The following is a 56,028-nucleotide window of genomic DNA, read 5'->3' as shown; positions in this document are numbered from 1 at the left end:
GGCGGACGAGGTGCGCAATCTGGCGCAGAAGACCCAGAAGGCCACCGAAGAAATCCAGACCATGATTCAGCAACTGCAACAGGGCACCCGCGATGTGGTGCGGGTCATGGAGGACAGCCAGAACCGCACCGACGAAAGCGTGCAGCACGCGGCGAAAGCGGCCGAGGCGCTGGAGACGATTACTCAGGCGGTGTCGGTGATCAATGACATGAACACGCAGATTGCCAGTGCCGCTGAAGAGCAGAGCGCAGTGGCCGATGACATCAACCGCAATGTGATCAATATCGGTCAGGTGGCGAATGAAGTCGCGGGCGGTGCGGATGAGTCGAGTTCGGCGAGTGCCGGCCTGACTAAATTGGCGGAGCAGCAGCGGCGGTTGATCAATCAGTTCAAGGTCTGATCCAAAGGCCCCTTCGCGAGCAAGCCCGCTCCCACAGTAATTTTGCGGCGTTCACAAAACCTGTGGGAGCGAGCTTGCTCGCGAAGAGGGCGGCACAGCATCAACTCAACCCGGAGTCAGACACTCCGGCCCATTGAGCTTCGGATCATTGATCAGATTCGCCAACACCCGCTCGCGCAACGCCGTCGGTTCACTGGCGAGCAGGCCCTGCAGCACATGCAGCGGCGTCGCAGGATCGAGCCATGCCGCCTGCCCCGCCTCATCGAGAATCAACGGTCGGCGCTGACTGGCCGCCGGCTGCGTGATGACGGCGGTGCTCAGCCACACCTGCTCCTGCACCGGATACGCCTCCCAGATCGCCGCGAAAAACAGCGACGAGCCCTCCCCCGGCGTCAGCCAGTACGGGCGCTTGCGCAGGTTGCCGCGCCATTCGTAGAAACCGTTGGCCGGCAACAGACAACGACGCAGGCGCAGCGCCTCGCGGAACATCGGTTGCTCGGCGACGGTTTCGGCCCGGGCATGCGCCGGGGTACGCGACAGATCGGTCAGCCACGGCGGCGTCAGGCCCCAACGGGCGCGGGCCAGGGTGCGTTGGCCGTCGGCCTCGGCACGCAGCATCAACACCGAATCATTGGGGGAAATGTTCCACTGCGCCTGCTGATCGGCGGGAAATCCGGGCAGGGCCGCGAAATCGCGGTTCCAGCGAAACAGGGCATAACGTCCACACATGGCGCAACACGACTCAAAAATAAAACGAACGTCAGCCTAACAGACCAGCGTCCCGGGGAAGCTCTCCGGTTCATCGCCGGGCAGCGGCAGCGCGGCATTGTACGCGGTGATCAGTTCGCGGGCGTATTCGGCCTGGTCGTTTTCGACCGACAGGCCGAGCAGGCCGAAAATCGGCAATTCCCCGGTGCCGCCCAGCAAATCCCGGCCCACCAGGTGCGCCTCGATGCCCTCGCTGGCGAGCATGCCCTTGAGCATCTCGCCTTCCATCAGGTTTTCCGGCTCGTAGATTCGCTGCATGGGCGCCCCCTCACTCGTTTTCGCTGAAGACTTCCAGAAACCAATCTTCGCCATGCACCTGCAAGACAAACGTGATCGGTCGACAACACACCTGACAGTCCTCGATGTAGGTCTGATCGCCGCCGGACAAGTCCACTGTCGTCTCGACCTCTTCACCACAATACGGACATTCATACAGTGCGCTTTCCAGCATCGCGGTCTCCCAGGTGACTTGTGCGTATAATCGCCGGTCTATTTGCAGGGCTATTTTTGTCTGGCTACCTTTTCAGACCGTGCCCCGTTGGTTTTCGATCAAAACCTTTACTTACCCTAGCCGTTTCCAACAAGAGAGCATGATGGGCGAATTCGATGCCATCCGACCTTACGACGACAGCGAAGTACCTGCGGTACTGGCAAGACTGCTCGGCGACAAGGCGTTTCTAGATATCCTCACCCACTTCCGCTTCCCGCGTTTTGCCGGTGCCTTCGGCTGGATGCTCAAACCACTTATAGCCCATCGGCTGCGTCGTGAGTTTGCCGACGTGACCTCCGTGGCCACTTTGCAGGACAAAGTCGAGTTTTACGTCGACCACACCATCGAGCGCGCCACTGATGGCGTGACCTACACCGGTGTCGAGCAATTCAAGTCCGGCAGCGCCTACCTGTTTATCGCCAACCACCGCGACATCGTGATGGACCCGGCCTTCGTCAACTATGCCGTGTACCACGCCGGCCTGCCGACCCCGCGCATCGCGATCGGCGACAACCTGCTGCAAAAGCCTTTTGTCAGCGACCTGATGCGCCTGAACAAGAGCTTCATCGTGCACCGCTCGATCACCGGGCGCCGCGAGAAGATGGCGGCGTATCAGTTGCTGTCGGCGTACATCAACCACTCGATCCGCAACGACTGCGCGTCGATCTGGATCGCTCAGGCCGAGGGCCGGGCGAAGGATGGTGACGACCGCACCGAGTCGGCGATCCTCAAGATGTTCCACATGAGCCGCAAGGACGAGCCGTTCGGCGAAGTGATTCAGTCGCTGAACCTGACCCCGGTGTCGATCAGCTACGAATACGACCCATGCGATCAGGCCAAGGCCCGCGAGTTGTACATCCGCGCCACCACCGGCACCTACACCAAGGCACCGGGCGAGGATGACGTGAGCATCGCCAAGGGCATCACCGGCTACAAGGGCCGGGTGCACGTGAACTTCGCCGCGCCGATCACCGAGCTGTTCGAAGACACCAAGCAATTGGCGGTCGAGATGGACAAGCAGATTCTCGGCGGTTATCGCCTGTTCCCGGTGCATTACCTGGCGTATGCGATGTGGGCCGATGCCGATCCGCAACTGAACGTGCCGAAGGCCGCCGAGGTGTTCCCGGCCGATGAGCTGGCCAAGGCACAGGAAGAATGGCAGCGCCGGCTGGACGCCTGCCCTGAGGAGCACCGTCCGTATCTGGTGCTGCAATATGCGACACCGGTGCGTAATCAGTACCGCGTAAAAGCCGGGTTGCCGTTGTAAGCGCTTTCCACTCGACGCAAAAACGGCGCCCTCGGGGCGCCGTTTTTTTATCTGATTCAATCAAACCTTGTGGCGAGGGAGCTTGCTCCCGCTCGGCTGCGCAGCAGTCGCAAAACCAGATCACGCGGTATACCTGAAAAACCGCGTTTACCTGAATCGGGGCCGCTTCGCAGCCCAGCGGGAGCAAGCTCCCTCGCCACAAGGGTTTGTGCTGTCCTTAGAAGCGGGTACTGATCCAGGAAACGATCAGGGCCAGGCCGAGGCAGGCAAAACCGAAGCGGTAGAAAAATCGGTTCATGCGCAACGTTGCCCAATCCAGAATCGGTTCGGCATTCGGTTGAGCCTGGCGTTGAGCGGCGATGCTGGCCAGAGCACGTTGTTCACGACGGCGGGTCGCGTGCAGCAACCAACTGCCTGGAAAGGCCAGTGCCAGTGCCAGCAGGTTGATCAATTTGGCGGGATGGGCGGTAAACAGCGTCATCAAGTGCAGCGACATCACAGACCTCGGAACTGAATCGGTGTGGCAGGCGCCAGATCGACGACCGCGGCGCGGATTCTACCGAAACACGCCTCCACTACCCTACCCTTTGCGACAAATAACCTGACAATCGACCGATGGCTGCCCTGTGTCACGGCATCGTCATTTACATCGGCCACCATGCGCGCCTCGAAACACACATGGAACGCGACATGCTTCACGCCGAAAACCAGGATCGCCTGTACCTCATCACCCCGACCGACGAACAACAGAGCCTCGTCGGCAGTCTTGCCTTCAATGTTCAGGATCGCCACTGGCTGGTGTATTGCGCCCTCGGCGGGCATCAGCACGCGGACTTGCCGGAGACTGATCTGCTGACCGGCGTGAGCGTGCTCGACTTCTACTCCCAGGCTGCCTGACACACGCCTGTCCCTGTGGGAGGGGGCTTGCTCCCGAAGACTGAGTGTCAGTCGACTTCTGAGTTGACTGATCCACCGCTTTCGGGAGCAAGCCCCCTCCCACAGTTGTATGAGTATTCAGATGAATTATGTGGCCACAAAAAAGCCCGGCGCCATCACTGGCGTCGGGCTTCTGCACATCTGCCGAACAGCTTACTCGGCGAGGATCTGACCTACGGTCGGGTCCTTGAACAGACGGGTCAAGGCATCGCTCAACACGTCGCTGACCAGCTTGGTGTTGGTTTCCTGGTTCGGCGCCATGCCGAAGCGCTGGTCCAGCGAAGCACCGTAGCGGCCGCTGTAGCGACGGTTGCCGCTCTGCACATCGGAGCGGAAGGTCGCGCCGATGGTGGCTTCGGTCACGTACATGCCTTCTTTCGGCGACTGGTACTTCAGCTCGGTCAGGGTCACGGTCAGTTGCGGCGCGTTCATCCCGTTGCTGGTCGGGGTGAAGCCGAGCAGACGCACCGCGGCTTCAGCCTGCGCCTGCAGCTTCGGCAGGATCTGCTCACGCTGCACGGTGATGGCGCTGGTTTCCGGGTACAGGCCGCCACGGGTGCCGAGGGTTGGCGACGGACGACCGTCAACCACGCGCACCACCACTTGCTGGCCATGGCCGACCGGGGCCAACTGCGTGGTCAGCTTGGGTTCCGGGCTCAGTTGTTGCGGGCTGTGGGCGCAGCCAACCAGGGTCAAACTGGTCACAGTGATCAAACCGAACAACAGGCGTTGCAACATGCTCTTTTCTCCAGAATCAGGCACAAACAGGCCGGCAGTATAGCGGTGGGCCACTGCGGGTAACCAGCACTCGACAGTGAATACTCGAATGTCTGACCCACCCGTGGGAATGCGGTTCCTGTCACAGATTATTCACCGCCCATACACCTTGGCGTCACGGCCGCTTGGCAAGCTTCAAACCAGTCCTCCAACAAGGTACCTGGCCATGCGTTATCTGATCTCGTTGTTCGCTCCACGTCCGCTGCACCGCAGCTTTGCCCTGCTCGACCGCAACGGTCATTGCCAGGCATTCAAGCAGTGCAGCCTGCAACCGATGGGCGATGGCTGGGTGGAAATCGAAGAAATCCGTCTCAACTGGTTGCACCAGCCACTGCCCGCCAGCGCCCGCGTCATACCGTCGCAGCCCCGCGCACGCGTGCAAGCGATGTTGAGCATCTGACCGGATGCCTAATAAAAGTCATTAAACACGAGCAACTGCCCGCATTTCTTCGATACAATCTCCCCCCGATTATAAGGACGTCTCCTGATCGGGCCCCGCAACACCGGCAATGCCCAGCATTAGCCATCAAAATCGCCCACAGAGAGCCGCCCACACAGATCGAGTGAAGTTGGCGCGCTTGCCTGTTCTTCCGGCAAAACCCCGCTTTTCGCGAATCTGCAGAGCTGTCATACGCTCGGCCACCGCGTTGTTTTGCCTTTGCGGGCACGGTGCCAGGCCTGGACAGCCCTTTTTGAGGTTCACGTCTTCAAAAGAGCGTGAAAAAAACGGGTTTTCACAACTTCACAAGAGTGTGGCGAGCAAATGAATAGTTTTGCGTCTGAACATGCACCATTAGCGTCTGAAACAGCCCAACGACACAGGACCGGGGATACCTCGAACATCGGAGCCTGAAGCCTGTCCGCTACGGATTTGGTTGCACAAAACGGATGTCTCGACCATAAGTCGAATTGCCAGCCGCGTGCTGAAATGAGTTCATGCAACTCTTGAAGCCAGGCCGCATGCATCCGTCGAAGTTGCGAAAAATTGCGAAGATTCGGACATGACGAACCTGACCATGGGTATCCGGGGCGCAACTGACCTGCCCCGTCACTCCCTGGCAGCCATGCCGACAATTTGGTGCTGCAGATTTTGGAGACGCGTTAAATGGCGCATAACGAAGCAGTCGACGTAGTTCTGGTTGGGGCCGGCATCATGAGTGCCACCCTGGCAGTACTGCTCAAAGAGCTCGACCCGGCGATCAAGCTGGAAGTCGTCGAGTTGATGGATTCCGGTGCTGCGGAGAGTTCCAACCCGTGGAACAACGCCGGTACCGGCCACGCCGGCCTGTGCGAGCTGAACTACACGCCGCAGGCAGCCGACGGCAGCGTCGACATCAAGAAAGCCGTGCACATCAACACCCAGTTCGAAGTGTCCAAGCAGTTCTGGTCGTACCTGACCAAAAAAGGCACCTTCGGCTCGTGCAAATCCTTCATCAGCCCGGTGCCGCACCTGAGCTTCGTCCAGGGCGACAGCGGCGTGTCCTTCCTCAAGTCACGCTTCAACGTGCTGAGCAAGCACCACGCCTTCGCCGACATGGAATACACCGAAGACAAGGCCAAGATGGCCGAGTGGATGCCGCTGATGATGCCGGGCCGCTCGCCGGATGAAGTGCTGGCCGCCACCCGCGTGATGAACGGCACCGACGTCAACTTCGGCGCGCTGACCAATCAGTTGCTCAAGCACCTGACCAGCGCACCGGATACCCAGGTCAAATACTGCAAGCGCGTCACCGGCCTCAAGCGTAACGGCGCCGGCTGGACCGTCAGCATCAAGGACGTCAACAGCGGCGCCAGCCGTGAAGTCGACGCCAAGTTCGTCTTCCTCGGCGCTGGCGGCGCGGCCCTGCCGCTGCTGCAGGCCTCGGGCATCGAAGAAAGCAAAGGCTTCGGCGGCTTCCCGATCAGCGGGCAGTGGCTGCGTTGCGACAACCCGGAAGTGGTCAAGCACCACCAGGCCAAGGTCTACAGCCAGGCGGCAGTGGGTTCGCCACCGATGTCCGTGCCGCACCTGGACACCCGCGTGGTCGACGGCAAGAAATCCCTGCTGTTCGGACCATACGCCGGTTTCACCACCAAGTTCCTCAAGCACGGTTCCTTCATGGACCTGCCGCTGTCGGTTCGCGCCGGCAACATCGGGCCGATGCTGGCGGTGGCGAAAAACAACATGGACCTGACCAAGTACCTGGTCAGCGAAGTGATGCAGTCGATGGAGCAGCGCCTGGAATCCCTGCGCCGCTTCTACCCGGAGGCGAAAGCCGAAGACTGGCGCCTGGAAGTGGCCGGCCAACGGGTACAGATCATCAAGAAAGACCCGAAAAAGGGCGGGATCCTGCAATTCGGTACCGAACTGGTCGCCGCGAAAGACGGCTCCCTCGCCGCCCTGCTCGGCGCTTCGCCAGGGGCTTCGGTGACCGTTTCGATCATGCTCGAGCTGATCGAGAAATGCTTCCCGGCCAAGGCCAAGGGTGAGTGGGCGGCCAAACTGGCGGAGATCTTCCCGGCCCGCGAAAAGGTTCTGGAAACCGATGCTGCGCTGTATCGCAAGATCAATACGCAGAACAACATCGCCCTGGAACTGGTTGAAGAAAGCAGCGAGACCCCAAGCTTCGCTTGATCTTGCGCCATAAAAAACGCCCCGTACTCAGTGAGTGCGGGGCGTTTTTTTATGGCCAGGACTTAGTTGAACCACCGACCACTGTGGCGAGGGAGCTTGCTCCCGCTTGAGTGCGCAGCGCTCACAAGATCTTGGAGCCGCTGCGCAGCCCAGCGGGAGCAAGCTCCCTCGCCACAATGATGGTGTTAGGCGCGGGCTTTTTCGATCAGTTCGATGTAGTCCGGGGCGTTGCGCTGATCGGCGATCAGCTCAACGAAGGTCTTGCCGTGCTCATCCTTGCCATCGACGTCGTAGCCAGCGGCAACGAAGAAGGTCAGAAAGCGTTCGAAGTCATCGATGCGCAGGCCGCGATAGGCCTTGACCAGTTTGTGCAGCGACGGCGAAGTGGCGTCGACCGGCTCAAAATCGAGGAACAGCTTGATCTGCTCATCGCCGATCTCGTCACCAATCACCTGTTTCTTATCTTTACGCATTGCCGACTCCAGCTCGCAGACATTACACGGGGCGGGCAGTTTACCCCTGCCCCGCCACAAGGCTCAACGCGAACGAACGGCCCCGGTGTGCAGATCGGCCCAGATGTGGCCGTTGGCGTAACTGAGGAATTGCACATAGACGGTGTCGTTGCGCAGCAGATCGATCACTACCCGATACTGGGCCAGCGGGTAATACAGGGTCAGGGTCTTGCTCTTGTCGTCATAAACCGGTTTTTTCAGGCTCTTGCTTTCGCCATCGAAATTGACCAGCACCTGGGTGATGGTCGCGCCCTTGTTCAACGACTTGCCCTTGAGACGGATCATCAGCGGCGACGTGACGGGGATTGGCTGCTGATTGGACTGGCGTTGCGCACCGACCACCACCGAATAATCGGTGACTTGCAGCAGTTGTTGCTGCTCGGGCTCGGCATCGCGCAGGGTCAGGTCGTCTGGCGGCAGAAATTGACTGTGCATCGGCGCCGGGGCGGCGGCCAGGGGCAGGCTGAGGGTCAGCAACAGGGCGGCAAGGCTGCGGATCAAAAGGCTCATGACAGGCTCCGGGGGCGGGGCCGAGCACTTTAGCAGTCTTTTAAAAGCAAAAGATCGCAGCGTTCCGCAGCTCCTACAGGGTGTACATCAATCCCATGTAGGAGCTGCGGCACGCTGCGATCTTTTGATCTTGCTTACATGCCTTTAACGGCAAAGATCCCGTTGGCGTTGCGCCAGTAACCTTTGTAGTCCATGCCGTAACCGAAGATGTAACGGTCAACGCATGGCAGGCCGACGAAGTCTGCTTTCAGGTCAGGACGCGCCTTGCGGTCGTGATCCTTGTCGATCAGCACGGCGGTGTGCACTTTGCGCGCGCCGGCGTGTTTGCAGAAGTCGATGATCGCGCCCAGGGTGTGACCTTCGTCGAGGATGTCGTCGATGATCAGCACGTCGCGGTCGATGAACGAAACTTCCGGCTTGGCTTTCCAGAACAGGTCGCCGCCGCTGGTTTCGTTGCGATAACGGGTCGCGTGCAGGTAGGACGCTTCCAGCGGAAATTGCAGGTGAGTCAGCAGTTTGCCGGAGAAGATCAGGCCGCCGTTCATCACGCAGAACACCACCGGGTTGCTATCGGCCAGTTGTTCGTTGATTTGTGCACCGACGCGGGCGATGGCGGCCTCGACTTCAGATTCGGTGTACAGGCAGTCAGCCTCTCGCATGATTTGACGGATATGCTCGAGATCAGCGGACATGGCGCTCTCCAGGGGGATGTTTTCGGAAAAGCGGGCAAAGGTACGCATCCCGTGAGGTCGAATCAAGCCTTAATGGACTAACGTACTCAATGTCCTATAGGACATCACCCTCGGATAGATTAATCTAGGCCGGTTTTTTTGCCCGCCGCCGGAGTTTTTCCATGCCCATCCTCGAGATCCGCCATCCGCTGATCCGCCATAAACTCGGCCTGATGCGCCGCGCCGATATCAGCACCAAGAATTTCCGTGAGCTTGCTCAGGAAGTCGGCGCTCTGTTGACCTATGAAGCTACAAAAGATCTGCCGCTCGAATCCTACGATATCGCCGGTTGGTGCGGCACTGTGTCGGTGGAGAAAATCGCCGGCAAGAAGATCACCGTCGTGCCGATCCTGCGCGCCGGCATCGGCATGCTCGAAGGCGTGCTGAGCCTGATCCCGGGTGCCAAGGTTTCCGCTGTGGGCGTTGCCCGCAACGAAGAAACCCTGCAAGCGCACACTTATCTGGAAAAACTGGTTCCGGAAATCGACGAACGGTTGGCGATGATCATCGACCCGATGCTCGCCACCGGCAGCTCCATGGTTGCGACCATCGACCTGCTGAAGAAAGCCGGTTGCAAGGACATCCGCGCAATGGTGCTGGTGGCCGCGCCGGAAGGCATTGCCGCGGTGGAACAGGCTCACCCGGATGTGACCATCTACACCGCGTCCATCGATGAGCGTCTGAACGAACACGGGTACATCATCCCAGGGCTTGGCGATGCCGGTGACAAGATCTTCGGTACCAAGCAGAAGGACGCGTGAGCATGCAGCAAGAGTTCAACGATCCGCTCTGGCGCACGGTGCTGTCCGGCGCCCAGATGCTGTTCGTAGCGTTCGGCGCCCTGGTGCTGATGCCGCTGATCACCGGCCTTGACCCGAACGTGGCATTGTTCACCGCGGGTCTGGGGACGATTCTGTTCCAGATCGTCACCGGGCGTCAGGTGCCGGTATTCCTTGCATCGAGCTTTGCCTTCATCACCCCGATCATTCTCGCCAAGGGCCAGTTCGGCCTCGCCGCGACCATGGGCGGCGTGATGGCAGCCGGTTTCGTCTACACCTTCCTCGGCCTCGCCGTGAAGATCAAGGGCACCGGTTTCATCGACCGCTTGCTGCCGCCGGTGGTGATTGGTCCGGTAATCATTTCCATCGGCCTGGCCATGGCGCCGATTGCCGCGAACATGGCGATGGGCAAGGCGGGCGACGGCTCCGAGCTGATCCACTACCAGACCGCGATGATGATCTCGATGCCAGCGCTGCTGACTACGTTGATCGTGGCGGTGTTCGGTAAAGGCATCTTCCGTCTGGTGCCGATCATTTCCGGGGTGCTGGTGGGTTTCGCCATGTCGTTCTATTTCGGCGTGGTCGATACCGCGAAGATTGCGGCGGCGCCATGGTTTGCGCTGCCGCACTTCACTGCGCCGGAGTTCAACTGGCAGGCGATCCTGTTCATCGTTCCGGTGGCGCTGGCTCCGGCCATCGAGCACATCGGCGGCGTGATTGCCGTGGGTAGCGTGACCGGTCGCGACTATCTGAAGAAGCCCGGCCTGCACCGTACCCTGCTGGGTGACGGCATCGCCACCACGGCGGCCGGCCTGTTTGGCGGCCCGCCGAACACCACCTACGCCGAAGTGACCGGCGCGGTGATGTTGACCAAGAACTACAACCCGAAAATCATGACCTGGGCGGCGATCTTCGCCATCACCCTGGCGTTCATCGGCAAGTTCGGCGCGCTGCTGCAAAGCATTCCGGTGCCGGTGATGGGCGGGATTCTGTGTCTGTTGTTCGGTTCGATCGCGGCGGTGGGGATGAACACCCTGATCCGTCACAAGATCGACCTCGGCGAGGCGCGCAATCTGGTGATCGTGTCGGTGACCCTGGTGTTCGGTATCGGCGGTGTGCTGGTCGGCACCGGTACTGGCCCGGATGACTTCGGCCTCAAAGGCATCGCGCTGTGCGCGGTGGTGGCGATTGCGCTGAACCTGATCCTGCCAGGCAATGATGGCTGGAAGAACAAGAAGGCGGATGAACCGCTGATCTAAGGCTTTAGATCCTTGTTGTCTGACAGATAGCTTTCGCGAGCAAGCCCGCTCCCACATTTGATCTTCAGCGCACCGTAGATCAAATGTGGGAGCGGGCTTGCTCGCGAAGCTTTTGGCTTTAAAGCGCCAGCGGCGCTCGTTCACACAGTGTTGCCAACGCCTTCGCCCATTGCGGCTCATCATTCAGGCACGGCACCAGCACCAACACCTCGCCCCCCGCTTCGCGGAACTGTTCCTTGCCGCGATCACCGATCTCTTCCAGCGTCTCGATGCAGTCGGCAACGAACGCCGGGCACATCACCAGAATCTTCTTCACGCCGCTTTTCGCCAGCTCATCCAGCCGCGCTTCGGTGTAGGGTTCGATCCACTTCGCCCGCCCCAGACGCGACTGAAACGACACCGACCATTTGCCATCGGCAATGCCCGCGCGCCTGGCGAATTCAGAGGCGGTGCGCATGCACTGGGCGCGGTAACAGGTGGCAAGCACGGCCGGCGAAGCATTCTGGCAGCAATCCGCGTTTTTCAAGCAGTGGTTACCGGTCGGATCGAGCTTGGTCAGGTGCCGTTCCGGCAAGCCATGGAAGCTCAGCAGCAAGTGATCGTAGTCCTGCTGCAAATGCGGCGTGGCGCTGGCGACCAGTGCGTCGATGTATTCCGGCTGGTCGTAAAACGGTTGCAGCACTGAAAGCTGCACGTCGAGTTTCTTCTCGCGAATCACCCGCCTGGCTTCTTCGATCACCGTGGTCGTGGTGCTGTCGGCGAACTGTGGATAGAGCGGCGCCAGCGTGATGCGCTTGTGCCCTGCTGCGACCAGCTGCAGCAACCTGGTTTCAATCGACGGCTCGCCGTAACGCATGGCCAGCTCTACCGGACCGTGGCTCCACTGGGTGGTCATCTGCTGTTGCAGACGACGGCTGAGCACCACCAGCGGCGAGCCCTCCTCCCACCAGATCGAAGCGTAGGCATGGGCCGATTGCTCGGGGCGCTTGATCAGGATCAGCGACACCAACAACCGCCGCACCGGCCACGGCAGGTCGATCACATACGGGTCCATCAGAAATTGATTGAGGTAGCGGCGTACATCGGCCACCGAGGTGGAGGCCGGGGAACCCAGGTTGACCAGAAGCAAGGCGTGATCGGTCATGCATCGTCCTATTTCAAAGGCGGCCGGAGAGATCATCCAGGGCCGCGCGCAAATCCGTAAACTGGAAAGTGAAACCCGCTTCCAGCAAGCGTGCCGGCATGGCGCGTTGGCCACCCAGCAACAGCGATGACATTTCGCCAAGCCCGACCTTCAAGGCCAGGGCCGGCATCGGCATGAACGCCGGGCGGTGCAGCACGCTGCCCAGCGTTTTGGCAAACTCGCGATTGCGCACCGGTTTGGGCGCGCAGGCATTATAAGGACCGCTCGCCTGATCGCGGTGCAGAAGAAAATCAATCAGGGCGATTTGATCATCGATGTGAATCCACGGCATCCACTGCCGGCCATTGCCCAAAGGCCCGCCCAGACCGAGTTTGAACATCAGCAACAGCCGCGACAAAAAGCCGCCCTCGGCCGACAGCACCAGCCCGGTACGCACCAGCACCACGCGGATGCCCTGACCTTCGGCACGCTGGGCGGTTTCCTCCCAGGCAATGCACAACTGACTGGCAAAGTCGTCGATCACTGGCGGCGAATCTTCGGTCAGCTCACGTTCACCACCGTCGCCGTACCAGCCGACAGCAGAGCCGGAGATCAACAACCCCGGTTTCTGCTGACGCGTTTCCAGCCAGGCCAGCAGGGTTTCGGTGAGGGTGATACGGCTGCTCCACAACAACGCCTTGCGCCGATGGGTCCATGGCCGATCAGCAATCGGCGCACCGGCCAGGTTGACCATCGCGTCCAGCGGCTCGTCGCCGAAATCTTCGAGACGCGCAATCGCACGCACCTGCGCGCCACAGATTTTCGCGACTTTTTCCGGACGCCGACTCCACACCGTCAGTTGATGGCCCTGTCCCGACCAGTGTCGGCAGAGCTGACGGCCTATCAAACCAGTACCGCCGGTCAGCAATATGCGCATGACATCTTCCTCGCGTGGCGTTTTACCCGGATCACTAGTCTATTTTTATAAGCAGGGATCTTTTCTATCGGGCAGGCTCTATTGTTTAACCATAGGCCAAGCTGTCAGAACGAGAACGCTAGAAGTTATACCAAAAAACAAAATTGTACAGGTTTCATTGACGGCGTAGTCTGTACAGAAAGGTAAAACGAGGCCCCTATGACTGTACCTATCGCAATCATCGGCACCGGCATCGCCGGACTCTCCGCCGCCCAGGCCCTGACAGACGCCGGACACACCGTCCAGCTGTTCGACAAAAGCCGCGGCAGTGGCGGGCGCATGTCGAGCAAACGCAGCGACGCCGGTTCTCTGGACATGGGCGCGCAATACTTCACCGCCCGTGACCGGCGTTTCGTCACCGAGGTGCAACGCTGGCAAAGCCTGGGCTGGGTCGCCGAGTGGACACCGCAGCTCTATACCTTTCAGGGTGGAAAGCTGAACCTGTCGCCGGACGAGCAGATCCGCTGGGTCGGCACACCGCGCATGAGCGCTATCACCCGAGGCTTGCTCGGTGATCTGGAAGTACACTTCGCCTGCCGCATCACCGAAGTCTTTCGCGGGGAAGAACACTGGCACCTGCAGGACGCCGAAGGCTTCACCCACGGCCCCTTTAGCCACGTAGTGATTGCCACACCGGCACCGCAAGCCACTGCATTGCTGGCCGCGGCGCCGAAATTGGCCGGTGCGGCCGCCGGGGTGAAAATGGACCCGACCTGGGCCGTCGCCCTCGCCTTCGATACGCCACTGGATACGCCAATCGAAGGTTGCTTCGTGCAGGACAGCCCCATCGACTGGCTGGCGCGCAACCGCAGTAAACCGGGGCGCGACACCACTTGCGACACTTGGGTACTGCACGCCAGCAGCGCCTGGAGCCGACAACACATCGATCTGCCCAAGGAAGCGGTGATCGAGCAACTGCATGGCGCTTTCGCCGAACTGCTGCACAGTGCAATGCCCGCTCCGACCTTCAGCCTCGCCCACCGCTGGCTCTACGCTCGCCCTGCGACCGGCCACGAATGGGGCACGCTGGCCGATGCCGACCTGGGCCTGTACGCCTGCGGCGACTGGTGCCTGTCCGGCCGTGTCGAAGGCGCCTGGCTCAGCGGTCAGGAAGCCGCGCGCCGCTTGCACGAGAACCTGCAGTGAACCGTATCAATCCGCAAAAACTGCTGCTGTCGAAGTGGACAGCAGCCCACCCGCAAAACCGCGAAAAGCATTTTCTGGTCACCGAGCTGTTCCGCGATGAGGAAGGTACGGTGCTGGAGATTGAGTTGCAGGCGGTGTTGACCCGGCGCAATGAACGGTTCGATTGGCAAACTCTTAAAGACAACACTCACTGGTTATCAGGCTGGAAATGATTTCCCTGTGGGAGCGGGCTTGCTCGCGAAAGCGCTGTGTCAGTCACATTGATCCAGCTGAGCTGACGCCTTCGCGAGCAAGCCCGCTCCCACAGTCGATCGTGTAAACCTGGAAAAACTTATACAAATGATTTGACTTGTACACGTATGAATCTATGCTGAGGAAAAGTTGTACAGCGCTAACTCCCTGTACAGGAATAGATTCGAGGTGTGCATGTCCGACCTTTCTGCATCCCGGCCCAAAATCGCCATCAGCGCCTGCCTGATGGGCGCTGAAGTGCGCTACAACGGTGGGCACAAAGAATCGCGGCTGTGCAGCCGCACCCTGGCTGAACATTTCGAATTCGTCCCGGTATGCCCCGAAGTTGCCATTGGCCTGGGCATCCCTCGTGAACCGATCCGTCTGGTCGGCGATCCGGATGCTCCCGAAGCCGTCGGCACAGTCAATCCGCAAATCAATGTGACTGAACCGCTGGCCGCCTACGGGCAGAAAATGGCCGGTGAACTTGATGACATCTGCGGCTACATCTTCATGCAGCAGTCGCCTTCGTGCGGTCTGGAGCGGGTCAAGGTCTATCACGCCAACGGCGCCCCGGTGAACGGCGGCGGCCGTGGCATCTATGCCCAGGCGTTCTGCGCGCAGCACCCTGATCTGCCGGTGGAAGAAGCCGGGCGCCTGAACGATCCAGTGCTGCGGGAAAACTTCATCACTCGCGTGCTCGCCTACAGCGCCTGGCAGCAGGTGCTCGAACAAGGCTTGAGCCGCCGCGCATTGACCGAATTCCACTCCCGCTACAAATACCTGCTGATGGCGCACAACCCGGAGCAATACAAAGCCCTGGGCAAACTGCTGGGCAACATGGGCAAGACCAATCCAGTCGAACTCGGCCCGCACTATTTCAGCGAGTTGATGAGCGCGTTGAAGAAATGCGCCACCCGCCGCACCCACAGCAATGTCCTGCAACACATCAGCGGCTACCTGAAACAGGCGATCAGCCCTGAAGACAAACAGGAAATGCAGCATGTGATCGGCCAGTACCGCCACGGCATCGTGCCGCTGGTGGTGCCGTTGACCTTGCTCAAGCACCACTTTCGCCTACACCCGGATCCCTACATTGCGCAGCAGGTTTACCTGCAGCCGCATCCGGAAAACCTCAGCCTGCGAAACGCCATTTGATGAACGACACACTCGACACCAGCGCCCAGGAAGACCTGGGTGCAGACTTCAAGAAAGCCCTCGACGAGGGCTGGCTGCCGATCCGCGAAGTGGCGCGGCAGACCGGCGTCAACGCCATCACCCTGCGCGCCTGGGAGCGCCGTTACGGGCTGATCGTGCCGCAACGCACGCCCAAGGGCCATCGCCTGTACTCCAGCGAACATGTGCAGCAAATTCTGACCATCCTGACCTGGCTCAACCGGGGCGTGGCGGTCAGTCAGGTCAAGCCGTTGCTCGACACCCCGCAAGCCTTTACCGAAACGGTGGAAAACGACTGGCAGCGCCAGCGCAACGTATTGCTCGACGCCGTCACCCACCTCAACGAGCGCAACCTCGACGACAGCATCAACCAGGCCATGGCCCTGTATCCGCCGCGCACTCTGTGTGAGCAGTTGCTGCTGCCGTTGCTGACCGAACTCGAGCAGCGCTGGCAAGGCCAGTTCGGTGCGCAGATGGAGCGGGCGTTCTTTTATTCCTGGTTACGCAGCAAATTCGGCGCGCGCATCTACCATAACAATCGACAGTTACACACCGCGCCGCTGCTGTTGATCAATCACTCGGATCTGCCGCTGGAACCGCACCTGTGGCTCTGCGCGTGGCTGATCAGCAGCGCCGATTGCCCGGTGCAAGTGTTCGACTGGCCGCTATCGGCCGGAGAACTGGCGCTGGCGGTCGATCATCTGCAAGCGCGCGGCGTGCTGCTGTATTCCAGCAAGGCGATGAACCTGGCGCAGCTGCCAAAACTGCTGAATGGCGTCAGTGCCCCCACATTGCTGGTCGGACCAACGGTATGCATCCACCAGACCGAGTTGTCCGTAAGAACTGGCGAAACCGCTGATTTGATCCTGGCCGAAGATCCGCTCTCGGCGCATCAGGCACTCGTCCAGCGTGGGCTGATTTAATGGAATCCGCTATGCAATTGATCTGGCTGCGCAGCGACTTGCGCCAACATGACAACACCGCTCTCGCGGCCGCCGCAGCGCGCGGGCCGACGGTTGCCGTGTATCTGTTGAGCCCGCAGCAGTGGCTGGAACACGACGACGCCGCATGCAAGGTCGACTTCTGGCTGCGCAACCTGCGTGAGCTGAGCAGCCGCCTCGGCGAGCTGAACATTCCGTTGCTGCTGCGCACCGCTGATCATTGGGATCAGGCCCCGGCGGTGCTGCTTGAGCTTTGCGTGCAATTGAATGTCCAGGCCGTGCACGTCAATGAGGAATATGGCATCCACGAAAGCCAGCGCGACGCCGCCGTGGCCGTGGCCCTGAAGACCAAAGGCATCGTTTTCCACAGCTACCTTGACCAACTGCTGTTCAAGCCCGGCACGGTGCTGACCAAAACAGACACCTACTTTCAGGTGTTCAGCCAGTTCCGCAAGGTCTGCTACGAACGCCTGCACCGCTCGATGCCGGCGCTGGTGAAGACGCCCGGCAAACAGGCAAAGCTGAATATCGACAGCGATCCGGTACCGGCAACCGTCGCCGGTTTTGCAACGCCAAGCGAGTCCTTGCGTGCGCTGTGGCCGGCCGGCGAGCAGGAAGCCCGGCGCCGCCTCGATACCTTCGCCGACGCGCAGATCGACTACTACCAGAGCGAGCGCGATTTTCCGGCCAAGCCCGGCACCAGCCAACTTTCGCCGTATCTCGCCGCCGGGGTGATTTCGCCACGCCAATGCCTGCAGGCAGCCCTGCAAAGCAATCAGGGCGAGTTCGACAGCGGCAAGGTCGGCGCGGTGACCTGGATCAACGAGCTGCTGTGGCGCGAGTTCTATAAACACATTCTGGTCGGCTACCCACGGGTTTCGCGCCACCGCGCGTTTCGCCCGGAAACCGAGGCGCTGGCCTGGCGTGATGCGCCGGGCGATCTGGCGGCCTGGCAAGAAGCACGCACCGGTCTGCCGATCATCGATGCGGCCATGCGCCAACTGCTGGAAACCGGCTGGATGCATAACCGTCTGCGCATGGTAGTGGCGATGTTCCTGACCAAGAATCTGCTGATTGACTGGCGTGAAGGCGAGCGCTTTTTCATGCGTCACTTGATCGACGGCGATCTGGCGGCGAACAACGGCGGCTGGCAATGGAGTTCTTCGACCGGCACCGATTCGGCGCCGTACTTCCGCATTTTCAACCCGATCAGCCAGTCGGAAAAATTCGACAGCGAAGGCCTGTTCATCAAGCACTGGTTGCCCGAACTCGCCGGCCTGAACAAGAAAGAAGTACACAACCCGGCCAGTGTCGGTGGACTGTTCGGCGTCGCCAACTATCCGTCGCCGATCGTCAATCTCGGGGCTTCGCGCGAACGGGCGCTGGCGGCCTTCAAGAGCCTGCCGTCGCGTTCGTCCACGGGAGAAGTCCATGAGTGAATTCCTGCGCCGCTTCGCCCGCCAGTTCGCCGAGCTGGACAAAGACAACTTGCAGCGTCTGGGCGAGCTGTACAGCGATGACATTCACTTCACCGATCCGCTGCATGAAGTGCAGGGGCTGGCGCAACTGCGTCATTACTTCAGCGAGCTGTACGCCAACGTCAGCGAGCTGCGTTTCGATTTCCACGGCTTCGACCAGATAGGCGACTGTGAAGGTTACCTGCGCTGGGTCATGAGTTACCGCCACCCGCGTCTGGCCGGTGGTCGCCTGATTCGCGTCGCCGGGTGTTCGCATCTGCTCTGGCGCGACAAGGTTTATCGCCACCGGGATTACTTCGATGCCGGGGCCATGCTGTATGAACATTTACCCGTATTGGGCCGGGTGATCGCCTGGCTGAAAAGGAGAATGGGATGAGTCGTACACCTCCACGGCGTTATTGGCTGACCGGAGCCAGCAGTGGCATCGGCGCAGCGCTGGCCGAAGAGATTCTGAAAAGCGGCGCGCATCTGGCCGTCAGTTCACGCCAGGTGGCGCCCTTGAAAGTCTTGTCCCAGCGCTACCCGGGCCAAGTGCTGGTGGTGCCCGGAGACTTGACCAATAGTCAGACCGTGCGTGAGATCGGTCAGCAGATCAGCGAGACCTGGGGCTCGCTGGATTCGGTGATTCTCAATGCCGGGACCTGTGAATACGTCGACGCCCGGCAATTCGACGCGTCGATCATCGAGCACGTGGTGCGTACCAATCTGCTGGCCAGCAGCTATTGCATCGAAGCCGCCCTGCCGTTGCTGCGCAAGGGCACCGCGCCGCATCTGATCGGCATGGCCAGCTCGGTGACCTACCTGCCGCTGCCCCGGGCCGAAGCCTACGGTGCCTCCAAGGCAGGCCTGCGTTACCTGTTCGAATCGCTGCGCATTGATCTGGCGGATGAAGGGATCGAGGTCACCATCATCAGCCCGGGGTTCGTCGATACACCGCTGACCGCGAAAAACGATTTCCCGATGCCGCTGAGCTGGCCTGTGGATAAAGCCGCGCGGCACATCTTCGCCAAACTCAAGGATCGACCACTGGAGATCGCTTTCCCGGCGCTGTTCATGGCGGCGTTGTGGCCGCTGTCGAAACTGCCGTCGCGGGTGCAACTGGCGATCGGCAAACGCATGGTGCGTAAACCGCCACCGCTGCAGGAACCCTCGTGAAAATCGCCATCATCGGCAGCGGAATCGCAGGCCTGACCTGCGCCTATCTGCTCAATCGCCAACACGATGTCACGGTGTTCGAAGCCAGCGACTGGGTCGGCGGCCACACGCACACCGTGGAGGTGACCGTCGAAGGCCGCGAATACGCCGTGGACACCGGCTTCATCGTGTTCAACGACTGGACCTACCCGAACTTCATCCGTTTGCTCGGCCAGCTCGGCGTGTCGTTCAAACCGACGGAAATGAGCTTCTCGGTCACCGATCCGGACACTGGCCTGGAATACAACGGCAACAACCTCAACAGTTTGTTCGCCCAGCGCAGCAACCTGTTGTCGCCGGGGTTCTGGGGCATGTTGCGCGATATCCTGCGCTTCAACAAAGAAGCCCAGCGCGACCTCGCCGAACAGCGGATCGCCGCCGACACCACGCTCGACGATTACCTCAAGGCCGGCGGTTATGGTGAGCGTTTCATCCTGCATTACATCGTGCCGATGGGCTCGGCGATCTGGTCGATGCCCATGGCCGAGATGCTCAATTTCCCGCTGCAATTCTTTGTGCGCTTCTTCAAGAATCATGGACTCCTGTCAGTCAGTGATCGCCCGCAATGGCAGGTGATCGAGGGCGGTTCAAGTGCCTATGTCGCACCGCTGACCGCTGCGTTCAAGGACAAGATCCGCCTCAGTTGCCCGGTGACGCGCATCGATCGCGACGAACACGGCGTGGTTATCCACAGCCCGGCCGGCATCGAGCGTTTCGACAAGGTTGTGCTCGCCTGCCACAGCGACCAGGCCCTGCAATTGCTCGCCACGCCAAGCCAGGCGGAACGGTCGATCCTCGGTGCCCTGCCCTACGCCGATAACGAAGTGGTGCTGCATACCGATACCCGTCTGCTGCCGACCCGCAAACTGGCGTGGGCCAGCTGGAACTATCGCTTGAGTGGCGCCGGCCATACGCACGCGGCCGTCACCTACGACATGAACATCCTGCAGGGCATTCAGAGCGACACCACGTTCTGCGTCAGCCTCAATCAGAGCGCCGGCATCAGCCCGTCCAAAGTGCTTGCCCGATACACCTACGCCCATCCGCAGTTCAGCCTTGCGGCCGTGGCGGCGCAGAACCGTTGGGCCGAACTCGACGGTCAGCGGCACACCCACTACTGCGGCGCCTACTGGGCCAACGGCTTTCATGAGGACGGTGTCGTCAGCGCCTTGCGCGTGGCTGCCGCCTTCGGGGAAAGCTTATGAACAGCGCCCTGTACAGCGGCTGGATCGGCCATCGGCGCTTTTCACCCAGACGCCACGAATTCCGTTACCGGATCGGTCTGTTGTACCTCGATCTGGCGGAACAGGACGCCGTATTCGGCCTGTCGCCGCTCGCCAGTCGTAGCCGCTTTGCGCCGTTTTCGTTTCGCGAAACCGACTACCTGAAAACCTTCACCGGCAATGGCATGCGCCTGATCGATGCGGTACGCCAGCAAGTCGGTGCCGCCATCGGCCATCAACCGCAGGGATCGATCTGCCTGCTGACCCAACCACGCAGTTGGGGTCTGGCGTTCAACCCGGTGAGTTTCTTTTATTGCCACGAGGCCGACGGGCAACTGGCGGCGATTCTTTGCGAAGTCACCAACACGCCGTGGCGCGAGCGTTATCACTACGTGCTGCCGGCCCGCACACCGACCGACCTGCAAGACTTTCACCAGCACTTTGCGGTCGCCAAGGCCTTTCATGTCTCGCCGTTTTTGCCACGCGATCTCGAGTACCGCATGAGCTTCAGCCCGGCGGCGCAAAAGCTCGGCGTGCACATGGCCGACTGGCAGGGTGAGCACAAGCTGTTCGACGCCACGCTCAATCTGCAGCGCGAACCCCTCGACCGCCACAGCCTGCACCGCTACTTGCGACGTTTTCCGTGGATGACCGCGAAAACCTGTCTGGCGATTTACTGGCAAGCCGTGCGCCTGTTGCTCAAGCGTGCCCCGATTTTTGCTCATCAGGCTGCCGACGGCAGCTTTCAAATCGCCACTGTGCCTCCCAAGGAGCACCGCCATGAAATCCTCTAGCCTGTCGGCCAGTCGCTTCAGCACCAACGGTTTGACCGGTTCGCTGCTGCGTCGTGGCGTTTTGCGGCAACTGAGTCAACTCAAACACGGGCAATTGCTGGTGGTCGAGGACGGCGAACGCCTGATGTTCGGCACACCGGGCAGCCACCTGCTCGGCGAAATCCATGTCCAGGATGCCGCGGTCTGGGGCATGGTCGCCGGCAACGGATCGATTGGCGCTGGCGAAGCGTTTATCCACGGTTACTGGAGTTCGCCGGACCTGACGGCGGTCGTGCGCGTGTTCGTCAGCAACCTCGACGTGCTCGACGCCATGGAGCGCGGTCTGGCCCGCCTCAGCCGGCCGCTGGTGCAAGGCCTGCACTGGCTCAACCGCAACACGCGCAAGGGTTCGCAGAAAAACATCGCGGCGCACTATGACCTTGGCAACGATCTGTTCGAACAGTTTCTCGACCCGACCATGATGTACTCGGCCGCGCAGTTCCTCAGCCCCGAAGACAGCCTGGAACAGGCGCAGTTGAACAAACTGGAACGGATCTGCCAGAAGCTCGCGCTCAAACCCGAAGACCATTTGCTGGAGATCGGCACCGGCTGGGGCAGCATGGCGCTCTACGCCGCGCAGCATTACGGTTGCCGCGTCACCACCACGACACTGTCGAAAGAGCAGTACGCGTTCACCGCCAAGCGCATTGAAGCACTGGGGTTGCAGGATCGGGTGACGCTGCTGCTCAAGGACTACCGCGACCTCACCGGCGAATACGACAAACTGGTGTCGATCGAGATGATCGAGGCGGTCGGCCATCGCTTCCTGCCGACCTACTTCAAACAGTGCGCGCACCTGCTCAAGAGCAACGGCCTGATGCTGTTGCAGGCAATCACCATCCGCGAGCAGCGCTACGAGCAGGCCAAGCGCGGCGTCGACTTCATCCAGCGCTACATCTTCCCCGGCGGCGCCCTGCCCTGCGTGCAGAAGATGCTCGAAGTGGTCAGCCGCGAGACCGACATGAACCTGCTGCACATGGAAGACTTCGGCCTGCACTACGCCCGCACTCTGCGCCTGTGGCACGAAAACTTTCGCCGCGCTCATGGCCGGTTGAGCGAGTTGGGTTACGACGATTACTTCCTGCGGCTCTGGGAGTTTTACCTGTGCTACTGCGAAGGCGGGTTCCTCGAGCGCACCATCGGCACCGCGCAATTGCTGTTGGCCAAACCGGCGGCGATGCCAGCGCCGTTGCTCGGCCGCTTCGATGCTTGAGCGGCTGATCAATGCCGTGCTGTTCCAGGTCGGCTGGCTGGCCTGCGTGATCGGCGGCAACAGTCTGTGGTTGCTGCTGGCGCTGGCGGTGCTGGTGATTCATCTGGGCTGGATCAGCAGTTGGTCGGCGGAGGGTCGCTTGATTCTCAGCGTAGTGATTGTCGGCACAGCGGTGGACAGCCTGTTGCGCGCGGCGGGCGTGTTCGAATTCCAGGATCCGTCGCCGCTGATCCCGCTCTGGCTGATGCTGCTCTGGGCACTGCTTGCCACCACGTTGCGCCACTGTCTGCAATGGACGGCTCGTCCATGGTGGCTGGCAAGCGCGCTGGGCGCGGTCGGCGGCGCTGTTTCCTATTACGGTGGCGGGCGCCTCGCCGGGGTGCAATTTCCCTACGGGGAAATTCCGACCCTGATCGGCATCGGCCTGCTATGGGCGGTACTGTTTCCGGTGCTGCACGCGATGGCGCGGCGGCTCAGCCACTGAGCGTCTGTCAGGCCTTTCACACAGCCACAGGCGACTGGCTTACACTGGCGCCATGAAAACCATTCCCCACCAGCAAATCACCGAGCCAGCGGTCACGTGTTCGACCTGCGCGGCGTGCTGTTGCCAGCTTGAAGTGATGCTGATCACCGACACTGGCGTGCCCGAGCGTTTTATCGATACCGATGAATGGGGTGGTGAGGTGATGCTGCGTCTGGACGACGGCTGGTGCGCGGCGCTGGATCGCGACAGCATGATGTGCACGATCTACGAGAAACGTCCGCTGATCTGTCGCGAGTTCGAGATGGGCGCGCCGGAATGCATTGAAGAACGCAAAGGCATTGCCACTGCCTACCGCTGATTTCAACAGCAGCTCAAAACCAATGTGGGAGCGGGCTTGCTCGCGAATGCGGTGTGTCAGTCAATAGTGTTGTCGACTGACACACCGCATTCGCGAGCAAGCCCGCTCCCACAAAGATTTGTGCAAGCTGCAGTTACAACGGCATCGAGTAATGCAGCGCGTAACTTTCTACACCGTCGTTGTTGCTGTTCAGACCGGCGTTGGAGTAGTGCGTCGCACGGATCCCCACTTCATGTCCGCCGTTGAAACGCAGGCCGAAACCAATACGGTCTTCGAACTGGAAGGACTGACCGATGTTGTTGCTTTCATATTTGGTGTTGGAAAAGGCCGCGACACCAATACCGGCCTCGACATACGGTTTGACCGACTGACCGGCAAACTCGTAAACAAATACCGGCGAGAACGACAGGCTGTTGTTGCTGGAAGTCTTGTCACCTTCCCAGTAAGTGTAAGCGCCGCTCCAGTAACCGGTCAGGCGACCGACGTCGCTTTGCAGCCAGCTCTTGTCCCAATCGAAATTCATGCCCAAGCGATAAGTCATTGTCGAATCGCTGGTTGCCCCCACTGCAAACTCAACGTTTGCCGCTTGTGCAGTAAAACTTTGCCCCATCAGTGCAGCCGCAATCGCGGCCAAGCAGAATAGTCGCTTCACGTTGAAAACTTCCTTTTCCGGAACGATCGTTTTGGTTTTCTAGTAAACCCAGCGGTATAGAAATCGGCGCTTGAGCAGAAGTTCAGCTGACTTTTTAGATATTTCACACTTTTTTTACAAGGTGAATTTTTCAACGTCACCGGCAACTTGGCCCAGCAGGGGCAAGGTTTTGCGAAAGGACTCGGGATCGGCGCTGGTCCAGAATCTGACTGGTTGGTTCGGGCCTTCGGCGAGCAGTTCACGCTCGGCCAGCAGTCGCTGCAATTGACGGGCGACGGCGGCACCGGTGTCGATCAGACTGATGTGGTCCGGGATCATCGACTTGAGCAGCGGCTTGAGAAACGGATAGTGGGTGCAGCCGAGAATGATCGTGTCACAACCGTTGGCCAGCAGCGGATCGACATAGTGCTTGAGCAACGTGCGCAACTCGGCGCTGTGCAGATCACCGCTTTCAATCAGTTCCACTAGACCGGGGCACGGCTGGGTGACGACGCGAACGTCTGTGGCAAAGCGATCGAGCAACGCGGCGAACTTGGCACTCTGCAAGGTGCCGGTGGTGGCGAGTACGCCGACCACACCGCTGCGGGTGGCGGCGGCAGCAGGTTTGACCGCGGGTTCCATGCCGACAATCGGCCACTGGGGGAAATCCCGGCGCAGATCGGCAACAGCGGCCACCGTCGCCGTGTTGCAGGCGATCACCAGGGCCTTGGCGCCCTGCTCGCGGAAAAAACCGGCCATCACATTGCAGCGCTGACGGATGAACTCCGGGGTTTTCTCACCGTAGGGGATGTGCCCGCAATCGGCGAAATACAGCAGTGATTCATGGGGCAGCAAACGCTGGATCTCGGCCAGTACCGACAAGCCGCCGACACCGGAATCGAACACCGCGATCGGTGCCTCACGCATGCTGCGAACCACAGACGCTGCACCCCGGATCGCGCTTGACCCGCAGTTCACGGAAGCGCGAACCCAGGGCATCGATCAACAGCAAACGCCCCACCAGTGGTTCGCCAAAACCGACCAGCACTTTCAAGGCTTCAAGCGCCTGCAGACTGCCAACCAGCCCCACCAGCGGTCCGACTACACCGGCCTCGCTGCAGGTCAGTTCGGCTTCGCTGCCGTGTCCGTACAGACAGTGGTAGCACGGACTTTCCGGGCGGCGCGGGTCGAACACCGACAACTGCCCTTCCAGACGAATCGCCGCGCCACTGACCAAGGGTTTGCGCGCCGCCACGCACGCGGCGTTGACCGCTTCGCGGGTGGAGAAATTGTCGGAACAGTCGAGCACCAGATCCACCGCGGCCACGGCGGCGGCCAGGGAATCCTCATCCAGCGCCTGACGAAGGGCCACCAGTTGAATCTCCGGATTGATCGCGCTCAGGCGCTTGAGCGCCGAGTCGACCTTGCTCATGCCGACGCTGTCGGTGTCATGAATGATCTGGCGTTGCAGGTTGGTCAGGTCGACCGTGTCGAAATCCGCCAGGTGCAGCTCACCGACGCCGGCCGCCGCCAGGTACAGCGCGACCGGCGCACCGAGACCGCCGAGGCCGACGATCAGTACACGACTGTCTTTAAGCTTCAGTTGCCCATCGATATCGATGTGTTGCAGCAGAATCTGCCGGCTGTAGCGCAGCAATTCCTGATCATTCAGCACGGCAGGCGCCCCAGGCTGATCCGTTGATGGCCGCCCAGATCGGTGCGACTGTGAACTTCTTCGAAACCGCGGGTCAGCAACAGATCACGCACGGCTTCGGCTTGATCATAGCCGTGTTCGAGCATCAGCCAGCCGCCGGCTTCGAGATGATCCGGGGCTTGGGCGACGATCAGCCGCAGATCGTCGAGCCCGTCGACACCCGCCACCAGCGCACTGGCCGGTTCGAAGCGCACATCGCCCTCGACCAGATGCGGGTCGGCGGCGGCGATGTACGGCGGGTTGCTGATGATCAGATTGAAACGCTGGCCTTCGAGGGCGCTGAACCAGTGGCTGCTCAGCACCGTGGCGTTGTTCAGGTTCAAGCGCTGGCGATTGCGTTCGGCGAGGGCCACGGCTTCCAGTACACGATCCACCGCCGTGACCTTCCACGCCGGTCGCTCACTGGCGAGGGCCAAGGCAATCGCGCCGCTGCCGGTGCCCAGATCGAGAACGTTCGCCGGCGTTGCCGCCAGCAATTCCAGCGCGGCCTCGACCAGCAATTCGGTGTCCGGACGCGGGATCAGTGTGTGCGGAGCGACTTCCAGATCGAGCTTCCAGAACCCCTGCTGACCAAGAATGTAGGCCACCGGCTCACCGCCACGACGCCGTTGCAGGTACTCGGTAAAAATCAGCACCGCTTCGCTGGGCACGATGCGCTCGGGCCAGGTGTGCAGGAAACTGCGCGGTTTGCCCAGTGCCGCAGCCAGGAGCAGTTCGGCATCCAGACGCGCCGTCGGCGAGTCCGGCAGTTCGGCGGCGCGCAACAGACTGGCAATGATGGTCATTTATTCACCTATCGCTGCAAGTTGGTCGGCCTGGTATTCGGCCAGCAAAGGCTCGATAACCGCTTCAACGCCACCGGCGAGGATTTCATCAAGGGAGTACAGGGTCAGGTTGACGCGATGGTCGGTGACCCGGCCCTGGGCAAAGTTGTACGTGCGAATGCGCTCGGAGCGGTCGCCGGAACCCACGAGCAATTTACGTTCGCTGGCAATCGCGTTGGCCGCCGCGGCAGTCTGCTGATCGTTGAGCTTGGCCGATAGCCAGGCCATCGCCCGCGCACGGTTCTTGTGCTGGGAACGTTCTTCCTGGCATTCGACCACGATGCCGGTCGGCAAGTGGGTAATGCGGATCGCCGAGTCGGTCTTGTTCACGTGCTGACCACCGGCCCCGGAAGAACGGTAGGTGTCGACGCGCAGATCCGCCGGGTTGATCTCGATCGCTTCCTGCTCGTCCGGCTCCGGCAATACCGCCACGGTACAGGCCGAAGTGTGGATGCGGCCCTGGGATTCGGTGGCCGGCACGCGCTGCACACGGTGCGCGCCAGACTCGAACTTCAGCTTGCCGTAGACGTTGTCGCCTTCGACCCGGGCGATGACTTCTTTATAGCCGCCGTGTTCGCCCTCGTTTTCCGAGAGGATTTCCACGCGCCAGCCACGTCGCTCGGCGTAACGCGAGTACATGCGGAAAAGGTCGCCGGAGAAGATCGCCGCCTCGTCGCCACCGGTGCCGGCGCGGATTTCGAGAAACACGTTGCGACCGTCGTTCGGGTCCTTGGGCAGCAGCATGCGTTGCAGATCGGATTCCAGGGTGATCAACAGCTCTTTGGCTTCGCGGACTTCTTCCACGGCCATTTCACGCATGTCCGGGTCGCTGTCCTTGAGCAGTGCCTGGGCACTCTCCAGATCATTTTGTACGCCGAGCAGCTTTTTATAAGCGGCGACGACCGGCTCGACTTCGGCGTATTCCTTGGAATAAGCGCGAAATCTGGCCTGATCGGAAATGACTTCAGCGTCGCCAAGCAGCGCAGTCAGTTCCTCGAATCGGTCCTGGAGGATGTCCAGCTTGTTGAGCAGTGACGCTTTCATTGCGGTTTTTTATCCGAAAAACTATCCGGTGAGCCCTCAAGGGCAAAGAGTTCCTGGGCCATGGCCAGCGCATCGAGGCGGCCTTCGGCAGAAAGCTTTTTCAGTTGCACGCTTGGAGCATGCAGCAGTTTATTGGTCAGGCCGCGAGCCAGTTGCCCGAGCACATCTTCGGCGTTGCCGCCGTTGGCCAGCAGACGCAGGGCTTTTTGCAGCTCCTCGTCGCGCAGGCGCTCGCTCTGTTGCCGATAGGCCTTGAGCACATCGACCGCGGCCAGCTCGCGCAGGCGCACCATGAAATCGTCGGCGCCGACCGAGACCATCTCTTCCGCGGCCTGGGCTGCGCCCTGACGACTCTTGAGGTTTTCGGCGACCACTTCGTGCAGATCGTCAACGCTATACAGGTAAACGTCGTCGAGTTCGCCGACTTCCGGCTCGATGTCGCGGGGTACGGCGATGTCGACCATGAAGATCGGCTTGTGCTTGCGCTGCTTCAGCGCACTTTCCACCGCGCCCTTGCCGAGGATCGGCAACTGGCTGGCGGTCGAACTGATCACGATATCGCTGCGCACCAGCTCCGCCGGAATGTCCGAGAGCAGCACCGCATGAGCGCCGAACTGCTCGGCCAACAGGCTGGCGCGCTCCAGCGTGCGGTTGGCGACCACGATGCGCTTGACCCCCAACTCATGCAGATGGCGGGCAACCAGGGTGATGGTCTCGCCGGCGCCGATCAGCAGGGCCTGGCTGCGCTGCAGGTCGCTGAAAATCTGTTTGGCCAGGCTGACGGCGGCAAACGCCACGGACACCGGGTTTTCGCCGATGGCAGTGTCGGTGCGCACTTGCTTGGCGGCATTGAACGTCGCCTGAAACAGCCGCCCCAGCAGCGGGCCGATGGTCCCGGCTTCGCGAGCCACGGCGTAGGCCGACTTCATCTGGCCGAGAATCTGCGGTTCGCCCAGCACCAGCGAGTCGAGCCCGGAGGCGACGCGCATCATGTGACGAACTGCCGCATCATCTTCATGCACATAAGCACTCGCGCGCAGCTCATCGAGGCTTAAATGGTGATAATCGGCCAGCCAGCGCAGGACTAGATCAGCTGAAACCTGATCCTGTTCTATATAAAGCTCACTGCGATTGCAGGTGGAGAGGATCGCGGCTTCGCGGCTGTCGGTCATTCTGCAGAGCTGCTGCAAGGCCTCAACCAGTTGCTCAGGGGTAAAGGCCACGCGCTCGCGGACGTCTACTGAAGCAGTCTTGTGGTTAATACCGAGTGCGAGGAAGGCCATTCAAGGTCGCTGATAGTGACGTGAAGCCGGCAATTGTCCTACTTCGTCAGATTCAGAACAACTACCGCTGACTATTGTCCCAATGGTTGGTGCCTATAATGCTCACAACTGAGACTCGGTTATGTTTGGCCGAAGGCTTGTGTCATGATGATCCGACCGCAGGTTAGTCGTCCTCTTCCTATATGAATAGATCTTCCGCGTTGCTCCTAGCTTTTGTCTTCCTCAGCGGCTGCCAGGCCTTGGCCCCCGTTTCGCCGGACGGTACCCCGCCGGTCGAAGACACCACGCCCACGCCTGAAAAGCCCAAGGTATACAGCTCGTTCAGCGAGGAAACCGTATACAGCCTGTTGACCGCCGAACTCGCCGGCCAGCGCAATCGTTTCGACATTGCCCTGGACAACTACGTGACCCAGGCCATCAACACCCAGGATCCGGGGGTTTCCGAGCGCGCGTTCCGCATCGCCGAATACCTCGGTGCCGACCAGCCTGCGCTGGATACCGCGCTGATCTGGGCGAGAAACGCCCCGGACGATCTGGAAGCGCAACGCGCCGCCGCCGTGCAACTGGCCCGCGCCGGGCGTTATGACGACTCCATGGTCTACATGGAAAAAGTCCTGCAGGGCAAGGGCGACACCCATTTCGATTTTCTCGCGCTGTCCGCGGCCGATACCGATCAGGAAACCCGCAACGGCCTGATGAAGAGTTTCGACCGCCTGCTGCAGCGTCATCCGAACAACAATCAGCTGATTTTCGGCAAGGCCCTGCTGCTGCAGCAGGACGGCGACAATAAAGCGGCGCTGCGCCTGCTTGAAGACCATCCGCCGGAAGACGGCGAAATCGCCCCGATCCTGCTGCGCGCCCGCCTGCTGCAAACCATGAATCGTGGCGACGAGGCACTGCCGCTGCTGCGCAAAAGCATCAAGAAGTACCCGGACGACAAGCGTCTGCGCCTGACCTACGCACGTACATTGGTTGAACAGGACCGGATGGACGACGCCAAGGTCGAGTTCTCCACGCTCGTTCAGCAATACCCGGAAGACGACGAACTGCGTTACTCGCTGGCGCTGGTCTGCCTGGAAGCCAAGGCCTGGGACGAGGCCAAGGGTTATCTGGAAGACCTGATCGCGCGCGAAAGTCACGTCGATTCGGCGCACCTGAACCTCGGTCGCATCGCTGAAGAGCGCAACGATCCGCAGGGCGCGCTGATCGAGTACGCCCAGGTCGGCCCGGGCAACGACTATCTGCCGGCGCAACTGCGTCAGGCCGATATCCTGATGAACAACGGCAAGACCGCCGAAGCCCAGAGCAAACTGGCCGCCGAGCGTGACGCCCAGCCGGATTACGCGATCCAGTTGTATCTGATCGAATCCGAAACCCTGTCGGCCAACAAACAGGACGACAAGGCCTGGAAAGTCTTGCAGCAAGCCTTGCTGCAATACCCGGACGACCTGAATCTGCTCTACACCCGCGCCATGCTCGCGGAAAAACGCAATGACCTGGCGCAGATGGAAAAAGACCTGCGCCTGATCATCAAGCGCGATCCGGACAACGCCATGGCGCTCAATGCGCTGGGCTACACCCTGTCCGATCGCACCACCCGTTACGCTGAAGCCAAGGCGCTGATCGAACAGGCGCACCAGATCAATCCGGAAGACCCGGCGGTACTCGACAGCCTCGGCTGGGTGAATTTCCGCATGGGCAATCTGGACGACGCCGAGAAATATCTGCGTCAGGCCCTCGAGCGTTTCCCTGACCACGAAGTCGCCGCGCACCTGGGCGAAGTCCTGTGGGTCAAGGGCAATCAGCGCGAGGCGAAGCAGATCTGGGGCAAGTACCTCAAAGATCAGCCCGACAGCACCATCCTGCGCAGCACCATCAAGCGCCTGACCGGATCCGAGACTCTTTAACTCATGTTTTTGCGCCACGTTATTGTTTTCAGCTTCATCGCCCTGCTCGCCGGTTGCGCGGGCTTCGGCGCTCGCGAATCGGTCGAGGGTCACGGCAGTCCGGCTCAGTGGGCCGCGAACAAACAACAGCTGACCGCCCTCGACGGCTGGCAGATCGACGGCAAGATCGGCATCCGCGCACCGAAAGATTCCGGTAGCGGCACGCTGTTCTGGCTGCAACGCCAGGACTACTACGACATTCGCCTGTCCGGCCCACTGGGTCGTGGCGCGGCGCGCCTGACCGGGCGCCCGGGCAAGGTCTCGCTGGAAGTCGCCAACCAGGGCCGCTATGACTCCGAGTCGCCGGAAGCGCTGCTTGAAGAACAACTCGGCTGGAAACTGCCGGTGTCCAATCTGGCCTGGTGGGTTCGGGGCCTGCCGGCGCCAAGCAGCAAAAGCCGTGTGTCCCTCGATAACGACAGTCGCCTGGCCAACCTGGAACAGGACGGCTGGAAGGTCGAATACCTCAGCTATGCCGAGCAAAACGGTTACTGGCTGCCCGAGCGGATCAAGCTGCACGGCACCGATCTGGACGTGACGCTGGTGATCAAGACCTGGCAACCGCGTAAATTGGGGCAATAAAGCATGACCGCTCCACGTCTGACGCTGCCGTCACCGGCCAAGCTCAACCTGATGCTGCACATTCTCGGGCGCCGTGCAGACGGCTACCACGAACTGCAGACGCTGTTTCAGTTTGTCGATTACGGCGACGAAATCACCTTCGCCGTACGCGATGACGGCGTGATTCAGCTGCACACCGAATTCGCGGGCGTTCCCCACGACAGCAATCTCATCGTGCGCGCGGCAAAAATGCTTCAGCAACAATCCGGCTGCACACTCGGCATCGACATCTGGATCGACAAGGTGCTGCCCATGGGCGGCGGCATCGGTGGCGGCAGCTCCAACGCGGCGACCACCCTGCTCGGCCTCAATCACTTGTGGCAACTGGGCTGGGATGAAGATCGCCTCGCGGCACTGGGCCTTTCGCTCGGTGCAGACGTGCCGGTTTTCGTCCGTGGCCATGCAGCATTTGCCGAAGGCGTGGGCGAGAAACTGACCCCGGTCGACCCCGAAGAACCGTGGTATCTGGTGCTCGTGCCGCAAGTCTCTGTAAGTACGGCAGAAATTTTTTCCGATCCTTTGTTGACACGTAACACGCCGCCCATTAAAGTGCGCCCCGTTCCCGAGGGAAACAGTCGAAATGACTGCTTGCCGGTGGTTGCAAGGCGTTATCCAGAGGTACGTAACGCATTGGATTTGTTAGGTAAATTTACCGAAGCAAAACTCACCGGAACTGGAAGTTGTGTGTTTGGGGGCTTCCCAAGCAAAGCTGAAGCTGATAAAGTCTCGGCCCTTCTGACAGAGACCCTTACAGGGTTTGTAGCGAAAGGAAGCAACGTTTCGATGTTGCATCGCAAGCTGCAAAGTCTGCTCTAAAAGGAATCAAGTGCCAGGCACTTGAAGCAACAGATACAGGGGCGTCGCCAAGCGGTAAGGCAGCAGGTTTTGATCCTGCCATGCGTTGGTTCGAATCCAGCCGCCCCTGCCATTTTCTATACTCATCCAGGTTACCCTCAGCCTCTAGGTACTGCGCGTGTCCAAGATGATGGTCTTTACGGGGAACGCTAACCCCGATCTGGCTCGGCGTGTTGTACGTCAGCTGCATATCCCTCTCGGTGACATCTCTGTCGGCAAATTTTCCGACGGCGAAATTACTGCCGAGATCAATGAAAACGTTCGCGGTAAAGACGTTTTCATTATTCAGCCGACTTGCGCTCCGACCAACGATAACCTGATGGAACTGGTAGTGATGGCTGATGCCTTCCGCCGCTCCTCGGCTACTCGTATTACTGCTGTTATTCCTTATTTTGGTTATGCCCGTCAGGATCGCCGTCCGCGTTCCGCACGTGTGGCTATCAGCGCGAAAGTCGTTGCTGACATGCTTACCGTAGTCGGCATCGACCGTGTTCTCACGGTTGATCTGCATGCTGACCAGATTCAGGGTTTCTTCGATATTCCGGTAGATAACATCTACGGCTCCCCGGTTCTGGTGGATGACATTGAAGATCAGCGCTTCGAAAACCTGATGATCGTGTCCCCGGACATTGGTGGCGTCGTGCGTGCACGGGCTGTTGCCAAATCCCTGGGCGTGGATCTCGGGATCATCGACAAACGCCGTGAGAAAGCCAATCACTCTGAAGTGATGCATATCATCGGTGATGTCGAAGGGCGTACCTGCATTCTGGTCGATGACATGGTCGATACCGCCGGCACTCTGTGCCACGCGGCCAAGGCCCTGAAAGAGCATGGCGCAGCCAAGGTCTTTGCCTACTGCACACACCCTGTGCTGTCGGGTCGGGCCATCGAGAATATCGAAAATTCCGTGCTGGACGAGCTGGTGGTGACCAACACCATCCCGCTGTCCGCTGCAGCACAAGCCTGTGCACGTATCCGTCAACTGGATATCGCACCGGTTGTTGCCGAAGCGGTTCGCCGCATCAGCAATGAAGAATCGATCAGCGCGATGTTCCGTTAAGGGCCCTGCCCTTCTCGAAATGTCTCGTTGACGAAAAGCGCCCCGCCCCGGCATTCCTGTCGGGGCGGGGCTTTTTTGCCCATACCGTGTTCGGCGCTGGTCGCAAACGCCACTCGGTCATGGCTATTTTGGAGATACAAAATGAACGATTTTACTCTGAATGCTGAAGTGCGTTCCGACCTGGGGAAAGGTGCGAGCCGCCGCCTGCGTCGTCTCGCAAGCCTGGTTCCAGCTGTAGTTTACGGTGGCGACAAAGCCCCTGAATCCATCAGCATGCTGGCCAAAGAAGTTGCCAAACTGCTCGAAAACGAAGCGGCTTACAGCCACATCATCGAGCTGAACGTTGGTGGCAAGAAGCAGAACGTCGTGATCAAAGCTCTGCAACGTCACCCGGCCAAAGGCCACGTGATGCACGCTGACTTCGTACGCGTTGTAGCTGGCCAGAAACTGACCGCTATCGTTCCTGTGCACTTCATCAACGAAGCTGCTCCAGTGAAGAAAGGCGGCGAAATCTCGCACGTTGTTGCCGAGATCGAAGTTTCCTGCCTGCCAAAAGATCTGCCTGAGTTCATCGAAGTCGACCTGGCTGACGCTGAAATCGGCACCATCGTTCACCTGTCGGACCTCAAAGCTCCTAAAGGTGTCGAGTTCGTTGCTCTGGCACACGGCGATGACAAGGCAGTAGCCAACGTCCACGCTCCACGTGTTGCTCCAGAAGCTACCGAAGAAGGCGCAGCAGAGTAATTTCACTCTGTTTCGTCGGAGTGAGTGAAACATCGCGGACTGGAACGTAGCGAGAAAGCGGGCGAGAACGCGGAGTTTACATTCATGGTAAATGAGCAATTTCCGTCCACTTTCGCCGCCTTCACTGCTTGCGGCGATGTTATCCACCACTCCAAGGAAGGGCCCCTATCGTGACTGCCATCAAACTGATCGTTGGCCTGGGAAATCCAGGCGCTGAATACGAACAGACCCGGCATAACGCAGGGGCCCTTTTTGTTGAGCGCATCGCTGCCGCGCAAGGTGTGAACCTTGTGGCCGATCGCAAATATTTCGGCCTGACCGGGCGCTACTCGCATCAGGGTCAGGATGTTCGTCTGCTGATTCCCACCACCTACATGAACCGCAGCGGCCAGGCCGTGGCGGCACTCGCCGGTTTCTTCCGCATCAAGCCTGAAGAAATCCTGGTGGCGCACGACGAACTCGACCTGCCTCCGGGCGTCGCCAAGCTCAAGCAAGGCGGCGGCCATGGCGGTCACAACGGGTTGCGCGACATCATCGCGCAACTGGGCAATCAGAATACTTTCTACCGCCTGCGGCTTGGCATCGGCCACCCGGGCGTCGCCAGTATGGTTTCAAATTTCGTCCTGGGTCGTGCGCCACGCGCCGAACAGGAAAAACTCGATGCCAGCATCGACTTTGCCCTCGGCGTGCTGCCGGATATCCTCGCCGGTGAATGGAACCGCGCGATGAAAAACCTGCACAGCCAGAAGGCCTGACTCTAATCCGAGGGGAAACACCATGGGATTCAATTGCGGCATCGTCGGCCTGCCTAACGTCGGCAAGTCCACCCTGTTCAACGCCCTGACCAAATCCGGTATCGCGGCCGAGAACTTCCCCTTCTGCACCATCGAGCCGAACAGCGGCATCGTGCCGATGCCGGATCCACGTCTGGAAGCCCTGGCGGCCATCGTCAATCCGAAGCGCATCCTGCCGACCACCATGGAATTCGTCGACATCGCAGGCCTGGTGGCCGGCGCGTCGAAAGGTGAAGGTCTGGGCAACAAGTTCCTGGCCAACATTCGCGAAACCGACGCCATCGCTCACGTCGTGCGCTGCTTCGAAGACGACAACGTGATCCACGTTTCCAACAGCGTCGACCCGAAGCGCGACATCGAGATCATCGACCTGGAACTGATCTTCGCCGACCTCGACAGCTGCGAGAAGCAACTGCAGAAAGTCGCGCGCAACGCCAAGGGTGGTGATAAGGACGCCGTGGTTCAGAAGGCTCTGCTGGAGCAACTGATCGCGCACTTCACCGAAGGCAAGCCTGCGCGCAGCCTGATGAAGAACATGAGCGCTGACGAAAAGGCCGTGATCAAGGGCTTCCACCTGCTGACCACCAAACCGGTCATGTACATCGCCAACGTCGCTGAAGACGGTTTCGAGAACAACCCGCACCTGGACGTGGTCAAGGCCATCGCCGAAGAAGAAGGCGCCATGGTCGTTCCGGTGTGCAACAAGATCGAAGCGGAAATCGCCGAGCTCGACGACGGCGAAGAGAAAGACATGTTCCTCGAGGCCCTGGGCCTGGAAGAGCCTGGCCTGAACCGCGTGATCCGCGCCGGCTATGAAATGCTGCACCTGCAGACCTACTTCACCGCCGGTGTTGAAGAAGTCCGCGCCTGGACCGTCCGCGTCGGTGCCACCGCACCACAAGCTGCTGGCGTGATCCACACCGACTTCGAAAAAGGCTTCATCCGCGCCGAAGTGATCGCCTACAACGACTTCATCCAGTACAAGGGCGAAGCCGGTACCAAGGAAGCCGGTAAATGGCGCCTGGAAGGCAAGGACTACATCGTCAAAGACGGCGACGTAATGCACTTCCGCTTCAACGTCTAAGCGACACGCCCAAGAAAAAGCCGCGTTTGATACGCGGCTTTTTTGTGCCTGACAGATTTGTATGCAACACCAGCAATACCCTGTGGGAGCGGGCTTGCTCGCGAAGGCGATGTGTCAGCCACATTAATATCGACTGATACACCACATTCGCGAGCAAGCCCGCTCCCACAGTTGGAATTGTGTAGGTCAGGTTTTTTTGGTGCGCGGCAAGAAAATTGCCAACACGCCAAACAACGGCAAAAACGAGCACAGGAAATACACGTACTCGATGCCATGCACATCCGCCAGATGCCCAAGCAACGCCGCGCCAATCCCGCCAAACCCGAACATCAAGCCGAAGAACACCCCGGCAATCATCCCGACATTGCCCGGCACCAGCTCCTGCGCGTAAACCACAATCGCCGAGAACGCCGAAGCGAGAATGAAGCCGATCACCACGCTGAGGACAGTGGTCCAGAACAGATCGACGTGCGGCATCAGCAACGTGAACGGTGCCACGCCGAGGATCGAAAACCAGATCACCGCCTTACGCCCGATCTTGTCGCCAATCGGCCCGCCGAAGAACGTACCCGCCGCTACCGCGCCGAGAAACAGGAACAGGTGCAACTGCGAACTGGCCACCGACAGGTCGAATTTCTCGATCAGGTAGAAGGTGAAATAGCTGGTGAGGCTGGCCATGTAGAAATACTTGGAGAACACCAGCAAGCCGAGCACCACCAGCGCACTGGTCACCCTGCCCTTCGAAAGCCCGTGAGTCGCCGCCTGCCCGGCCTTGAGCTTGAACAGGTTGAGGTGATGGGCGTACCAGCGGCTGATGCGGTACAGCACGAACAGCGCAAACACGGCGAACAGACCGAACCACGCCACGTTGCCCTGACCGAACGGAATGATGATCGCCGCCGCCAGCAAAGGGCCGAACGCAGAACCGGCGTTACCACCGACCTGGAAGGTCGACTGCGCCAGACCAAAGCGCCCGCCCGAGGCCAGCCGCGCGATCCGCGAAGCCTCGGGGTGGAAAGTCGAGGAGCCGATACCGATCAGCGCCGCCGCCAACAGAATCAATGGAAAACTGCCGACCACCGACATCATCACGATGCCAATCAGGGTGCAGATCGAACCTGCCGGCAACAGCCACGGTTTCGGATGGCGGTCAGTGTGATAACCGACCCAGGGCTGCAGCAACGATGCTGTCAGTTGAAAGGTCAGCGTGATCAGCCCGACCTGGGTGAAGCTCAAACCATAGTTGGCCTTGAGCATCGGATAGATCGACGGCAGCACCGACTGGATCAGGTCGTTGATCAAATGCGCCAGCGCCACCGCGCCGATGATACGCATCACCAACGGGCTGCTTTGGGGAGGAGCGGACGCCGAGGCAGCGGCGGTCTGAGCGTTGCTGATAGCCATGAAAGTTTCCGTACAGCAGATGGGTGCACGCAGGCAGGTGCGCCAATGTGCCATTTTTCGGTGCGCCAGCGCCATCCCCTTAGCCAGCTAACTAACGTCCAACTCCATAACTCATCAACCCCTGTAGGAGCTGCCGCAGGCTGCGATCTTTTGATTTCGTTTTTTAGGGCAAGATCAAAAGATCGCAGCCTTCGGCAGCTCCTACATGGGATAAGCGATTGCTCAGGTGATAGCTCAACGCCATGGTCTGAATCTTGCCTTGCTTCTCTCCTCGAACGCGGCCGCCTTACAAAGGCAGCCGAGAATGGGAAGTTTCGCTACAGAGCCGGCCTACAGAGCGGGCGAGAGTGAACTTTCGAGGCCTTTTAGCAGGGCACGACATCGAGGTCGCACGACCGCGATGCACGCCATTGGTGCGTGGTGTCCAGAGGAGTCATGAGGCATGCAGGCTTTCTTGTCACCGGGGATCAAATTGCTGGGGCGGTTTGGATTCGCGCGTAAATTCCAGCTGTTGTTTCTGCTGTTCATTCTGCCGTTGGCCGGCAGTCTGTTGATGATCGGCCAGGACTATCGCGACAAGCTCAACCTGATTTCCGGCGAACGTGCCGGTGTACGCCAGTTGCTCAGCCTCGATGCGCTGGACAACCTGCTCGCCGCCCAACGTGACCGCGCCGCCCGTTGGCGCGCCACCGAAACCAATCGCCAGCCAACCCCGGCAACCCTCGCCGCCATGGCTGCGTTCGACAAGGTTCAGCCCGCTGTTCTGCAAGCCACCACGGATCTGGGCAACGCCCTGAAAAATGAAGGTGCCGAAGGCGAAACCCTCGCCCGCTATCAAGCCCTGCAAACCGCGCTCGGCGGTCTGGATTCGAAAAGCCTGAGCAGCGTCGGCTGGTGGCCGGACGGTTATGAGCGTTTCACCAACGCCCTCAGCGCCCTGCAAGCCTTGCGCGAGCAGATTGTCATGGACAACCGCCTGACGCTGGCGCCGTGGCTGGAAACCTATCTGCTGACGCAGATCTCCACCCAGCACGCACCGGATCTGATCGAGCGCGTGGGTCGCCTCGCCGCCGTCGGTCAAGCTTCGGTGGTCTCGGGACAATTCACTCTGCAAAGCCGCTTGCAGTTGCGCGACCTGCGCGGCCGCATCGGCGACGCCCGCGAGCAGCTTGTCAAAACGGCAGGCCTGCTCGAAGCGCGCCTGCCGAGCGATCTGCAAACCTGGGCCGGTCAGTACCACGACAGTCTCAAGCGTCTCGATGCTGGGCTGAAAGTGCTGGATGACGGCGTGTTCGGCGGCAGCATTACCCTCAAACCGGAAGACTTCGAACGCAGCCTCGATGCACTGCTGGGCGATCTTGCGTCGTTGCGCCAGCAATCACTGCTGTCGCTGGATCAGCGTCTGGACGCCTACCACGCTTCGGCGATTCGCCAGTTCATCGTGGTCGCCGCCGTATTCGGTTGCCTGCTGCTGGCGGCGCTGTACCTGTTCGTCTGCCTGCAGGCTTCGATCCGCCGCAGCGCCAGCGGCATTACTCTGCTGGCCGAGGCCCTGCGTGACGGCAACCTTAGCCTGCAAGTGCCGGTGGTGGGCCGCGATGAGCTGGCGGCGATCAGCACCGCGCTCAACGTTGCCGTGGTGCAACTGCGCGCCAGCATGCTCGGGGTCGATCACGAGACCTCGCAACTGAGCCACGCGGTGCGCAGCCTCAACGATCACTCCAGCGGCGCGCTCAGTGAAGTCGAAGCGCAGCAGTTGCAGATCAGCCAGATCGCCGCCGCTGCCACGCAACTCGCCGCCACTTCGCAAGGTGTGGCGCAGAGTTGCGAACAAGCTTCCGGCAGCGCTCAGCACACCCGGCGCATCGCCGCTGACAGCAGCCGCGACAGTCAGCGCACCACGGCGAGCATCCAGCAACTCAACCAACGCCTCAACGACACCGCAGCGGCACTCGGTCGAGTCAGCGAGCAAGGTCAGCAGATTCAACTGGTGGTCGACACCATTCGTGGCGTCGCCGAGCAGACCAACCTGCTGGCGCTCAACGCTGCGATTGAAGCGGCACGCGCCGGCGAACAGGGACGCGGCTTTGCCGTGGTCGCCGATGAAGTGCGCAGCCTGTCGCAGCGCACCCAGTCATCGACTGCGCAGATTGCCGGCACGGTCGACAGCCTGCGCGCCACGGTCAACGAAGCGGTGAGTCTGATGGAAGCCGCATGCGGCCAGGCGCAATCGGATGCCGAAGCGGTGACCGGTCTTGGTGAACGTCTCGGCGAAATCGCCAACGCGGTGCAGAGCGTCACTGACACCCTGGCGCAGATCGCTACCGCCGTCGAAGAACAGGCAAGCACCGCCGATGAAGTCAGCGGCAATATCCAGCAGGTCGATCAGGCCGCGGTGCGTCTGCTGGAAGGCGCCCGTGCAGTGAACCTGGCGGCGGACACCCTGAGCCAGGGCAGCAAGGCCCTGAGCGACAACACCGCACGCTTCCGCCTCAGCTGATCCGCGCCTCGGGGAAGTCCGCTTCCAGCTCGGTCTTCAGCCACTGAATAAACCACGCCGCATCCGCCGACAGTTCGGCGGACGGCGTGAGAACCCGATAGCTTTCCAGCTTCACCTGGGCGTCCACCGCGCGCACCAGTTTGCCGGATTTGAGTTCCTCGCGAACCAGCACTTCGTTGGCCAGGGCAATGCCCTGCCCGCTCTCGGCCACCGACAGCGCGTGATCGTTGTTGACGTAGAGCATGTCCGAATTGAGGTGAATATCCAGGTCGTGCGCGGCGAACCACAGGTTCCACCATTCGCCGTCATCGACATGGATCAGCTCGTGGCGGATCAGATCCGCCGGGCCGGCCACAGATCCGATGCTGGCGAGATAGTCCGGGGTGCAGATTGGAAACACGCGCGGGCAGATCAACGCTTCACGGGAGTCGGCGTACTGCCCGTCGAGCCCGTAGACGATGCCCAGATCGGCGCTTTTGCCATCGACTTCGGTGAAGGTCGAGTTCGGCTCGATGGCGAATTTCAAACCCGGACGCAAATGGCGCATCGCTTCAATCCGTGGCATCAACCAACGCTTGGCGAACCCCGGCACCACCATGATCCGCAACCAGCGCTCGGCCTCTTTGGGCTGCGCTTCCTTGCCGGCCTCGATAATCAACTGCAGGGCGGCGGCGATCTTGCGGTGGTACTTCTCCCCCGCCGACGTCAGGTTGACCCCGCGCGAGGTACGCTCGAACAACTGAATGCCCAGCCACTCCTCCAGCAACTTCACATGCCGACCAATCGCTGGCTGGGTCACATGCAGGGCTTTCGAGGCTTCGACGTAGCTGCCCAGGCGCGCGGCGGCATCAAAGGCACGCACCGCGTTGAGCGGCGGCAAACGGTGGTCGGGCATGATTCCTGGCACCTTTGGCTGTTAAATTAACTAACACCTGCCATGTTTAAATTGAAGTTTCGCCCCGCGCAAGCCCTCGCTGATAATCGAGCCACAGCAGAACAAAAAAACAGCTGGTTTCACCCCGAACGCAATCTCGATCCTGCCCAGAAAAATAATATCCATGGCCCGACGACGTCGCTGATTCACAGCGCCATTGCAGGCGATGGGGGAATCGGAGGTAACGCATGAATGCCCTGCATTCGCTGCAAACGCTGGCGGTGTCGATCCGCTCGGTGCGCAAGGTTTACGGTGATCCGAACACCGGTCCGGTGGCGTTGAAAAACATCGACCTGGACATCCACGACAACGAATTCTTTACCCTGCTCGGCCCTTCCGGCTGCGGCAAAACCACCCTGCTGCGGATGATCGCCGGCTTCGAGTTTCCCACCGAAGGCGAGATTCTGCTGTACGGCGAAAACATCGCTGATCGCCCGCCGTTCCAGCGCCCGGTCAATACGGTGTTTCAGCATTACGCACTGTTCCCGCACATGACCATCGCCGAAAACCTGGCCTTCGGTCTCGAATCGCAGCCGATGGGCAAGGTGCTGAACAAGGCACAGATCGCCGAGCGCGTACGCGAGATGCTCGCGCTGGTGCAGATGGAACGCTTCGCCCAACGCAAACCGGCGCAGCTGTCCGGCGGTCAGCAACAGCGTGTCGCCCTCGCCCGCGCACTGGCGCCACACCCCAAAGTGCTGCTGCTCGATGAGCCACTGTCAGCGCTCGATCTGAAGCTGCGCCAGGCCATGCGCGAAGAGCTGAAATCGATTCAGGCCAAGACCGGCATCACCTTCATCTTCGTCACCCACGACCAGGAAGAAGCGCTGACCATGTCCGACCGCATCGCCGTGTTGTCCGAAGGCGAAGTGCAACAGGTCGGCCGCCCCGAAGACATTTACGAACGCCCGCGCAATCGCTTCGTCGCCGACTTCATTGGCGAAACCAATTTCATCGAGGGCACGGTCACGCAAGTCGAGGACGGCATGGCCTGGTTCGCCGGGCCGGCCGGGCATCCGTTGCCGGCGCAAGCGTGCAGCGATGTGGCGGTCGGCGCCAGCGTGACCTTGTCGGTGCGCCCCGAGCGCCTGCATCTGGTCGCAGCCGACATGGAAAACGCCTTGCCGTGCCGGATCGAAGCGCAGATCTACCTCGGCACCGATCTGCAATATCAGGTCAGCCTCAGCGACGGCTCGCGCCTCACCGTGCGCACGCCCAACTGCGTCGACCAGAGCCTGCGCTTTGCCGTCGGCAGTCAGGCCGGTCTGTTGTTCGACCGGGGAAGCGCCAGCGTCCTGCACGATTGAGCCCGAGGAGTTGCCATGCACGCCTTACCGATTGCCAACACGCTGGAACGCCGCAAGGCTTTCCAGAGCTTCCTCGGAGTGAGCCCGGCGCTGCTCGCCATCGGCTTGTTTCTGGTGGTGCCGATCCTGATCGTCATCGGCTATTCGCTGATGGAAGCCAACCCCTACGGCGGGGTCAATAAAGTCTTCAGCACCGATGCTTACACCTCGTTGCTGTTCGAACGCCAGATGGACGACAGCCTCGCGTTCGCCGACTCCTACCTGATCATCGCCCTGCGCTCGATCGGCATCGCCGGGCTGACCACGATCATCACCCTGCTGATCGGTTTCCCGGTTGCGGTGTGGCTGGCGATGCAACCGGCGCACCGGCGTGGCTTACTGATCTTTCTGATCACCGTGCCGTTCTGGGCCAACCTGCTGATCCGCACTTACGCGTGGATTCTGCTGCTGCGTAACACCGGAGTGATCAACAACAGCCTGATGGGCATGGGCGTCATCCATGAGCCGTTGCAGTTGTTGTACACCGACGGCGCGGTGCTGCTGGGGCTGGTTTACACCTACGCCCCGTTCGTGGTGTTGCCGATCTACGCGACGCTGGAAAAGATGGATATCCGCCTGCTCGAAGCGGCTCAGGATCTGTATGCCGGCCGCGTGCGCACCTTGCGCAAAGTGGTGCTGCCGATTGCCAAACCGGGGATTCTCGCCGGCGCCATCCTCACCTTCGTGCCCTGTCTGGGCGCAATGATCGCTCCGGAATTGCTCGGCGGCGGCACGCGGATGATGCTCGGCAATCTGATTTTCCGGCAGTTCAGCGATGCCCGTAACTGGCCGTTCGGCGCCGCACTGTCGCTGGTGCTGATGGCCGCCGTGATGCTGGTGCTGACCGTGTATGCCCTGCGCGCCGAGCGCCAGCGCATCGCCAAGGGAGGTGCGTGATGCTCGGATTATTCAAACGCAAAGGGCTGGGCGTGCAGGACTTCCCCGGCTTCGGCGGCTTCAGTTTCCTGTTCTATCTGTACCTGTATGCGCCAATCGTGGTGCTGGTGGTGTTCTCGTTCAACGCCAACCAGTCGGCGACGGTGTGGACCGGGTTCAGCCTCGACTGGTACCGCGCCGCGTTCGCTAATCAGGCCCTGCGCCAGGCCGCCGGCAACAGCCTGTTGATCGCGGTCTGCGCAAGCATGATCGCCACCGCGATTGCCACCCTCGCCGCCCTCGGTACTTCGCGCGGCGCCAGGTTCAAGGGCCTGCAACTGTCGATGGGCGCAATCATGCTGCCGCTGGTGCTGCCGGAAATCGTCGTCGGTGTGGCGACGCTGGCGCTGTTCTCCACCATCGGCCTGTCGCTGGGCTACGGCAACCTGATCATCGCCCATACGGTGTTCTGCATTCCGTTCGCCTACCTGCCGATCCGCGCTCGCCTCAACGACATGGACCTGTCGCTGGAGCAAGCCTCCGCCGACCTCTACGCCGGCCCGTGGCGCACCTTCCGCAAAGTGACCTTGCCGCTGCTGATGCCGGGGATTTTCTCCGGGCTGATGCTGGCCTTCATCGTCTCGCTGGATAACTTCGTGATCTCGATGATGGTCTCCCAGGCCGGCACCACGACGTTGCCGATCTTCATCTTCGGTCTGTTGCGCATGGGCGTGACACCCGACGTCAACGCCGTCTCGACCCTGATCCTCGGCGTCTCGGTGCTGTTCGTCAGCCTCTCTTACCTGCTGGGCAAAAAGCCCGCCTGAACCTTCTACGAACCGTGGGGAAATAACATGAGCAAGTGGATGAAAAGCGTCGGCACCGGGTTGTTCCTGACTGTGCCGCTGGTCATGGCCGGCAGCGTTCAGGCCGCGGAAAAACTCAACGTGGTGAGCTGGAGCGGGTACTTCTCGCCGGAGATTCTCGCCAAGTTCCAGAAGCAGACGGGCATCGAAGTCACGGTCGATTCCTACGACTCCAACGAGACCCTGCTGGCCAAGCTGAAACAGGGCGGCGCGGGCTATGACGTGGCGATTCCGTCGCACCAGTTCATCCCGATTCTGATCAAGGAAAACCTGCTCGAGCGTTTCGATCCGGTCAAGGAACCGTACTACGCCAGCGTTGTGGATAACCTGAAAAAACCGAGCTGGGACCCTGAAGGCGCGTATTCGGTGCCGTTCATCTGGGGCACCACCAGCGTGGTCCTCGACAGTGCGCGCTACCAAGGGCCGGTCGACAGCTACAAGGTTTTGTACGAGCCGCCAGCCGAGTTGCAGGGGCGGATCAACATGTTCGATTCGGTCAGCGACATGGTCGACATGGCCAGCCTGTACCTGAACATTCCGCTGTGCAGCGAAGACCCGAAACAGATGCAGCAGATCCTCACGCTGCTCAAGGCGCAGAAGCCGTTCGTGAAGACCTACAGCTCCAAGGCCGGTTCGATCCGCGAAAACCTTGCCTCGGGTGAAATCGACATGTCGATGTTCTGGGGAGGCTCGTCGATGCGCGCCCGCGAGATGAAACCGAGCCTGAAATACCTCTACCCGAAAGAAGGCGTGCTGGCCTGGGTCGACAACATGGTCATCCCCACCGGCAGCAAGAATCCGGCGAATGCCAAGGCGTTCATCGCGTTCCTCAGCCAGCCGGAGAACTCGGCGATGACGCAGAACTTCCTCAAGCACCAGAGCCCGATCAAAGGTGTCGAACCGTTCCTCGATGCGGCGCTCAAGGATGCGCCGGAATTGCACATTCCCGAGGGTACCAACGTGGTGTTCAGCAAGACCTGCGGTGAAGGCGCGATCCGCCTCGCCGACCGTCTCTGGACCAACCTGATGCGTTGATTCCAGCCGCCCCGGCATGCGGCCGGGGCGTTTCTCCAGCCGTCTGAAAGGCGCCGTTGTCATGAATTCCAATAACATCAGCGAACTGGTCCTGCTGCAGGCCCACGCCCTCGCCGACCGCATCCGCCTGCGCCAGGTGTCCTGCCGCGAAGTGATGCAGACTTATCTTGCCCATATCGAACGCTTCAATCCGATGGTCAATGCGCTGATCAGCCTGCAGGCGCCCGATGTTCTGCTGGCTCAGGCCGATGCGCGCGATGCCGAACTGGCGCGCGGTGAATACCGTGGCTGGATGCACGGCCTGCCCCACGCGATCAAGGATCTGTCGCTGACCCAGGGAATCCGCACCACGCTGGGTTCGCCTCTGTTCAAGGACTTTATCCCCGAGCGCGACGGCATCATGGTCGAGCGGATCAAAGCGGCCGGCGCGATCATCATCGGCAAGACCAACACCCCGGAATTCGGCCTCGGTTCGCAGAGCTATAACCCGTTGTTTGGTGCCACTGGCTGTGCTTTTGATCCGAGCAAAACCGCTGGAGGCAGTAGCGGCGGCGCGGCAGCCGCACTGGCGATGCACCTGGTGCCGGTGGCCGATGGCAGCGACATGATGGGGTCGCTGCGTAATCCGGCGGCGTTCAACAACATCTTTGGTTTTCGTCCGTCGCAGGGGCGTGTGCCGTTTGATGACAGTGCTGATCTGTTCTTCGATCAGTTGGGGTACGAAGGGCCGATGGCGCGCAGTGTGAAGGATGCAGCGTTACTGTTGTCGGTGCAGGCCGGGGGCGATGCACGGGCGCCGCTGTCCATTGCTGAATCCGGTGAGGCGTTTGCGGCGCCGCTGGAGCGTGATTTCAAAGGCACGCGGGTGGGTTGGCTGGGCGACTTCAACGGTTATCTGCCGATGGAGAATGGCGTTCTGTCGCTGTGCGAGAAAACCTTTGCCGACTTTGAAAGCATCGGTTGCCACGTTGAGTCGGTTGAGCCTGATTTCGCGCCTGAGCGGTTGTGGAGCAGTTGGCGGACGTTGCGGCACTGGATGGTCGCGGGGTCGTTGGGCGCGGCCTACGCCGATCCGCAGAAACGCGCGCAGTTGAAACCGGAAGCCTGTTGGGAAGTGGAAAACGGTCTGAAGCTTTCGGCCGGCGAAGTGTTCGCCGCATCCGTGGTGCGCAGCGACTGGTATCGGGCGATTTCCCGGTTGTTCGAACGCTGCGATTACCTGCTGCTGCCGAGCGCGCAGGTCTTCCCGTTCGACAAGACGCAGCCATGGCCGACCGCTATCGAAGGCGTGAGCATGGACACGTATCACCGCTGGATGGAGGTGGTCATCCCCGGCACGCTGTCGGGTTGCCCGGTCGCCAACGTTCAGGCGGGATTCAATTCAAATGGTTTACCGATGGGCCTGCAAATCATCGGCAAGCACCAGGCCGACTTCGCTGTCCTGCAATTGGCGTACGCGTATGAACAGGTCAGCCGCTGGTTCCAGCGCTGCCCTTCGCCGCTGCTGAGCCAGTGATTTTGATAAACGGTTGAAAGCGTAGAAAAAATTTTTAAATTTACGCTTGACGCTTTTCCATTTCAGGGGAATAATGCGCGCCACTTGGCTACATAGCTCAGTTGGTTAGAGCATAGCATTCATAATGCTGGGGTCCGGGGTTCAAGTCCCTGTGTAGCCACCAAGTACTAAAAACGGCTTACCGAAAGGTAGGCCGTTTTTTTATGCCTCGAAAAAACATCATCTGTGGTGAGGGAATTTATCTCCTCACCACAATGCCAAACCTGACCTATTCAGGCTGCTCTGCCGACAAGGCCATCAACCCCCTCGCCCAGATCTGCCGAGTGCGCAACCCGACCATCGCCCGCCAGTCCGGATCAGCCGGATAGAACTGCTCCAGCAGTTTCAACTTGATCGCCCGCCCCGTCGCATCCAGCGGATCGCCATGCAGATGCAGCCAATGGTCATCACGCAAGTAACGATGCACCTGCGGCCCCGGATACGTTCCGCACTCGATCACGAACGGCATCAGCTGCACGCCCGGCAACGCATCGAGCAATGCCTGTGAGGTGTAGCCGGTAGCCGTCGCTGCGACACCGGTTTCGCTCAGCGTTTCGGCACCGGTGTGCAAGGTGTACAGCCACGGGCCGTAGATCGTTTGCGCCTGGGTCAGTGCCGGGTAAGGCGCTTCGGTGATGGTCAGCAACATTGGATGGCCGTATTCGCCGGCGCCGGTGTGCAGGTCGAAACACATCACGGTTTCCGCATCCGCCAGATGCGCGTCGATGATCTGGTGCAGCGTGCGATTCGACCAGCTCGGCGCGCGGCCGCCGTAGAACAGACCATCGGGGTGACTGTGCTGACCGCCCTCGACTATCGACATCACCGCCGGCCAGCCGTGTTCGGCAATCTGTGCGTCGAGCAAAGCGTCGGCGCGCTGACGCTCGGGGCCGTGCAACTCGGTGCAGGCGTAGATCTCGTGCAGCGTGGCGTAGGCGCGGTTGTCCGGCAACGGGGCGGTGAAATCCAGGTGATTGCGGTTGAGGTCGATGTTGTCTTCGTTGACCCGGCGCAGCCACGCGGTGCCCCATGGGTTGATCAGGTGGATCATCACCACTGCGACATCCTTGGGCAGCGAGCCGGGAACGAAAGCCTGCAGCCAGTCAATCTGACATTCCGAACCGTAATAGCCCTCGACCCCATGGGTGCCGCTGAGTGCGACCAGCCGGCGCTTGGCTTGCGGGTCTCCGAGCACCGCGACATCGGTGCTCAGCGGTTCGCCAAAGGGGCCGCAACGCGGGTGCGCATACGAAGTGAGCGTGGCGCCAGCGGCGTTGGCGGCGGCAAGAAACCGTTCACGTTGATCGCGGTAGCTGGATTCGGTGGGGAACTCGCTGTGCATGCGTCGCCTCTTGTTGGTTTTGTATTTGTGGGAGCGAGCTTGCTCGCGAAGGCGATTGTGCATTCAACATTTTGGTTGCCTGACACGCCGCATTCGCGAGCAAGCTCGCTCCCACAGGGGTTTTGTTTCAGTTCGATGAATTTGGGATTGACCCTAGCGAACATCCGCCCCGAAAAGAAAGACAAAAATGCCCACCGGTTTGCGTCGCGACCGACCGGTCGATAAAGTCCGTCAGACCTTTCACCCCATGGACGGAGAGCCCCACGTGTTTCCAGCCCTGCCCCTGAGCCGCTTTCGCCTGCCTGCCCTGACGCTGATCATCAGCGCCCTGACCCTCACCGCGTGCAACGCCCCGCCCTCCTCGACCTTGCCGCTGGCGCCGGAAGCTGCTTCCGGCTACCGCACCGATCTGCAGACTCGCCACGCCAGTCAACACATGGCCGCTGCCGCCAATCCGCTGGCCGCCGAGGCCGGTCGCGAGATGCTGCGCAAGGGTGGTTCGGCGATTGATGCGGCGATTGCCATGCAAGCGGTGCTGACCCTGGTCGAGCCGCAATCCTCCGGGATCGGTGGCGGTGCGATGATCGTGTTGTGGGACGGCAAACAGGTGCGCACTTATGATGGGCGCGAAACTGCCCCCGCCGGTGCCACCGAGAAGCTGTTCCTGCAGGCCGACGGCAAACCGATGCCATTCCCGCAGGCGCAGATCGGCGGTCGGTCGGTGGGCACTCCGGGCGTGCTGCGTGCGCTGGAAATGGCACACAAGCAACACGGTCGCCTGCCGTGGGCCACGCTGTTTGAGCCGGCGATCAAACTCGCCGAGCAGGGTTTCGCGATTTCGCCGCGCCTGCATTCGCTGCTGGAATCCGACCCGGTGATCCGTAAATCACCGGACATGGCCGCCTACTTCCTCAACCGCGACGGCAGCGTCAAAGCCATCGGCACCCGTCTGCAGAATCCGGCATTGGCCGCCGTGCTCAAGCGCATCGCCAACGAAGGCCCGGACGCGCTGTACAAAGGTCCGATTGCCGAGGAGATCGTCGCCAAGGTGCAGGGCCATGCCAACCCCGGCAGCCTGTCGCTGAATGATCTTCAGCGCTATCAGGCGAAGGAACGCGCACCGCTGTGCACCGACTACAAGCGCTGGCAGGTCTGCGGCATGCCGCCGCCGTCATCGGGCGGGATCGCCGTGGCGCAGATTCTCGGCACCTTGCAGGCACTGGAAAGCCGCGACCCGCGCCTGTCACTGACGCCACTCAAACCCGTGAAAACCAACAAACCGGCCGGTATCGAACCCGATCCCCAAGCGGTGCACCTGATCGCCGAAGCCGAACGCCTGGCCTACGCCGACCGTGCGCAATACGTCGCCGACACCGATTTCGTTCCGGTGCCGGTCAAAGGTCTGGTCGACCCGGGTTATCTGGCCAGCCGCGCCAGCCTGATCGGCGAACGCAGCATGGGCAGCGCCCAACCGGGCACCCCGCCGGGCGTGCAAGTGGCCTACGCGCCGGATCGCTCGCCACTGCGCATTTCCACCTCGCAAGTCGTCGCCGTGGATGACCTCGGTGGCGCGGTGTCGATGACCACCACCATCGAAGCGGCGTTCGGCTCGCATCTGATGGTGCAGGGCTTTTTGCTGAACAACCAGATGACCGATTTCTCGTTCATCCCCGAAGAGCACGGGCAGAAAGTCGCCAACCGCGTCGAACCCGGCAAACGCCCTCGCTCGTCGATGGCGCCGACGCTGATCTTCGACCGCAACAGCGGCGAATTCCTCGCCAGCGTCGGCTCGCCGGGCGGTTCGCAGATCATCGAATACGTGGCCAAGACCACCGTCGGCCTGCTCGACTGGAACCTCGACCCGCAAAGCGCCATCAGCCTGCCCAACTTCGGCAGCCGCAACGGCCCGACCGAACTGGAACAAGGCCAGTTCAGCCCGGCGCTGATTCAGGCGTTGAAAGACAAGGGCCATGCGGTGAATGAAATCGACATGACCAGCGGCACCCAGGCGATCGTTAGGGTCAAGGATGCGCAGGGTAAAGCGTCGTTGGCCGGTGGTGCCGATCCGCGGCGTGAAGGGGAAGCGTTGGGGGATTGAGGTTACGCAGAAACAAGAAAAGGCTTACCGCGAGGTAAGCCTTTTTTCATGCAACGGGTTTAACGCGCAATATCACCCGGCTCAGCGATTAGCCACCAGATGCGCCCCAAACAGCAGATAACAACCACCGGCCAAGCGATCCAGCCATTGCCGTGAACGCTCGTAAACACTCGCGATCCGGCGGCTGGCGAAGAACAACGCAACGCTGCAATACCAACTGAACGACAGCGTGGCCATGGTCAGCACAGCCAGTGTCAGCAGTAGCGGCGGGACGTGGGCCGGCATTGCGGTGGCGAAGATGGTGGCGACGAACAGTGCCGACTTGGGGTTGGTCATGTTGCCCAGAAAGCCCCGCCCGTAGGCGCCCAGCAGGGTCTGTTGCGACTCATCCAGCGTACCGGCGGCAATCGGCGCTTTGCGTTTGAACTGCTTGAGGCCGAGGTAGATCAGGTAGCAGCCACCGGCGATCTTGAAGCTCAGGTACAGGGTTGGCGCCGCGCTGAACAAGGTCTGAATCCCCAAACCGCCGGCCAGGCCCCACAACACGGTGCCGGTGGCGACGCCCAGCGCCGCGACCACGCCATGGCGTCGGGAACGGCTGACCGCCAGTTGGGCGATGTTGAAGAAGTTCGGGCCGGGGGTGACCACCGCGACCGTCCACAACAGCGCCAGCGATAGCAACGGGGCGAGATAGCTGGAAAGCGAAAGGTCCATGGGGCGAGCGCCTGATTGGTTCGACAATGCCCCACACCTTGCTACATCCGGCGCGCGTTTTCCATCAGATGCAGGTCACAGCGCCAGGGTTTTACCGTCCACCGCATCGCCAATCGTCAGGAAATGCCCGCCGGCCACGTGGTGCAGCGTGCGCAAGCCATCATGCCCGTCGAAATGCCAGCGCCCGTCGCTGAACACCCGCTCATCGGCCTGGGCGGCGATGACTTCGGCGAGGAACAGGTCGTACTGCTCGTGGTTGCGCGGTTCCGGCAGCAAGCGGCATTCGAGCCAGGCCACGCAGCCTTCAAGCAGAGGCGCCTCGACGGTTTCACCGGCGAAGGTTTGCAGGCCATAAGCCTGAAACTTGTCCTGCCCCTGATTCTGCTGGATCTCCAGACCCGAGGTATTGCCGACGGTTTGCACGATGTCTGCCTGATTGACGCACGGCACGTTGAGCACAAACGTGCCGGACGCTTCGAGCAACTGGCGCGTCCAGGTGGACTTGTCGAGGACGACGGCGACTTTCGGCGGTTCGAAATCCAGCGGCATCGCCCAGGCGGCGGCCATGATGTTGCGCTGGCCGTCATGGGCGGCGCTGACCAGCACGGTCGGCCCGTGATTGAGCAGACGATAGGCTTTGTTCAAGGGAACCGGGCGGCGGTGGGAAGCACTCATGGGGATCTGCTCCGGGGAAAAGGAACAGATTGTAGCGCCAGACTACAGAAAGAAGGCGGATGAAAAACCTGTGGGAGCGAGCTTGCTCGCGAAGGCGATAGGTCAGCTACATCGATGTTGAATGACACACCGCATTCGCGAGCAAGCTCGCTCCCACATGGGATCAATTGAGATTAGTTAGAGAGTTGATTGGCAAACTGACCGACCGCATCCACCACTTTCTGCGCGCCGTCCTGAATCTCGACAATCACCGTGCCCGCTTCCGCCGCCAGCGCCAGGCCTTGCTCGGCCTGCAGCTTGCCATCGGTCATCAGCGCCACAGCATTGCGCGCCATCTCCTGGTTCTGCCGCACCACGGTGACGATTTCTTCGGTCGCCTGGCTGGTTCGCGAGGCCAGTTGCCGTACTTCGTCGGCCACCACCGCAAAGCCTCGGCCCTGTTCACCAGCGCGAGCCGCCTCAATGGCAGCGTTGAGCGCCAGCAGGTTGGTCTGCTCGGCAATGCCGCTGATGGTTTTGACGATGGTGCCGATCACCTGCGACTGCTCGTTCAGCGCCTCGATGCCCTCACCGGCCGCCTGCATGTGGCGCGACAGATCGCGCATCACATTCACCGCCTCGGTGACCACCGTGGTGCCCCGTTGCGCGGTGTTGTCGGTTTGCTGCGAAGTGCTGTAGGCAATGCTAGCCGCGTCGGCAACCGCTTGTTCGCGGTTGACCTGATCGGTGATCACCGTGGCGAATTTCACCACTTTGTACAGTTTATTGTTGGCATCGACCACCGGGTTGTAGGACGCCTCCAGCCACACCGTACGACCATGGCTGTCGACCCGCTTGAAGCGCTCGGCGACAAACTCACCGTTGTTCAGGCGACGCCAGAAATTCTGGTACTCGGCGCTGTTGTACTCCTCGGGTGTGCAGAACATCCGGTGATGTTTGCCTTTGATCTGCGCCAGGCTGTAACCCATGCCATGCAGAAAGCGCTCGTTGGCATTCAACACGTTGCCATTGAGGTCGAACTCGATCACCGCCGTCGAACGCACCAACGCACCGATCAGGTTTTCGTGTTCGCGAGAGGCTTCGATGGTGCGGGTCAGGTCACTGGAAAAGATCGAGAAATGCTTGATCCGCCCGTCCGAGGAACGCACCGGTTGCACGATGGAGCGCAGCCACGCCTCTTCGCCATTACCGCGCGAGAGGCGCACGGCCCCGGCGAAATGCTCGCCCCGCGTCAGTGCGGCCTTGAAGCGATGATGGAATTCGTCGGACTTCACATGCGCCGGGACGATGTCTTCAATGGCACGCCCCACCAGGTCCTGGCTCTTGTAGAGCATCTCGGTGAGGAAGTTCTGGTTGACCGACTGGATCCGCCCATCGGCCTCCAGGGTCAGCACCAGCATCTCGCTTTCCAGGCTTTCCTTCACCTGCAGCAGGCTGGAGAGTTCTTCACGAAGAGTGGCCAGCTCTTGCTTGAGGCGTTTGTTGAACATGGGAAAGTACCGATAGGCAGGGTAGAAAGCGGGATGCAGCCTAACCATCGGCCTTGGAAAAGTTTTCTGAAGAGCGATTGAGACCGGTCAGTCAAAAATAATCCCGTCGGGCTTTTGCTCCTATTCATCGCCCTCACTGAGCCGTTACAAAAGCCACCGCTCTGGACCGGCCACTTCAGGTATTCTCAGGGCAAATTGCAACAACATGTTGCCGGTAACTGCCCGATAAGGAGTCCCGTTTTGGATTTATCGACCGCTGCCTGGATGGTTCACGACACCCGTCTGATTCTCTGCTGCCTGTTGGCGATTGCCACAATTATCGTGTTGATCAGCGCCACCAAACTTCCGCCCTTTCTCTCGATCCTGATCGGCACTTTTATTGCCGGTGTCGGCGCCGGTTTGCCCCCGGAAGACGTGGCCAAGGCGTTCAGCAAAGGCGCCGGGGCGATCCTCGGTGAGGCCGGGATCATCATTGCCCTGGGCTCGATGCTCGGCGCGCTGATGGCCGAGTCCGGCGCGGCCGACCGCATCGCTTCAACCTTGCTCGGCCTGGGTAAAGGCAAGTCCCTGCCGTGGGTCATGGCGCTGGTGGCGATGGTGATCGGCCTGCCGCTGTTCTTCGAAGTGGGCCTGGTGATGATGGTACCGATCATCTTTGTCATGGCCCGTCGTTCGGGTCAGCCACTGTTGAAAATCGCGATTCCGGCCCTGGCCGGGATGACCACCCTGCATGCCTTGATGCCGCCGCACCCCGGGCCGCTGATCGCGGTCAGCGCGTTGCATGCGGACCTTGGGCTGACCATGTTGCTGGGCTTCAGCATCGCGATTCCGGCGGTGATTCTAGCGGGGCCGATCTACGGCAACTGGCTGTCGAAACGCATGCACGTCGATGAACCGGCAGAGCTCGGCGCACTGTTCAGCGCCCCACCGAAAGCGCCGCGCCAGCCGAGTTTCGGCATGTCGCTGCTGATCATTCTGTTGCCAGTGCTGCTGATGCTCGGCAGCACCCTGGCGAAAGTCGCGATGCCCCCCGAAAGCAGCGTCGCCCTGACCCTGAAGTTCCTCGGCGAACCGTTGGTGGCGCTGGGCATTGCGGTGATGGCGGCGGTGATCTGCCTCGGTTGGGCCAACGGCATGCCGCGCGAGCAAGTCGGCGGCACGCTGCGCAAAAGCCTGGCGCCGATTGCCGTGTTGCTGCTGACGATTGGTGCCGGCGGCGGCTTGAAGCAGACCTTGCTGGACGCCGGCGTCAGCCAGACCATCAGTAAAGTCGCCGAAGGTGCGCATATGCCCTACCTGCTGCTGGCCTGGCTGATTGCCGTGGCACTGCGTCAGGCCACCGGCTCGGCGACCGTCGCCACGACCACGACGGCGGGGATCCTGGCGCCGATGATGGCCGGACTCGCCGCGACGCAAAGCTCGTTGGTGGCGCTGGCGATTGGCGCCGGCTCAGTGTTCTTCTGCCACGTGAACGATGCCGGCTTCTGGATGGTTCGCGAGTACTTTGGCTTGCAGCTCAAACAGACGATCTGGGTCTGGTCGATTCTGCAAACCATTGTCTCGGTGGTCGGGCTGGCCGGGACTTTGCTGTGGTGGCACTGGCTGACCTGACACTCGTCAGGAACAGGGCGCCACGGATTGGCGTCCGACAGCGCTCATGCGCGAACCGAAATACACTGCGCTGACAATGCCGACCGCGCCCATCACCGCACAGAACATCACGCAGATCCATGGGCTCCACGGCATCAGACCGATCAGCAACAGCGGGGTGATGCTCGCCCACGCGGCGTAGGCAATGTTGTAGGTGAAGGAGATGCCCGACACGCGAATCCGCGCCGGAAACAATCCGACCATCACCGACGGCACCGCGCCGACCACACCACAGGCCAGACCGGCGATGGCGTATGCCAGGCCCACCCAGTTGCCGCCCGTGATCAAACAGCTGTAAAGCACGCCAACGCCCAATGGCAGCAGCAGGCTATACAGCATGACCGTGCGCCAGGCACCGATGCGATCGACCAGCAACCCGGCAATCACACAACCGATGTTGAGAAAGACAATGCCCAACGCGCTCAGGGCAAAGGTGTGGCTGGCGCTCATGCCGAAGGTTTTTTGCATCATGGTCGGGGTGATGACCACGAACACCACCACCGCCGACGTCAGCACACAGGTCAGCAGCATCGCCGGCAACATCGCCAGACGATGCTCGCGCAGCACCGTGCGCAGCGGCAGTTCGACCCGTGCTTCACGCTGGGCTTCCATGGCCACGAACACCGGGGTTTCGCTCAACCAGCGGCGCAGGTACACGCCGATCACGCCGAACACACCACCGAGCAGGAACGGATAACGCCAGGCGTAATCGAGGATTTCTGCCGGGGTGAACACCTGCGCGAGGAACGTCGCGGTCAGCGCGCCGATCAAGTAACCGAAGGTCAGCCCGGCCTGCAAAAAGCCCAGCGCGTAACCGCGATGCCCGGCAGGCGCGTGCTCGGCGACGAACACCCAGGCGCTCGGGACTTCGCCGCCGACCGCCGCGCCTTGCAGGATGCGCAGCGCCAGCAACAGCAGCGGCGCGAAATAGCCGATCTGGGCATAAGTCGGCATGATCCCGATCAGCAGGCACGGCAGCGCCATCATCAGGATGCTCAGACTGAAAACCTTTTTCCGGCCCAGGCGATCGGCGAAATGCGCCATCAGAATTCCGCCCAGCGGGCGCGCCAGATAACCGGTGACGAAGATCCCGAAGCTTTGCAGCAGACGCAGCCACTCGGGCATTTCCGGCGGGAAGAACAATTGGCTGAGGGTCAGGGCGAAGAACACGAAAATGATGAAATCGTAGATCTCCAGCGCCCCGCCGAGAGCCGCAAGGCCGAGGGTCTTGTAGTCGGAACGGCTGAACGGCGCCGGTCGCGCTGTGGATTGGGCAGTCATGGCAAAGAACTCTGGCAGGCAAAAAACCAAGGCGCCCATGGTCTACGCAAATCCGCCTGGGGACAACCCGTTAGACCATAGTCCCGGATGGGCAAAACCTGCTCACAAAATGGCGGCGGTTGATTTACTGTTGAGGCTTGTCTGCAGCCACAGTCCAGTGAAAACCTGTGGGAGCGGGGGGGGGGGGGGGGGGGGGGGGGGGGGGGAAGGGGGGGGTTTTTGTGGAACCCCCTCTCCGATAAA

At 60.8% G+C, this 56,028-nt stretch carries 56 protein-coding genes, 2 tRNA genes and 2 pseudogenes (1 of these 60 only partly in view); 36 read left to right on the top strand and 24 right to left on the bottom strand.

Annotated features, from left to right (window positions below):
- On the top strand, positions 1–400 hold the 3' end of the coding sequence (locus AC27VU_RS23150) for a methyl-accepting chemotaxis protein (protein WP_400508457.1). 443 nt of this gene lie to the left of the window's left edge; 400 of the gene's 843 nt are visible here — the last part of the coding sequence; its start codon lies off the left edge, out of view; it ends in the stop codon at positions 398–400.
- A gap of 105 nt (positions 401–505) precedes the next feature.
- On the opposite strand, the gene AC27VU_RS23145 is transcribed toward AC27VU_RS23150, so the two are convergent.
- Genes AC27VU_RS23145 through AC27VU_RS23135 form a run of 3 tightly spaced genes read right to left on the bottom strand, consistent with a single transcriptional unit; the run spans position 506 to position 1,619 of the window.
- Entirely contained in the window at positions 506–1,129 is a 624-nt protein-coding gene (locus AC27VU_RS23145; protein WP_473018166.1) for an SOS response-associated peptidase, read from the bottom strand.
- 36 nt (positions 1,130–1,165) lie between these two features.
- Entirely contained in the window at positions 1,166–1,426 is a 261-nt protein-coding gene (locus AC27VU_RS23140; RefSeq protein WP_003228093.1) for a putative signal transducing protein, read from the bottom strand.
- A gap of 10 nt (positions 1,427–1,436) precedes the next feature.
- Positions 1,437–1,619: a CPXCG motif-containing cysteine-rich protein gene (locus AC27VU_RS23135; RefSeq protein WP_020799766.1), complete on the bottom strand. Its 183-nt coding sequence runs from the start codon at positions 1,617–1,619 to the stop codon at positions 1,437–1,439.
- A 142-nt stretch (positions 1,620–1,761) separates the two neighbouring features.
- Here AC27VU_RS23135 and AC27VU_RS23130 point away from each other — a divergent pair, with 142 nt between their 5' ends.
- Positions 1,762–2,925 (top strand): 1-acyl-sn-glycerol-3-phosphate acyltransferase, encoded by a 1,164-nt coding sequence (locus AC27VU_RS23130; protein ID WP_003228096.1) that lies wholly within the window; start codon positions 1,762–1,764, stop codon positions 2,923–2,925.
- A gap of 217 nt (positions 2,926–3,142) precedes the next feature.
- Here the strand turns inward: AC27VU_RS23130 and AC27VU_RS23125 are convergent, their stop codons facing one another.
- Entirely contained in the window at positions 3,143–3,421 is a 279-nt protein-coding gene (locus tag AC27VU_RS23125; RefSeq protein ID WP_003228098.1) for a hypothetical protein, read from the bottom strand.
- 194 nt (positions 3,422–3,615) lie between these two features.
- Here AC27VU_RS23125 and AC27VU_RS23120 point away from each other — a divergent pair, with 194 nt between their 5' ends.
- On the top strand, positions 3,616–3,822 hold the full coding sequence (locus AC27VU_RS23120; protein ID WP_027612213.1) for a hypothetical protein: 207 nt from the start codon (positions 3,616–3,618) through the stop codon (positions 3,820–3,822).
- A 192-nt stretch (positions 3,823–4,014) separates the two neighbouring features.
- On the opposite strand, the gene AC27VU_RS23115 is transcribed toward AC27VU_RS23120, so the two are convergent.
- Positions 4,015–4,599: a YajG family lipoprotein gene (locus AC27VU_RS23115; RefSeq protein WP_003228101.1), complete on the bottom strand. Its 585-nt coding sequence runs from the start codon at positions 4,597–4,599 to the stop codon at positions 4,015–4,017.
- 205 nt (positions 4,600–4,804) lie between these two features.
- Here AC27VU_RS23115 and AC27VU_RS23110 point away from each other — a divergent pair, with 205 nt between their 5' ends.
- Both AC27VU_RS23110 and mqo read left to right on the top strand, forming a co-directional pair.
- Complete coding sequence (locus tag AC27VU_RS23110) at positions 4,805–5,038, top strand: hypothetical protein (protein WP_003228102.1); 234 nt, start codon at positions 4,805–4,807, stop codon at positions 5,036–5,038.
- Between the two features lie 705 nt (positions 5,039–5,743).
- Positions 5,744–7,252 carry a malate dehydrogenase (quinone) gene (gene mqo, locus AC27VU_RS23105; RefSeq protein WP_123587805.1) on the top strand — a complete coding sequence of 503 codons (1,509 nt, stop codon included), beginning with the start codon at positions 5,744–5,746 and terminating at the stop codon, positions 7,250–7,252.
- A 185-nt stretch (positions 7,253–7,437) separates the two neighbouring features.
- Here the strand turns inward: mqo and AC27VU_RS23100 are convergent, their stop codons facing one another.
- The 3 genes from AC27VU_RS23100 to AC27VU_RS23090 all read right to left on the bottom strand — a co-directional run bounded on the left by AC27VU_RS23100 (position 7,438) and on the right by AC27VU_RS23090 (position 8,966).
- Entirely contained in the window at positions 7,438–7,725 is a 288-nt protein-coding gene (locus AC27VU_RS23100) for a PA4642 family protein (RefSeq protein ID WP_003228112.1), read from the bottom strand.
- A gap of 63 nt (positions 7,726–7,788) precedes the next feature.
- Positions 7,789–8,274 carry a hypothetical protein gene (locus AC27VU_RS23095; protein ID WP_003228114.1) on the bottom strand — a complete coding sequence of 162 codons (486 nt, stop codon included), beginning with the start codon at positions 8,272–8,274 and terminating at the stop codon, positions 7,789–7,791.
- Between the two features lie 134 nt (positions 8,275–8,408).
- The gene (locus AC27VU_RS23090) at positions 8,409–8,966 is read right to left on the bottom strand and encodes a hypoxanthine-guanine phosphoribosyltransferase (RefSeq protein WP_003228116.1); all 558 of its coding nucleotides are present in this window, start codon (positions 8,964–8,966) and stop codon (positions 8,409–8,411) included.
- A gap of 161 nt (positions 8,967–9,127) precedes the next feature.
- On the opposite strand from AC27VU_RS23090, the gene upp reads away from it, so the two are divergent.
- Positions 9,128–9,766 (top strand): uracil phosphoribosyltransferase, encoded by a 639-nt coding sequence (upp, locus tag AC27VU_RS23085; protein WP_003228118.1) that lies wholly within the window; start codon positions 9,128–9,130, stop codon positions 9,764–9,766.
- 2 nt (positions 9,767–9,768) lie between these two features.
- The gene (locus AC27VU_RS23080; RefSeq protein ID WP_003228120.1) at positions 9,769–11,043 is read left to right on the top strand and encodes a uracil-xanthine permease family protein; all 1,275 of its coding nucleotides are present in this window, start codon (positions 9,769–9,771) and stop codon (positions 11,041–11,043) included.
- Between the two features lie 118 nt (positions 11,044–11,161).
- Here AC27VU_RS23080 and hemH read toward each other — a convergent pair whose 3' ends face one another.
- Both hemH and AC27VU_RS23070 read right to left on the bottom strand, forming a co-directional pair.
- Positions 11,162–12,187 (bottom strand): ferrochelatase, encoded by a 1,026-nt coding sequence (gene hemH / locus AC27VU_RS23075; protein WP_488724998.1) that lies wholly within the window; start codon positions 12,185–12,187, stop codon positions 11,162–11,164.
- A gap of 13 nt (positions 12,188–12,200) precedes the next feature.
- Entirely contained in the window at positions 12,201–13,103 is a 903-nt protein-coding gene (locus AC27VU_RS23070; RefSeq protein ID WP_488724997.1) for a TIGR01777 family oxidoreductase, read from the bottom strand.
- A gap of 198 nt (positions 13,104–13,301) precedes the next feature.
- Here AC27VU_RS23070 and AC27VU_RS23065 point away from each other — a divergent pair, with 198 nt between their 5' ends.
- The 12 genes from AC27VU_RS23065 to AC27VU_RS23010 all read left to right on the top strand — a co-directional run bounded on the left by AC27VU_RS23065 (position 13,302) and on the right by AC27VU_RS23010 (position 23,419).
- Complete coding sequence (locus tag AC27VU_RS23065; RefSeq protein ID WP_400508423.1) at positions 13,302–14,288, top strand: NAD(P)/FAD-dependent oxidoreductase; 987 nt, start codon at positions 13,302–13,304, stop codon at positions 14,286–14,288.
- Positions 14,285–14,500, top strand: a complete 216-nt coding sequence (locus AC27VU_RS23060; protein ID WP_003228128.1) for a TIGR02450 family Trp-rich protein — start codon at positions 14,285–14,287, stop codon at positions 14,498–14,500. The genes AC27VU_RS23065 and AC27VU_RS23060 overlap by 4 nt, the downstream gene beginning before the upstream one ends.
- A gap of 214 nt (positions 14,501–14,714) precedes the next feature.
- The gene (locus AC27VU_RS23055; protein ID WP_473018170.1) at positions 14,715–15,677 is read left to right on the top strand and encodes a YbgA family protein; all 963 of its coding nucleotides are present in this window, start codon (positions 14,715–14,717) and stop codon (positions 15,675–15,677) included.
- Positions 15,677–16,618 carry a MerR family transcriptional regulator gene (locus AC27VU_RS23050; protein WP_488724996.1) on the top strand — a complete coding sequence of 314 codons (942 nt, stop codon included), beginning with the start codon at positions 15,677–15,679 and terminating at the stop codon, positions 16,616–16,618. The genes AC27VU_RS23055 and AC27VU_RS23050 overlap by 1 nt, the downstream gene beginning before the upstream one ends.
- A gap of 11 nt (positions 16,619–16,629) precedes the next feature.
- Positions 16,630–18,075: a deoxyribodipyrimidine photo-lyase gene (gene phrB / locus AC27VU_RS23045; RefSeq protein ID WP_488724995.1), complete on the top strand. Its 1,446-nt coding sequence runs from the start codon at positions 16,630–16,632 to the stop codon at positions 18,073–18,075.
- Positions 18,068–18,490: a nuclear transport factor 2 family protein gene (locus AC27VU_RS23040; RefSeq protein ID WP_003228136.1), complete on the top strand. Its 423-nt coding sequence runs from the start codon at positions 18,068–18,070 to the stop codon at positions 18,488–18,490. The genes phrB and AC27VU_RS23040 overlap by 8 nt, the downstream gene beginning before the upstream one ends.
- Positions 18,487–19,269 carry an SDR family NAD(P)-dependent oxidoreductase gene (locus AC27VU_RS23035; protein WP_003228137.1) on the top strand — a complete coding sequence of 261 codons (783 nt, stop codon included), beginning with the start codon at positions 18,487–18,489 and terminating at the stop codon, positions 19,267–19,269. Before AC27VU_RS23040 ends, AC27VU_RS23035 begins: the two co-directional genes overlap by 4 nt.
- Entirely contained in the window at positions 19,266–20,513 is a 1,248-nt protein-coding gene (locus tag AC27VU_RS23030) for an NAD(P)/FAD-dependent oxidoreductase (protein ID WP_473018173.1), read from the top strand. The genes AC27VU_RS23035 and AC27VU_RS23030 overlap by 4 nt, the downstream gene beginning before the upstream one ends.
- A complete protein-coding gene (locus AC27VU_RS23025; RefSeq protein ID WP_473018174.1) occupies positions 20,510–21,325 on the top strand; it encodes a DUF1365 domain-containing protein in 816 nt (271 codons plus the stop codon). Before AC27VU_RS23030 ends, AC27VU_RS23025 begins: the two co-directional genes overlap by 4 nt.
- Positions 21,312–22,577 (top strand): SAM-dependent methyltransferase, encoded by a 1,266-nt coding sequence (locus tag AC27VU_RS23020; protein WP_003228144.1) that lies wholly within the window; start codon positions 21,312–21,314, stop codon positions 22,575–22,577. Before AC27VU_RS23025 ends, AC27VU_RS23020 begins: the two co-directional genes overlap by 14 nt.
- Complete coding sequence (locus AC27VU_RS23015) at positions 22,570–23,061, top strand: DUF2878 domain-containing protein (protein ID WP_488724994.1); 492 nt, start codon at positions 22,570–22,572, stop codon at positions 23,059–23,061. The genes AC27VU_RS23020 and AC27VU_RS23015 overlap by 8 nt, the downstream gene beginning before the upstream one ends.
- A gap of 52 nt (positions 23,062–23,113) precedes the next feature.
- Positions 23,114–23,419 (top strand): YkgJ family cysteine cluster protein, encoded by a 306-nt coding sequence (locus AC27VU_RS23010; RefSeq protein WP_007967664.1) that lies wholly within the window; start codon positions 23,114–23,116, stop codon positions 23,417–23,419.
- A gap of 133 nt (positions 23,420–23,552) precedes the next feature.
- On the opposite strand, the gene AC27VU_RS23005 is transcribed toward AC27VU_RS23010, so the two are convergent.
- The 6 genes from AC27VU_RS23005 to hemA all read right to left on the bottom strand — a co-directional run bounded on the left by AC27VU_RS23005 (position 23,553) and on the right by hemA (position 28,915).
- Entirely contained in the window at positions 23,553–24,071 is a 519-nt protein-coding gene (locus AC27VU_RS23005; protein ID WP_045122633.1) for an acyloxyacyl hydrolase, read from the bottom strand.
- 114 nt (positions 24,072–24,185) lie between these two features.
- A complete protein-coding gene (gene murI, locus AC27VU_RS23000; protein WP_003228148.1) occupies positions 24,186–24,977 on the bottom strand; it encodes a glutamate racemase in 792 nt (263 codons plus the stop codon).
- The gene (locus tag AC27VU_RS22995) at positions 24,970–25,725 is read right to left on the bottom strand and encodes a molybdopterin-synthase adenylyltransferase MoeB (protein ID WP_003228150.1); all 756 of its coding nucleotides are present in this window, start codon (positions 25,723–25,725) and stop codon (positions 24,970–24,972) included. Before AC27VU_RS22995 ends, murI begins: the two co-directional genes overlap by 8 nt.
- A complete protein-coding gene (gene prmC, locus AC27VU_RS22990; protein ID WP_226501153.1) occupies positions 25,719–26,549 on the bottom strand; it encodes a peptide chain release factor N(5)-glutamine methyltransferase in 831 nt (276 codons plus the stop codon). The genes AC27VU_RS22995 and prmC overlap by 7 nt, the downstream gene beginning before the upstream one ends.
- A complete protein-coding gene (gene prfA, locus AC27VU_RS22985) occupies positions 26,550–27,632 on the bottom strand; it encodes a peptide chain release factor 1 (protein WP_003228153.1) in 1,083 nt (360 codons plus the stop codon). It abuts the gene before it with no gap.
- A complete protein-coding gene (gene hemA / locus AC27VU_RS22980; RefSeq protein WP_003228154.1) occupies positions 27,629–28,915 on the bottom strand; it encodes a glutamyl-tRNA reductase in 1,287 nt (428 codons plus the stop codon). Before hemA ends, prfA begins: the two co-directional genes overlap by 4 nt.
- A 182-nt stretch (positions 28,916–29,097) precedes the next feature.
- Here hemA and AC27VU_RS22975 point away from each other — a divergent pair, with 182 nt between their 5' ends.
- The 8 genes from AC27VU_RS22975 to ychF all read left to right on the top strand — a co-directional run bounded on the left by AC27VU_RS22975 (position 29,098) and on the right by ychF (position 36,019).
- On the top strand, positions 29,098–30,822 hold the full coding sequence (locus AC27VU_RS22975) for a tetratricopeptide repeat protein (RefSeq protein ID WP_488724993.1): 1,725 nt from the start codon (positions 29,098–29,100) through the stop codon (positions 30,820–30,822).
- A gap of 3 nt (positions 30,823–30,825) precedes the next feature.
- A complete protein-coding gene (lolB, locus tag AC27VU_RS22970) occupies positions 30,826–31,443 on the top strand; it encodes a lipoprotein insertase outer membrane protein LolB (protein WP_003228156.1) in 618 nt (205 codons plus the stop codon).
- Between the two features lie 3 nt (positions 31,444–31,446).
- On the top strand, positions 31,447–32,298 hold the full coding sequence (gene ispE, locus AC27VU_RS22965; RefSeq protein WP_003228157.1) for a 4-(cytidine 5'-diphospho)-2-C-methyl-D-erythritol kinase: 852 nt from the start codon (positions 31,447–31,449) through the stop codon (positions 32,296–32,298).
- A gap of 37 nt (positions 32,299–32,335) precedes the next feature.
- Positions 32,336–32,410: transfer RNA gene (locus AC27VU_RS22960), tRNA-Gln, on the top strand.
- 45 nt (positions 32,411–32,455) lie between these two features.
- Entirely contained in the window at positions 32,456–33,397 is a 942-nt protein-coding gene (locus AC27VU_RS22955; RefSeq protein WP_003171603.1) for a ribose-phosphate pyrophosphokinase, read from the top strand.
- Between the two features lie 141 nt (positions 33,398–33,538).
- Entirely contained in the window at positions 33,539–34,141 is a 603-nt protein-coding gene (locus AC27VU_RS22950) for a 50S ribosomal protein L25/general stress protein Ctc (RefSeq protein WP_003228162.1), read from the top strand.
- Between the two features lie 170 nt (positions 34,142–34,311).
- Entirely contained in the window at positions 34,312–34,896 is a 585-nt protein-coding gene (gene pth, locus AC27VU_RS22945; RefSeq protein ID WP_003228164.1) for an aminoacyl-tRNA hydrolase, read from the top strand.
- Positions 34,897–34,918: 22 nt separating this feature from the next.
- A complete protein-coding gene (ychF, locus tag AC27VU_RS22940; protein ID WP_003228166.1) occupies positions 34,919–36,019 on the top strand; it encodes a redox-regulated ATPase YchF in 1,101 nt (366 codons plus the stop codon).
- Between the two features lie 186 nt (positions 36,020–36,205).
- On the opposite strand, the gene AC27VU_RS22935 is transcribed toward ychF, so the two are convergent.
- Positions 36,206–37,423, bottom strand: a complete 1,218-nt coding sequence (locus tag AC27VU_RS22935; protein ID WP_488724992.1) for an MFS transporter — start codon at positions 37,421–37,423, stop codon at positions 36,206–36,208.
- 442 nt (positions 37,424–37,865) lie between these two features.
- Between AC27VU_RS22935 and AC27VU_RS22930 the strand changes: the two genes are divergently transcribed.
- A complete protein-coding gene (locus AC27VU_RS22930; protein WP_488724991.1) occupies positions 37,866–39,923 on the top strand; it encodes a methyl-accepting chemotaxis protein in 2,058 nt (685 codons plus the stop codon).
- On the opposite strand, the gene AC27VU_RS22925 is transcribed toward AC27VU_RS22930, so the two are convergent.
- A complete protein-coding gene (locus tag AC27VU_RS22925; protein WP_488724990.1) occupies positions 39,916–40,818 on the bottom strand; it encodes a LysR substrate-binding domain-containing protein in 903 nt (300 codons plus the stop codon). The genes AC27VU_RS22930 and AC27VU_RS22925 overlap by 8 nt on opposite strands.
- Before the next feature lie 227 nt (positions 40,819–41,045).
- Here AC27VU_RS22925 and AC27VU_RS22920 point away from each other — a divergent pair, with 227 nt between their 5' ends.
- From AC27VU_RS22920 to AC27VU_RS22895, 6 genes are all read left to right on the top strand, one after another.
- Positions 41,046–42,164, top strand: a complete 1,119-nt coding sequence (locus tag AC27VU_RS22920) for an ABC transporter ATP-binding protein (protein WP_473018184.1) — start codon at positions 41,046–41,048, stop codon at positions 42,162–42,164.
- A gap of 15 nt (positions 42,165–42,179) precedes the next feature.
- Positions 42,180–43,100, top strand: a complete 921-nt coding sequence (locus tag AC27VU_RS22915) for an ABC transporter permease (protein ID WP_003228174.1) — start codon at positions 42,180–42,182, stop codon at positions 43,098–43,100.
- On the top strand, positions 43,100–43,906 hold the full coding sequence (locus tag AC27VU_RS22910; protein WP_003228176.1) for an ABC transporter permease: 807 nt from the start codon (positions 43,100–43,102) through the stop codon (positions 43,904–43,906). The genes AC27VU_RS22915 and AC27VU_RS22910 overlap by 1 nt, the downstream gene beginning before the upstream one ends.
- Positions 43,907–43,933: 27 nt before the next feature.
- A complete protein-coding gene (locus tag AC27VU_RS22905) occupies positions 43,934–44,980 on the top strand; it encodes an ABC transporter substrate-binding protein (protein ID WP_488724989.1) in 1,047 nt (348 codons plus the stop codon).
- Between the two features lie 61 nt (positions 44,981–45,041).
- The gene (locus AC27VU_RS22900; RefSeq protein WP_488724988.1) at positions 45,042–46,496 is read left to right on the top strand and encodes an amidase; all 1,455 of its coding nucleotides are present in this window, start codon (positions 45,042–45,044) and stop codon (positions 46,494–46,496) included.
- 86 nt (positions 46,497–46,582) lie between these two features.
- Positions 46,583–46,659: transfer RNA gene (locus tag AC27VU_RS22895), tRNA-Met, on the top strand.
- 105 nt (positions 46,660–46,764) lie between these two features.
- Here the strand turns inward: AC27VU_RS22895 and AC27VU_RS22890 are convergent.
- A complete protein-coding gene (locus tag AC27VU_RS22890) occupies positions 46,765–47,877 on the bottom strand; it encodes a DUF2817 domain-containing protein (protein WP_488724987.1) in 1,113 nt (370 codons plus the stop codon).
- 265 nt (positions 47,878–48,142) lie between these two features.
- Between AC27VU_RS22890 and ggt the strand changes: the two genes are divergently transcribed.
- Positions 48,143–49,975 (top strand): gamma-glutamyltransferase, encoded by a 1,833-nt coding sequence (gene ggt / locus AC27VU_RS22885; RefSeq protein WP_488725003.1) that lies wholly within the window; start codon positions 48,143–48,145, stop codon positions 49,973–49,975.
- Positions 49,976–50,056: 81 nt separating this feature from the next.
- On the opposite strand, the gene AC27VU_RS22880 is transcribed toward ggt, so the two are convergent.
- From AC27VU_RS22880 to AC27VU_RS22865, 4 genes and pseudogenes are all read right to left on the bottom strand, one after another.
- On the bottom strand, positions 50,057–50,689 hold the full coding sequence (locus tag AC27VU_RS22880) for a LysE family translocator (RefSeq protein WP_003228184.1): 633 nt from the start codon (positions 50,687–50,689) through the stop codon (positions 50,057–50,059).
- Positions 50,690–50,764: 75 nt separating this feature from the next.
- Positions 50,765–51,364: a flavin reductase family protein gene (locus AC27VU_RS22875; RefSeq protein ID WP_003228185.1), complete on the bottom strand. Its 600-nt coding sequence runs from the start codon at positions 51,362–51,364 to the stop codon at positions 50,765–50,767.
- A 173-nt stretch (positions 51,365–51,537) separates the two neighbouring features.
- A pseudogene (locus AC27VU_RS22870) lies at positions 51,538–51,975 on the bottom strand (methyl-accepting chemotaxis protein); the annotation flags it as partial.
- Positions 51,976–52,077: 102 nt separating this feature from the next.
- Positions 52,078–52,764 (bottom strand): annotated as a pseudogene (locus AC27VU_RS22865) (PAS domain-containing protein); the annotation flags it as partial.
- A 330-nt stretch (positions 52,765–53,094) separates the two neighbouring features.
- Between AC27VU_RS22865 and AC27VU_RS22860 the strand changes: the two are divergent.
- The gene (locus AC27VU_RS22860; RefSeq protein ID WP_258676019.1) at positions 53,095–54,465 is read left to right on the top strand and encodes a GntT/GntP/DsdX family permease; all 1,371 of its coding nucleotides are present in this window, start codon (positions 53,095–53,097) and stop codon (positions 54,463–54,465) included.
- Positions 54,466–54,471: 6 nt separating this feature from the next.
- Here the strand turns inward: AC27VU_RS22860 and AC27VU_RS22855 are convergent, their stop codons facing one another.
- On the bottom strand, positions 54,472–55,785 hold the full coding sequence (locus AC27VU_RS22855) for an MFS transporter (protein ID WP_488724986.1): 1,314 nt from the start codon (positions 55,783–55,785) through the stop codon (positions 54,472–54,474).
- Positions 55,786–56,028: the final 243 nt, after the last annotated feature.

The organism is Pseudomonas sp. 14P5.3.2 (genome assembly GCF_057799175.1).
This window is presented reverse-complemented; position numbering and strand designations above follow the sequence as displayed.

Coding starts and splice junctions, on each gene's coding strand:
- AC27VU_RS23015 (WP_488724994.1), top strand. CDS start 22,570: ATGCTTGAGCGGCTGATCAATGCCGTGCTGTTCCAGGTCGGCTGGCTG.
- lolB (WP_003228156.1), top strand. CDS start 30,826: ATGTTTTTGCGCCACGTTATTGTTTTCAGCTTCATCGCCCTGCTCGCC.
- phrB (WP_488724995.1), top strand. CDS start 16,630: ATGCAATTGATCTGGCTGCGCAGCGACTTGCGCCAACATGACAACACC.
- AC27VU_RS23145 (WP_473018166.1), bottom strand. CDS start 1,129: ATGTGTGGACGTTATGCCCTGTTTCGCTGGAACCGCGATTTCGCGGCC.
- AC27VU_RS23135 (WP_020799766.1), bottom strand. CDS start 1,619: ATGCTGGAAAGCGCACTGTATGAATGTCCGTATTGTGGTGAAGAGGTC.
- AC27VU_RS22935 (WP_488724992.1), bottom strand. CDS start 37,423: ATGGCTATCAGCAACGCTCAGACCGCCGCTGCCTCGGCGTCCGCTCCT.
- AC27VU_RS22910 (WP_003228176.1), top strand. CDS start 43,100: ATGCTCGGATTATTCAAACGCAAAGGGCTGGGCGTGCAGGACTTCCCC.
- AC27VU_RS22950 (WP_003228162.1), top strand. CDS start 33,539: ATGAACGATTTTACTCTGAATGCTGAAGTGCGTTCCGACCTGGGGAAA.
- AC27VU_RS23010 (WP_007967664.1), top strand. CDS start 23,114: ATGAAAACCATTCCCCACCAGCAAATCACCGAGCCAGCGGTCACGTGT.
- AC27VU_RS23050 (WP_488724996.1), top strand. CDS start 15,677: ATGAACGACACACTCGACACCAGCGCCCAGGAAGACCTGGGTGCAGAC.
- AC27VU_RS22920 (WP_473018184.1), top strand. CDS start 41,046: ATGAATGCCCTGCATTCGCTGCAAACGCTGGCGGTGTCGATCCGCTCG.
- AC27VU_RS23035 (WP_003228137.1), top strand. CDS start 18,487: ATGAGTCGTACACCTCCACGGCGTTATTGGCTGACCGGAGCCAGCAGT.
- AC27VU_RS22915 (WP_003228174.1), top strand. CDS start 42,180: ATGCACGCCTTACCGATTGCCAACACGCTGGAACGCCGCAAGGCTTTC.
- AC27VU_RS23065 (WP_400508423.1), top strand. CDS start 13,302: ATGACTGTACCTATCGCAATCATCGGCACCGGCATCGCCGGACTCTCC.
- AC27VU_RS22930 (WP_488724991.1), top strand. CDS start 37,866: ATGCAGGCTTTCTTGTCACCGGGGATCAAATTGCTGGGGCGGTTTGGA.
- mqo (WP_123587805.1), top strand. CDS start 5,744: ATGGCGCATAACGAAGCAGTCGACGTAGTTCTGGTTGGGGCCGGCATC.
- AC27VU_RS23100 (WP_003228112.1), bottom strand. CDS start 7,725: ATGCGTAAAGATAAGAAACAGGTGATTGGTGACGAGATCGGCGATGAG.
- AC27VU_RS23055 (WP_473018170.1), top strand. CDS start 14,715: ATGTCCGACCTTTCTGCATCCCGGCCCAAAATCGCCATCAGCGCCTGC.
- AC27VU_RS23120 (WP_027612213.1), top strand. CDS start 3,616: ATGCTTCACGCCGAAAACCAGGATCGCCTGTACCTCATCACCCCGACC.
- AC27VU_RS22925 (WP_488724990.1), bottom strand. CDS start 40,818: ATGCCCGACCACCGTTTGCCGCCGCTCAACGCGGTGCGTGCCTTTGAT.
- prfA (WP_003228153.1), bottom strand. CDS start 27,632: ATGAAAGCGTCACTGCTCAACAAGCTGGACATCCTCCAGGACCGATTC.
- hemH (WP_488724998.1), bottom strand. CDS start 12,187: ATGACCGATCACGCCTTGCTTCTGGTCAACCTGGGTTCCCCGGCCTCC.
- AC27VU_RS22900 (WP_488724988.1), top strand. CDS start 45,042: ATGAATTCCAATAACATCAGCGAACTGGTCCTGCTGCAGGCCCACGCC.
- AC27VU_RS22905 (WP_488724989.1), top strand. CDS start 43,934: ATGAGCAAGTGGATGAAAAGCGTCGGCACCGGGTTGTTCCTGACTGTG.
- AC27VU_RS23040 (WP_003228136.1), top strand. CDS start 18,068: ATGAGTGAATTCCTGCGCCGCTTCGCCCGCCAGTTCGCCGAGCTGGAC.
- AC27VU_RS23130 (WP_003228096.1), top strand. CDS start 1,762: ATGGGCGAATTCGATGCCATCCGACCTTACGACGACAGCGAAGTACCT.
- AC27VU_RS23095 (WP_003228114.1), bottom strand. CDS start 8,274: ATGAGCCTTTTGATCCGCAGCCTTGCCGCCCTGTTGCTGACCCTCAGC.
- AC27VU_RS23110 (WP_003228102.1), top strand. CDS start 4,805: ATGCGTTATCTGATCTCGTTGTTCGCTCCACGTCCGCTGCACCGCAGC.
- AC27VU_RS23080 (WP_003228120.1), top strand. CDS start 9,769: ATGCAGCAAGAGTTCAACGATCCGCTCTGGCGCACGGTGCTGTCCGGC.
- AC27VU_RS23140 (WP_003228093.1), bottom strand. CDS start 1,426: ATGCAGCGAATCTACGAGCCGGAAAACCTGATGGAAGGCGAGATGCTC.
- ychF (WP_003228166.1), top strand. CDS start 34,919: ATGGGATTCAATTGCGGCATCGTCGGCCTGCCTAACGTCGGCAAGTCC.
- ispE (WP_003228157.1), top strand. CDS start 31,447: ATGACCGCTCCACGTCTGACGCTGCCGTCACCGGCCAAGCTCAACCTG.
- AC27VU_RS23125 (WP_003228098.1), bottom strand. CDS start 3,421: ATGTCGCTGCACTTGATGACGCTGTTTACCGCCCATCCCGCCAAATTG.
- AC27VU_RS23025 (WP_473018174.1), top strand. CDS start 20,510: ATGAACAGCGCCCTGTACAGCGGCTGGATCGGCCATCGGCGCTTTTCA.
- AC27VU_RS22855 (WP_488724986.1), bottom strand. CDS start 55,785: ATGACTGCCCAATCCACAGCGCGACCGGCGCCGTTCAGCCGTTCCGAC.
- AC27VU_RS22880 (WP_003228184.1), bottom strand. CDS start 50,689: ATGGACCTTTCGCTTTCCAGCTATCTCGCCCCGTTGCTATCGCTGGCG.
- AC27VU_RS23090 (WP_003228116.1), bottom strand. CDS start 8,966: ATGTCCGCTGATCTCGAGCATATCCGTCAAATCATGCGAGAGGCTGAC.
- AC27VU_RS22975 (WP_488724993.1), top strand. CDS start 29,098: ATGAATAGATCTTCCGCGTTGCTCCTAGCTTTTGTCTTCCTCAGCGGC.
- AC27VU_RS23115 (WP_003228101.1), bottom strand. CDS start 4,599: ATGTTGCAACGCCTGTTGTTCGGTTTGATCACTGTGACCAGTTTGACC.
- AC27VU_RS22875 (WP_003228185.1), bottom strand. CDS start 51,364: ATGAGTGCTTCCCACCGCCGCCCGGTTCCCTTGAACAAAGCCTATCGT.
- AC27VU_RS22890 (WP_488724987.1), bottom strand. CDS start 47,877: ATGCACAGCGAGTTCCCCACCGAATCCAGCTACCGCGATCAACGTGAA.
- AC27VU_RS23020 (WP_003228144.1), top strand. CDS start 21,312: ATGAAATCCTCTAGCCTGTCGGCCAGTCGCTTCAGCACCAACGGTTTG.
- prmC (WP_226501153.1), bottom strand. CDS start 26,549: ATGACCATCATTGCCAGTCTGTTGCGCGCCGCCGAACTGCCGGACTCG.
- murI (WP_003228148.1), bottom strand. CDS start 24,977: ATGCGTGAGGCACCGATCGCGGTGTTCGATTCCGGTGTCGGCGGCTTG.
- hemA (WP_003228154.1), bottom strand. CDS start 28,915: ATGGCCTTCCTCGCACTCGGTATTAACCACAAGACTGCTTCAGTAGAC.
- AC27VU_RS23070 (WP_488724997.1), bottom strand. CDS start 13,103: ATGCGCATATTGCTGACCGGCGGTACTGGTTTGATAGGCCGTCAGCTC.
- upp (WP_003228118.1), top strand. CDS start 9,128: ATGCCCATCCTCGAGATCCGCCATCCGCTGATCCGCCATAAACTCGGC.